The 57,671-nt window shown below is 71.8% G+C and carries 39 protein-coding genes and 1 pseudogene (1 of these 40 running past the window's edge); 14 read left to right on the top strand and 26 right to left on the bottom strand.

The window, feature by feature from the left end; translation table 11 throughout:
• Positions 1 to 1,793, top strand: the 3' portion of a protein-coding gene (locus MXD59_RS20935; RefSeq protein WP_248826329.1) for a DEAD/DEAH box helicase. Its footprint begins 838 nt before the window's first position; only the last 1,793 of its 2,631 coding nucleotides appear in the window; the start codon falls outside the window, past its left edge; its stop codon occupies positions 1,791 to 1,793.
• On the opposite strand, the gene MXD59_RS20930 is transcribed toward MXD59_RS20935, so the two are convergent.
• A complete protein-coding gene (locus MXD59_RS20930; protein WP_248826328.1) occupies positions 1,771 to 4,431 on the bottom strand; it encodes a diguanylate cyclase domain-containing protein in 2,661 nt (886 codons plus the stop codon). The two genes, MXD59_RS20935 and MXD59_RS20930, sit on opposite strands and share 23 nt — an antisense overlap.
• A 280-nt stretch (positions 4,432 to 4,711) precedes the next feature.
• On the opposite strand from MXD59_RS20930, the gene MXD59_RS20925 reads away from it, so the two are divergent.
• Positions 4,712 to 5,347 (top strand): response regulator, encoded by a 636-nt coding sequence (locus MXD59_RS20925; protein WP_308222771.1) that lies wholly within the window; start codon positions 4,712 to 4,714, stop codon positions 5,345 to 5,347.
• Between the two features lie 79 nt (positions 5,348 to 5,426).
• Here MXD59_RS20925 and MXD59_RS20920 read toward each other — a convergent pair whose 3' ends face one another.
• Both MXD59_RS20920 and MXD59_RS20915 read right to left on the bottom strand, forming a co-directional pair.
• Positions 5,427 to 6,998, bottom strand: a complete 1,572-nt coding sequence (locus tag MXD59_RS20920) for a bifunctional aminoglycoside phosphotransferase/ATP-binding protein (protein WP_248826327.1) — start codon at positions 6,996 to 6,998, stop codon at positions 5,427 to 5,429.
• A 330-nt stretch (positions 6,999 to 7,328) separates the two neighbouring features.
• On the bottom strand, positions 7,329 to 7,823 hold the full coding sequence (locus tag MXD59_RS20915) for a hypothetical protein (protein WP_248826326.1): 495 nt from the start codon (positions 7,821 to 7,823) through the stop codon (positions 7,329 to 7,331).
• A gap of 738 nt (positions 7,824 to 8,561) precedes the next feature.
• Here MXD59_RS20915 and MXD59_RS20910 point away from each other — a divergent pair.
• Together MXD59_RS20910 and MXD59_RS20905 are read left to right on the top strand one after the other, a co-directional pair.
• On the top strand, positions 8,562 to 9,092 hold the full coding sequence (locus MXD59_RS20910; RefSeq protein WP_248826325.1) for a TM2 domain-containing protein: 531 nt from the start codon (positions 8,562 to 8,564) through the stop codon (positions 9,090 to 9,092).
• Between the two features lie 139 nt (positions 9,093 to 9,231).
• Complete coding sequence (locus MXD59_RS20905) at positions 9,232 to 9,579, top strand: DUF2752 domain-containing protein (RefSeq protein WP_248826324.1); 348 nt, start codon at positions 9,232 to 9,234, stop codon at positions 9,577 to 9,579.
• A 73-nt stretch (positions 9,580 to 9,652) separates the two neighbouring features.
• Here MXD59_RS20905 and MXD59_RS20900 read toward each other — a convergent pair whose 3' ends face one another.
• From MXD59_RS20900 to MXD59_RS20885, 4 genes are all read right to left on the bottom strand, one after another.
• The gene (locus tag MXD59_RS20900) at positions 9,653 to 10,141 is read right to left on the bottom strand and encodes an acyl-CoA thioesterase (RefSeq protein ID WP_248826323.1); all 489 of its coding nucleotides are present in this window, start codon (positions 10,139 to 10,141) and stop codon (positions 9,653 to 9,655) included.
• A gap of 63 nt (positions 10,142 to 10,204) precedes the next feature.
• Positions 10,205 to 11,935, bottom strand: a complete 1,731-nt coding sequence (locus MXD59_RS20895; RefSeq protein ID WP_248826322.1) for an amidohydrolase family protein — start codon at positions 11,933 to 11,935, stop codon at positions 10,205 to 10,207.
• Entirely contained in the window at positions 11,890 to 13,629 is a 1,740-nt protein-coding gene (locus tag MXD59_RS20890) for an MFS transporter (protein ID WP_248826321.1), read from the bottom strand. Before MXD59_RS20890 ends, MXD59_RS20895 begins: the two co-directional genes overlap by 46 nt.
• Positions 13,630 to 14,059: 430 nt before the next feature.
• On the bottom strand, positions 14,060 to 15,091 hold the full coding sequence (locus MXD59_RS20885) for a glycoside hydrolase family protein (protein WP_248826320.1): 1,032 nt from the start codon (positions 15,089 to 15,091) through the stop codon (positions 14,060 to 14,062).
• Between the two features lie 189 nt (positions 15,092 to 15,280).
• On the opposite strand from MXD59_RS20885, the gene MXD59_RS20880 reads away from it, so the two are divergent.
• A complete protein-coding gene (locus MXD59_RS20880) occupies positions 15,281 to 16,216 on the top strand; it encodes a sulfotransferase family protein (protein ID WP_248826319.1) in 936 nt (311 codons plus the stop codon).
• Positions 16,217 to 16,303: 87 nt separating this feature from the next.
• Here MXD59_RS20880 and MXD59_RS20875 read toward each other — a convergent pair whose 3' ends face one another.
• From MXD59_RS20875 to MXD59_RS20860, 4 genes are all read right to left on the bottom strand, one after another.
• A complete protein-coding gene (locus MXD59_RS20875) occupies positions 16,304 to 16,705 on the bottom strand; it encodes a DUF2237 domain-containing protein (RefSeq protein WP_248826318.1) in 402 nt (133 codons plus the stop codon).
• 63 nt (positions 16,706 to 16,768) lie between these two features.
• Entirely contained in the window at positions 16,769 to 19,240 is a 2,472-nt protein-coding gene (locus MXD59_RS20870; RefSeq protein WP_248826317.1) for a HelD family protein, read from the bottom strand.
• A 57-nt stretch (positions 19,241 to 19,297) separates the two neighbouring features.
• Entirely contained in the window at positions 19,298 to 19,948 is a 651-nt protein-coding gene (locus tag MXD59_RS20865) for a TetR/AcrR family transcriptional regulator (RefSeq protein ID WP_248826316.1), read from the bottom strand.
• A 51-nt stretch (positions 19,949 to 19,999) separates the two neighbouring features.
• The gene (locus MXD59_RS20860) at positions 20,000 to 22,144 is read right to left on the bottom strand and encodes an APC family permease (protein ID WP_504858362.1); all 2,145 of its coding nucleotides are present in this window, start codon (positions 22,142 to 22,144) and stop codon (positions 20,000 to 20,002) included.
• Between the two features lie 78 nt (positions 22,145 to 22,222).
• On the opposite strand from MXD59_RS20860, the gene MXD59_RS20855 reads away from it, so the two are divergent.
• The gene (locus tag MXD59_RS20855; RefSeq protein ID WP_248826315.1) at positions 22,223 to 22,636 is read left to right on the top strand and encodes a VOC family protein; all 414 of its coding nucleotides are present in this window, start codon (positions 22,223 to 22,225) and stop codon (positions 22,634 to 22,636) included.
• Here MXD59_RS20855 and MXD59_RS20850 read toward each other — a convergent pair.
• From MXD59_RS20850 to MXD59_RS20840, 3 genes are all read right to left on the bottom strand, one after another.
• Positions 22,584 to 24,233, bottom strand: a complete 1,650-nt coding sequence (locus tag MXD59_RS20850) for a sensor histidine kinase (protein ID WP_248826314.1) — start codon at positions 24,231 to 24,233, stop codon at positions 22,584 to 22,586. The two genes, MXD59_RS20855 and MXD59_RS20850, sit on opposite strands and share 53 nt — an antisense overlap.
• A gap of 7 nt (positions 24,234 to 24,240) precedes the next feature.
• On the bottom strand, positions 24,241 to 24,972 hold the full coding sequence (locus MXD59_RS20845; RefSeq protein WP_248826313.1) for a response regulator transcription factor: 732 nt from the start codon (positions 24,970 to 24,972) through the stop codon (positions 24,241 to 24,243).
• Between the two features lie 80 nt (positions 24,973 to 25,052).
• Positions 25,053 to 25,916: a TIGR03620 family F420-dependent LLM class oxidoreductase gene (locus MXD59_RS20840; RefSeq protein WP_248826312.1), complete on the bottom strand. Its 864-nt coding sequence runs from the start codon at positions 25,914 to 25,916 to the stop codon at positions 25,053 to 25,055.
• A gap of 165 nt (positions 25,917 to 26,081) precedes the next feature.
• Between MXD59_RS20840 and MXD59_RS20835 the strand changes: the two genes are divergently transcribed.
• Positions 26,082 to 26,888 (top strand): SDR family NAD(P)-dependent oxidoreductase, encoded by an 807-nt coding sequence (locus MXD59_RS20835; protein WP_248826311.1) that lies wholly within the window; start codon positions 26,082 to 26,084, stop codon positions 26,886 to 26,888.
• Positions 26,889 to 26,940: 52 nt separating this feature from the next.
• Here MXD59_RS20835 and MXD59_RS20830 read toward each other — a convergent pair whose 3' ends face one another.
• Together MXD59_RS20830 and MXD59_RS20825 are read right to left on the bottom strand one after the other, a co-directional pair.
• A complete protein-coding gene (locus tag MXD59_RS20830) occupies positions 26,941 to 27,762 on the bottom strand; it encodes an SDR family oxidoreductase (RefSeq protein ID WP_248814184.1) in 822 nt (273 codons plus the stop codon).
• Between the two features lie 157 nt (positions 27,763 to 27,919).
• Complete coding sequence (locus MXD59_RS20825; RefSeq protein WP_248814186.1) at positions 27,920 to 28,567, bottom strand: TetR/AcrR family transcriptional regulator; 648 nt, start codon at positions 28,565 to 28,567, stop codon at positions 27,920 to 27,922.
• Positions 28,568 to 29,028: 461 nt separating this feature from the next.
• On the opposite strand from MXD59_RS20825, the gene modA reads away from it, so the two are divergent.
• Entirely contained in the window at positions 29,029 to 29,829 is an 801-nt protein-coding gene (gene modA, locus MXD59_RS20820) for a molybdate ABC transporter substrate-binding protein (RefSeq protein ID WP_248814187.1), read from the top strand.
• Between the two features lie 106 nt (positions 29,830 to 29,935).
• Here modA and MXD59_RS20815 read toward each other — a convergent pair whose 3' ends face one another.
• From MXD59_RS20815 to MXD59_RS20795, 5 genes are all read right to left on the bottom strand, one after another.
• Complete coding sequence (locus MXD59_RS20815) at positions 29,936 to 31,117, bottom strand: neutral zinc metallopeptidase (protein WP_248826310.1); 1,182 nt, start codon at positions 31,115 to 31,117, stop codon at positions 29,936 to 29,938.
• 436 nt (positions 31,118 to 31,553) lie between these two features.
• On the bottom strand, positions 31,554 to 33,611 hold the full coding sequence (locus MXD59_RS20810; protein ID WP_248826309.1) for a DUF6541 family protein: 2,058 nt from the start codon (positions 33,609 to 33,611) through the stop codon (positions 31,554 to 31,556).
• Between the two features lie 389 nt (positions 33,612 to 34,000).
• Positions 34,001 to 35,134, bottom strand: a complete 1,134-nt coding sequence (locus MXD59_RS20805; protein WP_248826308.1) for a small ribosomal subunit Rsm22 family protein — start codon at positions 35,132 to 35,134, stop codon at positions 34,001 to 34,003.
• A 221-nt stretch (positions 35,135 to 35,355) separates the two neighbouring features.
• Positions 35,356 to 35,820 (bottom strand): Lrp/AsnC family transcriptional regulator, encoded by a 465-nt coding sequence (locus MXD59_RS20800; RefSeq protein WP_248826307.1) that lies wholly within the window; start codon positions 35,818 to 35,820, stop codon positions 35,356 to 35,358.
• A gap of 752 nt (positions 35,821 to 36,572) precedes the next feature.
• Positions 36,573 to 39,032, bottom strand: a complete 2,460-nt coding sequence (locus MXD59_RS20795) for a protein kinase domain-containing protein (RefSeq protein WP_248826306.1) — start codon at positions 39,030 to 39,032, stop codon at positions 36,573 to 36,575.
• Between the two features lie 523 nt (positions 39,033 to 39,555).
• Here MXD59_RS20795 and MXD59_RS20790 point away from each other — a divergent pair.
• Both MXD59_RS20790 and MXD59_RS20785 read left to right on the top strand, forming a co-directional pair.
• Positions 39,556 to 40,620 carry an NAD(P)-dependent alcohol dehydrogenase gene (locus MXD59_RS20790; RefSeq protein ID WP_248826305.1) on the top strand — a complete coding sequence of 355 codons (1,065 nt, stop codon included), beginning with the start codon at positions 39,556 to 39,558 and terminating at the stop codon, positions 40,618 to 40,620.
• A gap of 299 nt (positions 40,621 to 40,919) precedes the next feature.
• Positions 40,920 to 41,267: a ferredoxin family protein gene (locus tag MXD59_RS20785; RefSeq protein ID WP_163550439.1), complete on the top strand. Its 348-nt coding sequence runs from the start codon at positions 40,920 to 40,922 to the stop codon at positions 41,265 to 41,267.
• A gap of 404 nt (positions 41,268 to 41,671) precedes the next feature.
• Here the strand turns inward: MXD59_RS20785 and MXD59_RS20780 are convergent, their stop codons facing one another.
• The 5 genes and pseudogenes from MXD59_RS20780 to MXD59_RS26655 all read right to left on the bottom strand — a co-directional run.
• Positions 41,672 to 42,367: a hypothetical protein gene (locus MXD59_RS20780; protein ID WP_248826304.1), complete on the bottom strand. Its 696-nt coding sequence runs from the start codon at positions 42,365 to 42,367 to the stop codon at positions 41,672 to 41,674.
• Positions 42,364 to 43,725 carry a glucans biosynthesis protein MdoC gene (gene mdoC, locus MXD59_RS20775; RefSeq protein ID WP_248826303.1) on the bottom strand — a complete coding sequence of 454 codons (1,362 nt, stop codon included), beginning with the start codon at positions 43,723 to 43,725 and terminating at the stop codon, positions 42,364 to 42,366. The genes MXD59_RS20780 and mdoC overlap by 4 nt, the downstream gene beginning before the upstream one ends.
• Before the next feature lie 295 nt (positions 43,726 to 44,020).
• The gene (locus tag MXD59_RS20770) at positions 44,021 to 44,659 is read right to left on the bottom strand and encodes a nucleotidyltransferase domain-containing protein (RefSeq protein ID WP_248826302.1); all 639 of its coding nucleotides are present in this window, start codon (positions 44,657 to 44,659) and stop codon (positions 44,021 to 44,023) included.
• 562 nt (positions 44,660 to 45,221) lie between these two features.
• The gene (locus MXD59_RS27470; RefSeq protein WP_372512156.1) at positions 45,222 to 45,599 is read right to left on the bottom strand and encodes an IS66 family transposase; all 378 of its coding nucleotides are present in this window, start codon (positions 45,597 to 45,599) and stop codon (positions 45,222 to 45,224) included.
• Positions 45,545 to 46,603: pseudogene (locus tag MXD59_RS26655) on the bottom strand (IS66 family transposase); the annotation flags it as partial. The pseudogene MXD59_RS26655 and the gene MXD59_RS27470, both read right to left, overlap by 55 nt.
• A gap of 622 nt (positions 46,604 to 47,225) precedes the next feature.
• Here MXD59_RS26655 and MXD59_RS20755 point away from each other — a divergent pair.
• The 4 genes from MXD59_RS20755 to MXD59_RS20740 all read left to right on the top strand — a co-directional run bounded on the left by MXD59_RS20755 (position 47,226) and on the right by MXD59_RS20740 (position 57,440).
• The gene (locus MXD59_RS20755; RefSeq protein WP_248826301.1) at positions 47,226 to 48,059 is read left to right on the top strand and encodes a hypothetical protein; all 834 of its coding nucleotides are present in this window, start codon (positions 47,226 to 47,228) and stop codon (positions 48,057 to 48,059) included.
• Positions 48,059 to 52,690: a CHAT domain-containing protein gene (locus tag MXD59_RS20750; RefSeq protein WP_248826300.1), complete on the top strand. Its 4,632-nt coding sequence runs from the start codon at positions 48,059 to 48,061 to the stop codon at positions 52,688 to 52,690. Before MXD59_RS20755 ends, MXD59_RS20750 begins: the two co-directional genes overlap by 1 nt.
• Positions 52,691 to 52,815: 125 nt before the next feature.
• Positions 52,816 to 54,204 carry an IS1380 family transposase gene (locus MXD59_RS20745; protein WP_248826299.1) on the top strand — a complete coding sequence of 463 codons (1,389 nt, stop codon included), beginning with the start codon at positions 52,816 to 52,818 and terminating at the stop codon, positions 54,202 to 54,204.
• Positions 54,205 to 54,818: 614 nt separating this feature from the next.
• Positions 54,819 to 57,440, top strand: coding sequence for a DUF3376 domain-containing protein (locus MXD59_RS20740; RefSeq protein ID WP_248826298.1), 2,622 nt, complete (start codon positions 54,819 to 54,821; stop codon positions 57,438 to 57,440).
• Positions 57,441 to 57,671: the final 231 nt, after the last annotated feature.

Genomic DNA, 57,671 nt, shown 5'->3' with positions numbered 1-57,671 from the left:
GTGTGAACGTGTCGTCGCGGGGTGAGAAGGACGCGATCGCGGCGGCGATCGGTGGGTTCCGGTTCACCGCCGGGTTCGGGAAGGTGCTTTCCCGGCTGGTGCGTCATGGCATCGGGGTGCATCACGCGGGGATGCTGCCGAAGTACCGGCGGCTGGTCGAACAGCTCGCGCAGGCGGGGCTGTTGAAGGTGATCTGCGGGACGGACACCCTCGGGGTGGGCATCAACGTGCCGATCCGCACGGTGGTGTTCACCGCCCTGTCGAAGTACGACGGGACGAAGGTGCGGCTGCTGACCGCCCGGGAGTTCCACCAGATCGCCGGACGCGCGGGGCGCGCCGGGTACGACACCGTCGGCAATGTCGTGGTGCAGGCCCCCGAGCATGTGGTCGACAATCTGAAGGCGCTGGCGAAGGCCGGGGACGATCCGAAGAAACGGCGCAAGGTGGTGCGCAAGAAGCCACCGGAGGGCAGTGTCGGCTACGGCGAGCCGACGTTCGACCGGCTCGTGACGGCCGAGCCGGAGCCGTTGACGTCCCAGTTCACCGTGTCGCACGCGATGCTGCTCAACGTGATCAACCGGCCGGGTGACGCGTTCGCGTCCATGCGCCATCTGCTCACCGACAACCATTCCGACCCCGCCACCCAGCGGCGGCTGATCCGCCGGGCGATCGCGATCTACCGGGCCCTGCTGGCCGCCGGCGTGGTGGAACGTCTCGACGGCCCGGACGAGCTGGGGCGCACGGTGCGGATCACCGGGCAGCTGCAGCTCGACTTCGCGCTCAACCAGCCGCTGTCGCTGTTCGCGCTGGCGGCGCTGGAGCTGCTCGACCCGGCGGCGCCCGGCTATGCCCTCGACGTGCTGTCGGTGTTGGAGTCGACGCTGGACAATCCCCGCCAGGTGCTGCACGCCCAGCTCAGCCGGGCCCGCGGCGAGGCGGTCGCGGCGATGAAGGCGGAGGGTGTCGAGTACGACCGGCGGATGGAACTGCTCGAGGAGGTCACCTATCCGCGACCGCTGGCCGAGCTGCTCGGCGCGGCGTACGCGACCTACCGGCAGGGCCATCCCTGGGTCGACGACTACGAGCTGGCGCCCAAGTCGGTGGCCCGCGAGCTCTACGAACGGGCGATGACGTTCGCCGAGTACGTGTCGTTCTACGGGCTGGCCCGATCGGAGGGACTGCTGCTGCGCTATCTGGCCGACGCCTACAAGGCGCTGCGCCAGACGGTGCCCGAGGACGCCCGCACCGAGGAGGTCACCGATCTCACCGAGTGGCTGGGGGAACTGGTCCGCCAGACCGACTCGAGCCTGCTCGACGAGTGGGAGCGGCTCAGCGACCCGGGCTCCCCCGTCGACGCGGCGCTCGCGGCCTCGGCGGTCGACGATCGACCGCCGGCGGTGACCGGTAACCCACGGGCGTTTCGGGTGCTGGTGCGCAACGCGTTGTTCCGCCGGGTGGAGCTCGCCGCCCTGCGCCGCTGTGACCTGCTTGGGGAGCTGGACGGGCCGGCGCCGGGCGGGTCCGGGGTGGCGGGTTCGACGTTCGACGCCGAGCGGTGGCAGGCGGCGCTCGAGGGCTACTACGAGGAGTACGACCGGATCGGCACGGGTCCGGACGCGCGCGGCCCCGCGATGCTGCTGCTGAACCAGGACGGGCCGGTGTGGACGGCCCGGCAGATCCTCGACGACCCGGCCGGGGACCATGACTGGGGGATCAGCGCCGAGATCGACCTGGCCGCCTCCGACGAGGCCGGTGTCGCCGCCGTGCGGGTCACCGCGGTGGACCGTCTCTGATCCCCGACATGGGGGCGGGTGGGGCGGGTGGGCCGGGCGGGGGGGTGGCGACGGGGACGGCGCGGTCGTCGGTGCTGATGGCCCTGGGCAGGCCGAGGCCGACCGCCCGGGCCGCGGCGTCGGCGTCGACCGGGTCGGTGAGGATCATGTACTCGTCCAGCTCGTTCATGATGCGCAGAACGTGGTCACGGATGGCCTGGTGGCGCCGGCCGAGGGACGGGGACAGCCAGATGGCGCTCACCGCGTGGTCGACGGTGACCGATGTGATCGGCAGAATACTCATGATCATCAGGTTCGCGTCGGCGGCGCCGAAGTCGGCCACCCCCACCTCGATGCCGGTCGCGATCAGGTCGTTCAGCGGGCCCAGGCAGCTGCCGATGTCGAAGCCCCGTTCGGCGCCGTAGAGGTCCGCGATGACCTCTCCCGGGCGCAGGCTGCCGTCGTCCATCGCCGCGCGCAGCGCGTCCAGCACCGTCGCCGCCACGGGTACGCCGGCCAGTATCGGCAGGTACACCGGCGGCGGGGTGGTGGGGCTGGCGCGCAGCCGGGGGAGGTCGGCGACGACGCGCGCCAGGGCGGCGGCGGTGAGCAGGGGGATCAGCTGCGTCTGCTCGTTGGTGGGGACCAGGGTGATGGCCGGCAGATCACCGTGTTCGGGGTGGCACCAGCGCAGCTGTGTCTTCGTGCCGACCGCGTGGCCGTCGCGCACGTCCACGACCGGGCTGTAGCGCATCCGCAGCGAGCCCTCGCCCGGATCCCCGCGCAGCGCGCGCAGCAGCGCGATCCTCGGGGACATGCTGGCGGGATTGTTCTCCAGACTCGGGTCGTAGAGGGTGAGGCTGCCCTTTCCGGTGCGTTTCGCCGCGTACATCGCCGCGTCGGCGCGGTGCAGCAGGCTCTCGGAGGACAGTTCCTCCCACGCCTCGGCGACGACCAGGCCGACGCTGGCGCGCACGCTGTGACGCACGCCGGAGAGCACCGTGGGTGCCCGGACCGCGGCGAGCACCCGGCTGCCGATGATCGCGGGAGTGTCGCCGCCGGGTACCAGCAGGATCGCGAACTCGTCGCCGCCGAGGCGGGCGACGGTGTCCCCGGCGCGCACCGCGTGGGTCAGCCGGCTGCCGGTGACCTGCAACAGCCGGTCGCCGGCCGCATGACCGAGGGTGTCGTTGACCCGTTTGAAGTCGTCCAGGTCGACGTAGATGACGGCGAAGGAGCGGCCGTCGTCGCGTTGGCCGGCCAGGGCGGCGTGGAGCCGGTCGGCGAACAGGGCGCGGTTGGCGAGGCCCGTCAGCGGATCGTGGTAGGCCTGGCGCTGCAGGCGTTGTTCACTGCTCTCCAGGCGGTGCAGCAGACCGACGTTGTCCGCCAGAGTGATCATCTGGCGGGCGAGGACCAGGACGGGCAGGGCCAGCAGCGCGACCACGTCCACGACGTTCAGCCCGCTACCGACGGACACGTCGACCAGGGCGATGAGGCTGGCGGTGGCCAGTGGTAGCAGCGGCAGCAGGATGTGCGCCCAGCGTTTCGTGAACGGGCCGGGTTCGGCCGGTGCGCCGCCGTCGGCGCGGGCGGGGGCGGGGGCGGGGGCGCGTTCGGGGGCCAGGCAGGCCAGCAGCAGGCACCAGCTGGCCAGCAGCCAGGCGATCTCCGGGCCGGAGCGCAGGACGACATGCTGGACGGCGATGTTCGCGGTGTAGAGGAGCAGGCTCGCGGAGATCCCGGTGAGCGCGACGGAGAGCAGGATGAAACCGGTGGTCGCCGCCGGCCGGCGAAAGATCCATAACAGTGCGGTGGCGCAGACCAGCAGCTGGCTGAACACGCACAGGACGAGGGCGACGACGAAGTGTTCGGTGTCGCCCACCCCGTTGTCGACGATCCGGTGCAGGAACAGCGCCCAGGCCAGCAGGTTCACCGAGCCGACGACGATGAGACTGTCCAACAGGGTGGTGAGCCACCAGCGGTGGCCCATCAGCACCCGTCGTTCGGCGGCGGCTCCCGGCGCGTGCATCGGGTAGGCCAGCAGCGCCACCAGCGCGCAGCCCACGATCGGCAGGAGCAGCAGATGGCCGTAGCCGAGGTGTAACTGGTCGGCTAACGGCCCCGCGGTCGGGGAGATGAACACCGCGGCCAGCGCGGCGAGACCGATCGCGAGGTCCACCACCGCCACCAGCAGACGCCAGGTGCGGTGGCGGCCGCGCGCACGGCATCCGGTGCGTACGGCGACGGCGCACGCGAGCAGCAGGACGACGGCGATCACCGCGCGCAGCACCCGCGACGCGACGGTGTCGGGCAGGAGCAGCACCCCGGGGCAGATCACGGCGCAGCTCACCAGCGCGATCACCAGCCAGATCCGCATCGCGGGCGTCATGCGCCGGGCGGTCGGCGACGCCGACGGGCGCACCGTCCACCCGGATTCGCGGTGGGACGCGGGCGGACGGCCCGCGCCCCACCTGGAGCTCGGATCGACACCACGGTCGACACCACGCGGGGACGTCCCCGGGCCGGGATCGAACAGCGGCTCGGCGACGGGAGCGACCGCGACGACAGGAGCGTCGCGGGTGGAACCGGTCGGTGCGGTGGAGCCCGGCGGTGCGCTACCGCGCGCGCCGATGCTCGACCGGCCGGATCGGGACATCATGACTTCGTTGGATTTCGTCGTGATCACCTCGCCCTGTCCGGCCAGGCCAGCTGGACGACTCTCCCCTGCCCGAGCCACCCCGTGTTCCTGCCCGGTCTGAGGGGTCCCTGACGCACGGAGAAAGACGCACTTCTCAGCGTGACCCCTTGTACGTATGGCAACGGCCCCCCGCGGGCCCCGCCACCCCGCCCCGGTGCGTGGCCCGGACGTGCCACCTGCCGCCGGGGTCACCCCCGTTCGCGGCCGCGGCGACCACCTCGAGCAGTATCGTCACACTGTGAGCACCGTACGGGTTTTTCTGCTGGATGACCACGAAATCGTCCGCCGGGGGATCCGGGAGATGCTGTCCGAGACCGGCGACATCGACGTGGTCGGTGAGGCCTCGACGGCCGCCGAGGCGCTGCGCCGTATTCCCGCGACCCGGCCGAGCGTGGCCGTGCTGGACGCCCGCCTCGAGGACGGCAACGGTATCGACGTCTGCCGGGATCTGCGTTCCGCGCATCCCGAGATCGGCTGCCTGATCCTCACCTCGTACGACGACGACGACGCCCTGTTCGCCGCGATCATGGCCGGGGCGGCCGGCTACCTGCTCAAGCAGATCAAGGGCACCGACCTGGTCGGGGCGATCCGCACCATCGCCTCGGGGCGGTCCCTGCTCGACCCGGCGGTCACCCAGCGGGTGCTCACCCGGCTGCGCGAGGGGCCGGCCGAGGACCGCAAGCTCTCGACGCTCGGCGAGCGGGAGCGTCAGATCCTCGTGCTGATCGCCGAGGGGCTGACCAACCGGCAGATCGCCGGGCGTATCCACCTCTCGGAGAAGACGGTCAAGAACTACGTGTCGGCGATCCTGGAGAAGCTCGAACTGTCCAGCCGCACCCAGGCCGCCGTCTACGCCACCCGCATCGACAAGTAGCCCGCCGACCCGCCAACCGGCCAGCCCACCGGAGCACCGGAGCACCGGAGCGCCCGGTCCCCGCGGGGCTCGGGCGCCGCTAGTCGAGGTGGTTCAGGACGGTCTGCAGCGCCTCGGCCACGGACACCGCGGTGCGCACCACCGTCGCCGACGGCCACGGGTCGGCCCGGGCCGCCATCGCCTGGTGGATGGCCCCGGTCGCCTCGCTCGCGCCGGGTCCGGCGGCGATCCGCCGGGCGATCCGGGCGGCGGCGACCTCCGGCGCGGTCACGCAGTGCAGCTCCACCAGATCGGCGCAGACCTCACCGGCGAGCTGCGCGGCGATCGTGCGGTGCCCGGCGCTGGAGAACGAGGCGTCGAGGACCACGCTCTCCCCCCGGCACAGCGCCGCCCGGGCCCGCCGCAGCATCTCCGTGTAGGTGGCGTCGGTGATCTCCGGGGCGTACCGGCCGACACCGAACGTGCCCTCGTCGGGGCTGGCCGGCTCGCCGGCGAGTTCCCGGCGGATGATGTCGCTGCGTAGCAGGACCCAGTCACCGACCTCGGCCAGCCGGCTGGCCAGCGTCGTCTTCCCGGTGCCGGGCAGGCCACCGACGACGGCCAGGCGTACCCGTCCGGAACGCAGATGCCGGTGGGCGACGGCCAGCAGCCGCCGGGCCCGCTCGGCGGCGTCCGGATCGCCCTGCCCGTGCGCACAGGCCGTCCGGGCCTGGTCGAACGCCCGGTAGGCGACGTAGAAGTGCTGCAGGGAGCGGGGATGGACCTCGCCGCTGAACTCGCGGTAGTCCTCCAGGAAGTCGGCGGCCTCCTCGGCCGCGCCCAGCCGCTCCAGGTCCATCGCCAGCGACGCGACATCGCCCAGGATGTCCCCGGCGCGGGCCAGCGGGTCGCTTTCGACACAGTCGAGGATTCGCGGGCCGTCGTCGAGGCAGAAGATGTCCTCGGCGAGCAGGTCGCCGTGGCCGTCGCGAATCCAGCCGGCCCGGGTCCGTTCGGCGAGCAGCTCACCGCGTCCGGCCAGGTAGCGCAGCGCCAGCCGGCCGATGTCGTCGACGACGGCGGCGTCGAGCTGGCTGCCGCGAAACACCGAGATCCCGGCCAGACCCTCCCGCCAGCGGGCCTCCAGCGCCGCCCGCTCCCCCGCCGCGGCGATCCGCGGGGACGTCTCGCACCGCTGGTGGAACACCGCCAGCGCCCGGGCGATCGAACGCAGCAGCGGCGCGAGCCGCGCCCCCCGGCGCACCAGCGTGGACAGCTGACGGCTCGCCGGCATCCGCCGCATCACCACCAGATGGTCGAGCAGGGTGCCGGCGTCGTCGTACAGATCGGCGACTCCCAGGTAGACATCGGGTGCCAGCCGGCGGTTGAGCGTCACCTCGGCGGCGCACAGCTGTTCGCGTTCGCGCAGTTCGGCGGCGGTGGGCGGGCCGGCGGGCAGGGGCTTGCGACGTTTGTAGGCCCGGTCGGCGGTCAGGTACAGCACCGCCCCGTGGGTCTCCCGGATGGACGCTGCGGCGAGGTCGGCGAGCTGCGGGGCGCGCAGCCGGGGCGGTCCCGCCCCGGGGACGGCCGGGACCGGGACGCCGGTCGGACCGCGACTGTCACCGGCACCTGCGCCGGGCAGCGCATCCCGCACATACTGGACGGTCATCGCCTCTCCCGGGGGTTACGTGAAACTCTCGCGGACGACGCCCGTTCCACCGTCGAACAGTCGAACTGCGGCCTTTGCTGGTTCTCACTGGTCATGCTCTCCGGCGGACGCCACGCGCACGACCGCCAGAGGTAGCCTCCCCGAAGGACGTTCGGACCACCGCCGGTGGTCATCCGTCCCGCACCCGATCGCCGGGCCCGATCGCCGAACGACGTTGCCGCCGGCCCGCCAGACGCGTTCCTCGTACGTCGCGGGAACGGCAACGACACCTGTTCGTCCGTGCTCACCCGGCGCCGCGGGCCTTTCGTGTGCTCAGTGTTGCCCGTGTGCTCAGTGCTCCTCGAACTCCCGCAGGAATGCGCCGCGGCGCGCGGTCGTCTGCTGGACGAGACGTTCCGCGTGGGCGAACGCCTCGTCGTCGAGCAGCAGATCCGCGCAGTACCGGTCGAGCAGCGCCGCGAGGGTACGCAGCACCTCGCGCAACTGCGCCGGATCCGCCGCCGTCCACCGCCAGGTGTTCTCCCGCAGCCCGTGGACGGCCTGGAGAACATCCTGGACGCCCAACGCCCGCGGGTGCTCCCCCGCGTCCACCGGAGCCGGTTCCCGCAGGCCGACCTGGGCACCCAGCGCCCAGCACGACCAGGGATCGCAGGCCACGTCCAGAACCCGCCGCCCGCTGGCGAACAGCACATGCCAGCAGGTTCGTTCCGCCAGGTACAGGCCGTACTTCTCCGCGAACGGTTCGAGGATCTCCATCGCGGCCTGGGCGAACTCCGCCGTGGCCGCCCCGCCGCCCGCCTCCGCACCCGCCGCGTCGTCGTACATGCGCGCACACCGCCTTCCAGGCTGTTCCCATCCCGGCTGCGGCCCGTCACCTCCGGGCCACGGCGAACGCCGCAGATGGACTCAGGGTGAACTGTAGAAGACGCCACGGCGCGGCGGGTGGCGAAACCGTACGGATTTCACGCCGGCCGCCGATTGTCGAGGCCACCCGCACACCCGGCTCCGCACCGCGCATCCGCGATATCCGGAACACCGCCACAAAGCCGCTCTCGGCCGGCACGTCGCATTCCCCCGACGGATGCCGAAAAACACCAGGTCATCACGCCCACCCCGGACGTCGACCGACTCCGCCCACCACGCGTCCGTGCCCCCACGGTGACCCGGCCCGCGCGTGCGCACCGGCGACTCCCGGCGGCGTGCTCCCCCGGGGAACCGATCCGGTGCCGGGCTTGGTGTCCTCGGCGACGTGGGGCACTTTGGGGCTGTTCGCCGCGGACCACCGGCGTCGCCCTGGTGAGGCCGAGCCGGCGCCGTCAGTCGTACCCGTCCCCCGCGTCATGACCGCAAGCGCTGAACCTGTCGCACTGCGCAGCGAGTCGCCCAACGGACAGCTCGCGATGCACCAGCCCAGGTCGCGGGACCCGCGGGCCCCGATACCATCGCCTCGATCACCGCGCGGGGGGCGCCGCGGCAGCCGGACAGCCAGAGATCTTCGATCTTTGGTGACCGTCCAGGCGACACGCCTCAGGCCGCGGGCAGCGCACATCCTGGGAGCACACGATGACCACGCCATGGCAACCGCAGGACGCACAGGGACAACCGAATCCCGGCCAGCCCGGCGGCTACACCGATCCGAACTGGGCCGAGCAGGGCGGCTACCAGATCCAGCCGGGCCAGGGTGGATACCAGGGCCAGCCGGGTCAGGGCGGCTACCAGGGTCAGCCGGGTCACGGCGGTCAGCCCGGCTATGGCGCTCAGCCGGGCTATCCAGGTGGTTACCAGGGCCAGGGCGGGCCCGGCTATGGGCCTGCCTCCGGCTATGGGCAGCCCGCCCCCTTCGACTCCAACGCCCCGTTCGGCCGCCATCCGGTCACCGGCGAGCCCTACTCGGAGAAGCAGAAGCTCACCGCCGGCCTGCTGCAGATCCTGCTCGGTGGAGTCGGTGCCGGCCGGTGGTACCTGGGCAACACCGGCATCGCCCTCGCCCAGCTGTTCACCTGCGGCGGCCTCGGCATCTGGGCGCTCATCGACGGAATCATGATGCTCACCGGCAGCGTCCGCGACAAGCAGGGCCGGCCGCTGCGTGACTGAGCGACTCCCGTCCCCGCCGGCGCCTGCGGGGACACCCCTGCCGCCGGCGGAGACGGGACCGCCACCCGCGCCACCGCCACCGCCACGGTCGCTGTCGTCCGAGCGGGTTCGACGACGTCGGAGGGCCGCCGCCGCCGTGATGGCCGGCACCGCGCTGGGCCTCACCTACGTCTACGGCCACAACCCGCACGACCCGACCGTGGCGATGCCCACCTGTCCGATCCGCCACGTCACCGGCCTGGACTGCCCGGCCTGTGGAACCCTGCGCCTCACCTACGATCTCCTGCACGGCCACTGGGCGCAGGCCGGCCATGACAACCTGTTCGTTCTGGCCGGGGCGCCCCTGCTCCTCGGTCTGCTCGTGCGCCAGACCCGGGCGGTCTGGCAGGGCCGCCATGCCCCACTGCCCCCCGCGCTCGCCTACGGCCTGGGCGCGACCGCCCTGACCTGGATGATCATCCGAAATCTCCCCGGATGGCCGCTGTGACCTCGCGGGTTCGTCCGGACGTCTCCTGATCCTCCTCGGGAGAGGCGCGGCGGAACGTCATCAACGCCGTTGATTATCTTGGTCGGGCGTCCTGGGCGTCGATGTCGGGGGTCGCCTCGATGCCGGGGGCGGGGAAGGCCACCGTCTCGATCATGGTGCGCAGGTGGGGTGGCAGGGGGGTGGGCAGGCCGTCCACCAGGTGGACGATCACCGCGTCGCTCAGGCCCAGGCACACCGAGTCGAGGAAGAGGCCGGCGCTGTGGGTGAACGAGGTGGTGCCGAGCCGGGAGACGCCGATCCCGATCGTGTAGGTGCCCGGGAACGGCGCCTCGGCGAGATACTGGGTGCTCACCTGGGCCACGACCAGCGAGAAGGAGCGCCGTCCGGGTGCCTCTGGGAAGACACGCAGGTCGACGGCCACCCGGGCGTCCTCGTAGTAGGAGGAGAGGGCGACGTTGTTCAGATGCCCGTTGACATCCATGTCGCTGAACCTGGCGATGACGGCGTGGCTCAGCGGGTAGCTCGCGAGGCTCAGTCGAAACGGGTCACGTCTGGGGTCCATGCCGACACTGTGCCGAGACCGGGTTCCACCGTGGCCGGCACGCGAGCAATCTCTCACCGCCACTCAACGATCCCCGCCCGCCGCCTCCCCGCCCGCCATGTCCCCGGCCCCGTCCGCGTCCGCGCGGATCACCCGCCCCTGCTCCGCGTCCTCCGGGTGGACGAGGACGCCGGCCACGAAGGTGCACCGGACGTGCTCAGCCCGCGGATCCGCCAGGACGTCGGTCAGGCCGGGGCGCAGCAGCACCAGGTCGGCGGGCGCTCCGGGCCGGATCGTGCGTAGCCGGGCGGGATCGTCCGAGTGGCCGAGGAACAGGGCCAGCGCTGTCACCGCGGGCAGCCGTTCGTCGCCGCCGAGCAGGGTTCCCGCCGCGGTGCTGCGCCGCACGGCCGCGCGGACCGCCGCCCAGGGATCGGCCCCGCCGAACGGTGTGTCCGTCCCACCGGCCAGGCGCACCCCCGCCCGGACCAGGGACGCCGCCGGGTAGAGCGACCCCGGGTCCTCGTCGTCGACGTCCACCAGGTACTGGTCGCCCCGCTCGGCGACGAAGTTCGGCTGGGTGACGACGGTCAGTCCCCGTTCGCGCAGCTCGCCGTACAACTCGGACGGCAGCACCGCCCCATGCTCGATCCGATCACCACCCCCATCTCCCTCACCACCGCCCCGACCGGTGGTGCCGGCGACCGTGGTGGTGGGTTCCCGCGCCGCTGACCGGCCCGAGACGGGTACGGCGGCGGCGAGGGCGGCGAGGGTCAGCACGGTCTGCACCCGGGTGACGCAGTGCACGGCCACGGGATGACCGGCCAGGTGCGCGGCGTCGATCCGGGCGGTGAGACCGTCCAGCTCAGGCAGCCGGTCGTCATCCAGGATGATCTTGACTGGCCCGTCGACGACCCCGGGACGCGCGGGCGGTCCGGGGCGCGCGCAGGGCCCGGGCGGTCCGGGATGTGCGGGTGGCGCGGGGGGTCCGGGGGGGCTGGGCTCGCAGGGTGCGGGGGCGGGTTCGGGGCGCATCAGGACGAGCCGTTGGGGCAGGGCGCCGTGGCGGGCGGCCTCGACGAGCAGCCTGCGTTCGGCGGGGCCGCGTCCGGGGGTGGCGTCGGTGAATCCGGTGACGCCGCGGGCGGCGGCCTGTCGTCCGACGGCGGCCAGATCGAGGGTCACCGGTGGGATGGCCGGGTTGGCGCGCAGCCAGTCGTCCATCCGCCACAGGCGCCCGGTGGGTCGTCCCGACGCGTCGCGTTCCACTCCGGGCAGCGGACAGTCCGCCACCCCGGCGCGCGCGATCGCCGCCGAGTTCAGCACCCACAGCGCTCCCCCGCGATGCTGAAGCCGCACCGGACGGTCCCCGCACAGGTCGTCCAGGGCGTCCCGGTCGAGCTCACCCGCGACCGACGGGTGGTAACCGACAGCGCGCACCCAGCCCTGTCCCGCCGGGGGTCGGCCGGCGCGCAGGGCCGCGCCCAGTCCCCCGCGGTCGACGACGGTCGGCGGGCCCACCCCTACCGACCGGATGGCGGCGGCCTGGGACATCAGGTGCACATGATGATCGTGTAGTCCGGGGAGCAGCGCGCCACCGGCGGCGTCGATCACCGGCTGCCCGGGCAGTGCCGGCAGCCCCGGCGCGCTGACCTCGACGATGTGTCCGGCGGCGATCCGCACGTCGACCAGCGGCGGTCCACCGCGCGGTGGCGCGTCCAGCGACAGGACCGTCGAGGGCCGGGTCGGGAATGCCTGGCAGCGGCGGATCAGGAATCCGTCGGCGCCACCCGTGGAGTTCTGCGTACGGCCCATTGCGACCACCCTATGGTCGCCGCCCTCCGCTCGGTCGCCGACGAAGCGCTCACCGCGCTCACCGCCGACGCCGCGGTCACGGCAGCCCCGGAGGTCACGGCAGCCCCGGGGGGCAGGGCTGGTGCGAAAGGCACCGCGGAGGTGGCGGGCGCCGCGGAGGCCAGAGACAGCGAGGGCGCGCAGGACCCGCAGGTCAGGGCGGGGGCGGGGGTGTTGGCGAAGGGGATGAGGCGGCGCGGGGGAAGGCGACGGGCGCGGTGGCGGGCGCGGACCGGGGCGAGGATCGCGGCGAGGGTGGCGAAGACCGCGGCGAGGCCGGCGATGGCGAAGACGGTCCGGAAGGCGGCGAGGGTGGGGACGGGACCGACGGAGGTCGCGACCGACAGATGACCGAGGATGGCGGCGACGGCGGCGCTGCAGGTCGCCTGGCCGACCATCCGCATGAGGACGGTGATGCCGCCGGCGGCGGCGGTCTGCCCGCGGGGCACCGCCTGGACGGTCAGCATGGACACACCCGAGTAGGCCAGGGCGGTACCGGCGGCGACCACCACCCCACCCAGGATGATCATGATGAGGTGGTGGCTGTCGGCCAGGCGGAGCAGGTAGCCGGCGGTCAGGATGTTCGTGCCGAGCAACAGGGTGGTCCGCGGGCCGCGGGTGGTGGTGATCCACGCCGACAGGGGGGAGAGCGCGGCCATCACCAGTCCCGCGGGCAGCAGGCACAGTCCACCGGCCAGCACCGACAGGCCCAGGCCGTAGCCGGCCTCCTTCGGCACCTGGACGAGCAGGGCGGTGCACATCGCGTTGGCGTAGAAGGCGAAGCCGACACCGAGCGCGGCGAGGTTGGCCATCAGCACCGGACGGCGGGCCGCCAGACGCAGGTCCACCAGCGGATCGACGGTGCGGACCTGCCGGCGGGCCCACCCGACGAGGATCACCAGGGTCGCGGTCGCCAGGCCCAGCACCCGGAGGCGCAGGGGTCCGCCGGCCGCGGCCTGGGAGACGGTGAGCAGCCCGCACAGCAGGCCGGCGGCGAGTCCGACGGCGCCGTGGGTGTCGAAGCGGGCCGGTTCGCGCACCGGTGACTCCCGCACGACCATCCGCGCGGCGACCAGCAATGTCAGGCCACACGCGGCGATCACCCAGAACATCACGTGCCAGTCGGTGTACTGGACGATCAGCGCCCCGAACGGGATGCCGACGACCGCGCCCACCCCCACCGTCGCGCTCATCATCGCCACGGCCGCCCCCACCCGGGCCGCCGGTAGTTCGTCGCGCAGAATGCTGATCGACAGCGGCACCACCGCCAGGCAGGCGCCCTGCATGCCCCGCCCCGGGATGAGCAGCCACAGCTGCGAGGACACCGCGCACAGCAACGATCCGGCGACCAGGACCCCGAGGGCGACCAGCAGCATCCGCCGCTTGCCGACGATGTCCCCCGCCCGGCCGAACAGGGGCGTGACCACCGCCGCGACCAGCAGTCCCACGGTGATCAGCCAGCTGGCGCTGGTGGCCGAGGACCCGGTCAGCCGCGGCAGCGCCGGCAGCAACGGGACGAGCCAGACCTGCGCGACCGCGGTCAGTACCCCACCGGCCCCGAGGACGACGGCGAGCCGCCGTCCGCGCCCGGTACCGACCGCGACCAGCGGCACGGTGGGGGCGGCGTCGATCGGATGCAGGGCAGGTACGTCCACAGGGCTCCTCGTGCAGGTCCGCAGGCCCCTGGCCCTGGGGCGCTGCGATGGCCCCCGGGATGACCCACCGGCACAGTGAACGTCCCGTAACTTTCGAAGGTCAACGCCGCCCCCACCGGCGCACCCCCGCCCCCGTCTGCGTCCGTGCAGGTCACAGCCCTACCGGGGGTGGACCTCCTCCCCCCGTACCGCCCACCACCTCGGTGCCCGCTGGCACCCTCACCCCCGCCCCCCACGCCCTCCGGTCATCCATCCGGGCTGTCGCGCATGTTTCCGGCCGTGGCGGAGGGGCCGCGGGCACGGACCCGGACGCGGCGAACCCCTGTTTCCGGGCATGCCGCAGGGGCGAACGACCGCGATCCCGTCCGGCCATGGCCGACGGTCGAGGTGCCGCCTACGGTGCGAAACCGGGGAGGGGCGCCGCGGGAGGTTACGCGGTGGGATGTGTGGGCGCGGGGTGCAGTTCGGTGCGCAGTTCGTGGGCGCCGCCGGGCAGGGCGATCTCGTAGTAGAGGCGGCGGGCGCCGTCCGGCAGGGTGAGGACGGTGACGTAGCGCAGGGCACCATCGCCGACGGTGGCGGACGCGGCGGGTGCGGTACCGAGGGCGTGGAAGCGCTCGGGGGTGGTGCCGACGGCGAGACCGGTGCGTTCGGCCCAGTTCTGTGCGGCGGTGGCGCGTCCGTCGTAGTAGGCGACGGGCTGGGGGCCGTCGGTGAGGACGGCGGTGATCCGCACGCCGCGGGCGTCCCAGTGGCCGGGGCGGGGGGACAGGGCGGTGCCGGTGAACGTCCAGTGGACGCCGTCGTCGCTGGTGGCGTGGCGGCTGTCCATCCGGTCGGTGGCGTTCGGGTCCTCGAGGGGATGGCAGGAGGCCCACAACTGCCAGCGGCCGTCGAGCCAGGTGACGACCGGGTCCTTCACGGCGAGGGTGGCCGGGTCCCCGGCGAGGACGGTCCGCCGGGTGGACGGGTCGAACTCCTCGGGTGTGTCGGCTTCGAGCAGGTCCACCCACCAGTGGGGGCCGCCCTGGGCGGCGCAGCTGACGTAGAGGCGGAAGCGGCCCTCGGGGGTGCGCACGAGGGCGGGGCGTTCGAGGCTCTCGGCGCCGAACGGTTCACGGGGGATGACGGCGAACTCGGTGAACCGCTCGCCGTCGGTGGAGCGGGCGAGCACCACGCCGAAGCCCCGGCCGGACCCGATCGGGCGACGCAGCCGGTAGGCCAGGTAGTACACGCCGTCCGCGAGCAGGGCGCTGGGGGCACCGGCCCAGAAGCCGGGCTCGGATCCCGGTGCCCGCGCGACGGTCACACCGGGACGATGACCGGGCAGGGCAACCGTGCCCGCCACCGCGGCGATGGCCGGGTCGAGCCCGGCCGCCGGGGCTCTCGAAACGCCCGTGTCGGGAGCCGACGGGTCCGTCACCAGGTTCGATGTGGTGGATTGCTGCCCGACTGTTGCCATCTGGCAACCTTACCGTTGCCGTAGGGACGTTGTGTCGGCAAGGACGCTCCGCGGCCCGCCGGGCGACGCTACCATCCTGAGTTCACCGGTCGACTTAGCCGGTTATGCCTGCTGCCAGCGAAGCGACACGCCACGTCGCTGTCGCGGTGTCACGTCCGTCGTCTCCTCGTCCCCACCCGGAGTCCGCAGATGGCCCTGCCCGACTTTCTCGTGATCGGTGTGCCCAAGGCGGGCACGACCGCCCTGCACGCCGCGCTGACCCGTCACCCGGAGCTGTTCCTGCCGTCGGTGAAGGAGCCGAAGTTCTTCCTGAGCTCCGGACCGCCACCGGCCCGCGGTGGCCCCGGTGACGCGCAGACCTACCAGGAACACCTCTGGCGGCAGCGGGACTACGAGGCCCTGTTCGACCCCGCGCCGACCGACACGCTGCGCGGCGAGGCCACCCCGTTCTACCTGTACGACCTGGACGCGCAGAACCGCATCCGCCGGCTGGTGCCCAAGGCCCGGCTGGTGGTGCTGCTGCGTAACCCGGTCGACCGGGCGCACTCGAACTGGACGCATCTGTGGGCGGCGGGGCTGGAGTCCGAGCGGGACTTCGTGCGGGCCTGCGCGTTGGAGGGGGCCCGCCGCGACGCCGGCTGGGCGGACTTCTGGCACTACGTCTCACTCGGACTCTACGGCGAGCAGCTCGCCCACCTGTACGGCCTGTTCCCCCGCGAGCAGGTGCTGGTGCTGCGTTACCGCGACCTGCGCGACTCCCCCGAGCGGACGCTGGACGAGGTGTGCGCCTTCCTCGGGGTGGCCACGGGACGCCTGTCGGCCGTGCCCTCGGAGAACGTGACGCCCTACGTCGCCGACACCCCGGTGAACGCGGTGCTGCGGGCCGCGTTGCGCACCGGCGGACGGATCGGGGCACGCTTCCCGGTACCGGTGCGCCAGACGGTGCGCGGACCGTTGCTGAGCGCGTTGCAGCGCCAGTCCGGCGGTCGACCGAAGCTCACCCCCGCGCAGCGGCGCGCCGTGCTGCCCTACTTCCTCGAGGACATCGCGAGGTTGGAGGAGCTCACCGGCCTGCCCTACGACGACTGGCGGATCATCGGCGACGAACCCGACGTCATCGACTAGCCACCGTCCACCCGCACGGTTCCCCCTGGCCGGCGGCCCGCCCCCGCCCTCCCTGTCCCGGACGGCGGGGGCGTCACCGGGGCGGGATCAGCCCAGGGAACGCGGGTCGGCGGGGACGTCGACGGCGTGGGCGCGCAGTGCGTCGAGCGGGATGACCTCCAGGGCCCGTTCGTGGGTGGACGCGAGCACCACCGGCGCGGCGACACCGGCGTGGTAGGCCTGCAGCCATCGCACCGCGACGACGCACCAGCGGTCGCCGGGACGCAGGCCCGGGAAGGCGTATTCCGGACGGGGGGTGGACAGGTCGTTGCCGACCTGCCGCTGGTGGCGCAGGAACTCCGTCGTCACGACCGCACACACGGTGTGACTGCCCAGGTCATCCGGTCCGGTGCTGCAGCACCCGTCGCGGTAGAACCCGGTCAGCGGGTCGATGCCGCACGGCTCCAGCTCGCCACCCAGGACGTTTCTTTCCACTGCCACCTCTGCCACCTCGCCATTTTCACCTACGTCCGCGCCGCCCACACAGCGTCTGGCCAGATCGGGCCGGCCCGGTCATGCCACACCCGTGGACGGGCCCCCCGCCAGCGCACGCAACGCCGCAGGTAGTGGCCGGGAATGGACAACTGTCAGGGCGCTGACCGCACGCGTCAATGCCACATACAGGCGGCGTTCCCCCAGTACCCGGACGGCTTCGGCGGCGACGATCGCGGCCGGCTCCACCACGACCACATGATCGAACTCCAATCCCTTGGCCAGGGATGCCGGCACCAGCGTTCCCCGGCCGGTGCGGCTGCTCGGGGGATCCTCGAGGCTGGCCAGCTCCAGGCCGGTGGCCGCCAGCGCCGGACCGAGGACGGCGAGGTCGGCGTCCGCGACGATCACCGCCAGTGATCCTTCCTGGCCGAGCGCGGTCCGCACGGCGGCGGCCACCGCATCCACTGTGGCGACCGCGTCCACTGTGGCGACCGCGTCCACCGTGGCGGTCGTGTTCTCGAGGGCGTGGATGGCCAGTGATCCGGGGGCGGTCCGCACCGAGGTGGCCGGGGGCAGGCCGGGGGCGATGCCGGCCAGCAGCCGGTTGGCGAAGGCCAGGATCTCCGCCGGCACCCGGTATCCACGGGTGAGCACCTCGAGCTGCGCGTCGCCGCGTCCGAGATGGCCCAGTTGGGCCGGCCAGGAGGTGGCGGCCCATGGCGTCGTGCCCTGGGCGAGGTCTCCCAGGACGGTGAGGGAACCGTCGACGCTGCGGCGAGCGATCGCCCGGCACTGCATCGGGGAGAGGTCCTGCGCCTCGTCGACGATCAGATGCCCGACTCCCCCGGTGCCTTCGAGCAGGTCACGGGTCTCATCCACGAGGAACGCCTCGGCGGCCGACCATCGTGGCCGCCGCGCCGGCCCCGGCGGTGCGGCGGCCAGCAGCAGGGCCTGGTCGGACGGGTCAAGCAGGCCCTGGGCCGATCGGGCCAGCAGATCCGCGTCGGTGAGCAGCCGACGGACCAGACCCGGGCCGTCGATCGCCGGCCAGACGGTCTCCACCGCGTCCCGGATCGACCGGCTTGCGGCCAGGGTGCGCAGCGCCCCGTCGGTGAGGAAGTGACCGGACAGCTCGGCCCGACGGCGCACCAGGTTCGCGAGCTGTCCGGCGACGCGCGCCCGGGCGGGGGCGTAGCGCACGGTGCCGGCCCGGTGGGCGGCCTCGACGTCGGCGAACAGGTCGGCGAACTCCTGTTCGCCGACGGTCCAGCGTCCCGCCCGGGTGATGACCGTGACGGGTCCGGTCGGGGGGCGCAGCCCACCCAGCAGCGCGGCCCGGAGTACGGCGGCCAGCCGCGGGTCACCCTTGAGTGTCGCGGCGGCCACCGGCTCCTCGCGAAAGGCAGCGCGCTCGCCGACGCCGCCATCGGTCGCGTCGACCAGTTCGTCGACGCTGAGGTGGCGCACCGTGTTCTCCCCGAGGGCCGGGAGCACCGCGGCGATGTACTCCAGGAACGCCCGGTTGGGCCCCACGACCAGCACCCCCGTGCGGGCCAGGCGTTCCCGGTGCGCGAACAGCAGATAGGCCGCCCGGTGCAGACCGACGGCTGTCTTACCGGTCCCCGGGGCGCCCTGCACGCACAGGCTGACCTCGAGCGCGGCCCGGACGATCTCGTCCTGCTCCGGGTCGATGGTCGCCACGATGTCGCGCATCGGGCCCGTCCGCGGCCGCTCGATCTCCCGTGCCGCCAGTCCCCCCGCTCTGAGCACGGCTCCCGGATCGGCCGGCTCCCCCGGACGGGCCGGCTCCCCCGGACGGGCCAGGCCCGCCGCGGCCTCGGCGGCGGGGTGGAGACGTTCGTCCTCGAAGGCGGTGAGCCGCCCGTGGTCGTAGCCGAACCGACGCCGGGACCACACACCCATCGGATCACCACGATGCGCTCGGTAGAAGGGCCGGGCGATGTCCGCTCGCCAGTCCACGACCAGCGGATCGTCACCGGCCGCCTCGCGGACGTAGCGCCGTCCCAGGTAGAACCGCCGCCCGGGGGCAGGGCCCGCCCCCTGCCCCATCCGGGCCAGGTCGCGGGATGAGGCCGGGTCGCGAGGCGGCGGCGCGGGTGGGAGTGGGGCCGCGGGTGGGGAGGGGGCCGCGGGTGGGGAGGGGGCCGCGGGTGGGGAGGGGGCCGCGGGTGGGGAGGGGGCGTAGTCCAGGCGGGCGAAGAACAGTGGGGTGCTGTCGCCGCCTTCGGCGAGGCTCGCGATCCGACGTCGGCGGGCCTGGCGCAGGAACGCGTTGGTGGCCTTGTCGCCGACGGGATCGCCCTCGGCCGTCTTTGTGTGCTCGGCCTCCAGGCGCATGCCGTGCAGGGCCCGGCGACCGCGTTCCAGATAGTCGCGCTCGGCGGCCAGGTCCGCGGCCAGAGCCGCCGCGGCCGCGGGGTCGTCCAACGGTGCGTCGTTCGGCTGGGCCAGGTCGTTCGGCTGGGCCAGGTCGTTCGGCTGGGCCAGGTCGGCGCCGCCGACGGTCGGCATGGCTGTTGCGTCCGGCACCGTCCACCCCCTCAGACTTTTACCCGGTAAAGTTTACCGAACGCAGCGGGGTGTGGGTCAGGCGTAGTCGGGGAAGGCGCGGCGGAGGCCGGCGAAGGCACTCACCGCGGCGGTGACGGCGGCGGGGTGACGGGCGGTGACCGAGGTGCCGGTGGACAGGTACGTCCAGTTCTCCCGGGCCAGGACCCGGTGCACGACGACGATCTGGGCCGCGGCCAGCCGGGCGGTGAGCTCACCCGCGTCGGGGCACGCCTCGACGAGCGCGGCGGCCAGGGCGCGTTCGTCGGCGTCGGCGTAGCGGGCGACCCGTCCCAGCAGGCTCGGCGTGCCGAAGACCATGCCGTGGAAGGCGAGGACCTCGGGGATGTCGTTCAGGCCGGTCACCGGTTCGTGGCGGTCCAGGCCGGCGCGCAGGTGGGCTTCGAGCGCGTCCAGGGGTGTCCTCGCGTCGCCCCGGTGCGCCACCACCCGGGCCGCCTCGCCGCGATGGTCGACGATGCGGTGCAGGACGAGGTCCTCCTTCGCCGGGAAGTGGGCGAACAGGGTCGGTTTGGTGACCCGCGCGGCGGCCGCGACCTCGGCGACCGACACCTGGTCGAAGCCGCGCTCGAGGAACAGGCTGATCGCCGCCGCCGACAGCGCGTCATGCGTGCGACGCCACCGCTGCGCCCGCCCAGGCACCTCCGACGACGACACGGCCGACGTCACGCGACCACGGTCACACCACCCGAGGGGACGGCGTCACGCGGCGGGGCGGCGTCACGCGACGTGGACGAAGGGGCGTCGGGCAGGATCGGGTTCGGCTTCACGCAGCACCTCGCGGGTCACGGTGGCGACCTCCCCGGCACCGAAGAACAGGAACCGCAGGAAGTTGAGGATGGGGTTGCCCTCGGTCCATTCAAAGTAGACGTGCGGGCGCACCCCGGCGGTGTCGCGCAGGTGCAGCAGCAGCGCGGCGATCGCGTTGGGCACCGAGGTGCTGGTCGCGCACAGCACCCGGTAGCCCGAGCGATCGACAGCGTGGACGTCCAGTTCGCCTTCGAAGTCGGACGAGTCGGGCACGCTCACCTCGAGGAACAGCAGCGGCACGGCCTCGGGGACGTAGAGCTCCCGACGGGCCTTGCGCGCCTTGTCGGCGTATTCGGCCGCGTCCCCGACGTCCAGTTCGTTGGCGACCAGGTGCAGTCCGCCGGTGGCGGCGGCCTCGCGGACCCAGGCGACGGTGGTGTCGTCCAGGCGGACGCCGGTGACCCGCAGTTCGAACGCGCGCAGCGCCCGGGAGACGAACGACACCAGCAGGATCGCGATGATGAAGATCGAACCGATGATCAGGCCGTCCGGACGTTCGATGATGTTGGCGATGGTGGTGTAGACGAACACCGCGGCGATCACACCGAAGGCGACCGCGGACCGGCGCTGCCCGCGCCGCAGCGTCGCGAGCGTCACCGCCAGCGAAGCGGACGTGATCAGCACCAGCACCCCGGTGGCATACGCGCCGCCCTGCTTGTCGACGCTCGCACCGAAGATCACGGTGACGGCGAAGCCGATCGCGGTGAACACCAGGACCAGCGGTCGCACGGCGCGCGCCCAGTGCGGCGCCATCCCGTACCGGGGCAGGTAGCGCGGGACGAGGTTGAGCAGTCCCGCCAGGGCCGAGGCGCCGGCGAACCAGAGGATCAGAATCGTCGAGACGTCGTAGACGGTGCCGAAGGCCGCCCCGAGCTGCTCGTGGGCCAGATAGGCCAGGGCCCGCCCGTTGGCCTCGCCGCCCGGTTCGAACGCACGCTCGGGGATGAGCAACGTCGTCGCGAGACTGGACGTGATCAGGTACACGGCCATGATCAGTGCCGCGACGGTGAGCAGGGTGCGGGCACCGCGGATGCGTCCGGTCGGACGCCGCTCGGTGTCACCCGCGTCCCCGCGCACCAGGGGCATCACCGCCACACCCGTCTCGAAACCGGACAGGCCGAGCGCGAGCTTCGGGAACACGATCAGCGCGAAGCCGATCAGCGCCAACGGGTCCGGATGCTCCTGGACCAGCAGCGCGTGCCAGTCGTCGAACAGGTGCGGATGCGTGACGATCTTCGCCAGCGCGTCGGCGACGACGACCGCGTTCAACCCCAGGTAGATCACGACCAGCACGACCGCGATCCCGACCGCCTCGGTGAAGCCGATCAGGAACACCGCGGCGAGCAGCGTCAGCAGCACCAGCGTGACGATCACCTGATGCCCCTCGAGCGCGTGCGGCGCGTACGGGTTCTCCAGGATGTGCGCCGTGGCGTCGGCGGCCGACAGCGTGATCGTGATCAGGAAGTCGGTGCACGCGAACCCCAGCAGCACCAGAACCAGGATCTTGCCCTTCCACCAGGACAGCTCCTTCTCCAGCATGGCGATCGACCCCTCGCCGTGCGGGCTGTCCTTCGCCACCCGCCGGTACACCGGCAACGCCCCCGCCAACGTGACCAGCACCAGCACCGCGGTCGCGATCGGACTCACCGCACCGGCCGCCAGCGCCGCGATACCCGGCTGGTATCCCAGCGTGGAGAAGTAGTCGACGCCGGTCAGGCACATCACCCGCCACCACGGATGCAGCCGTTGCTCGGCCGCCGGCTGGGCGTGCGGCCCCGCGTGCTGGGTCGCCTGCTCGGACCCTGACAGCAACCACTCCCGTAGCCGCCCCGTCCCCCGCGCGCCCCCGCCCACCCCGGCCGCCCGCGCCTCGACCGGAACCGACATCTCCCCCTCGGCCGCCTCGGTTGCCTCGGCCGCACCTTCGTGGGACGTGGGCACCTCGGAGGTGGGTACGGCCACCGCGGGCGTCTGACGTGCTGGCCCGTCCGGGTCGGGCAGGCCGTCCGGGTCAGGCAGGTCAGGCGGCCCCTGCGGGCGTGGATGATCCGGCATGCCGAGCATCCTCCCCCACCCGTCACCTCCACACGCGGATGGCGGGCGGCGCAGGCGGCCGGCGGTGAGACTGCGGGGATGGAGGTTCTCGGTAGCCGCATTCTGATCAGGCCGGTCGACCCGGCACGCAGTCACGACTTCTACGGGCGGATCCTCGGGCTCGCGGTGTACCGCGAGTTCGGCCCGCCGGACGAGCCTGGCGTCGTGTACTTCCTCGGCCAGGGCCTGCTGGAGGTCGCCGGACGAAACCGCGACGACGGCCGGGACGACGGCCGGGACGACGGCGCGCGGTGGCCAGGTCTGTGGTTGCAGGTCCGTGACCTGGCGGGCGAGCATCGACGGCTGGTGGAGGCCGGGGTGGCGATCACGCGTGCGCCGCGGCGGGAGCCGTGGGGGCTGGACGAGATGTGGCTCGCGGACCCGGACGGCGTCCCCATCGTCATCGTGGAGATTCCCAGCGATCATCCCCTGCGTCGCGATCAACGCCCCTGACCGGACGTGCGGCTCCCCCGGCGCGGCCGCCGGCTCCCGCGGCGGCGACCCGGGTCCCCTCGCGGGGAAGCCAGATCGTCAGGACGGCGCCGCCCTCGGGATGGTTGGCGGCCGTCACCGATCCGCCGTGGGCGGCGATGATCGCCGCGACGATGGCCAGGCCGAGTCCGGTGCCGCCGTCGTTGCGGCCGCGGGCGGCGTCGGCCCGGCGGAACCGTTCGAAGGCGTGCGGGAGGAACGTCCCCGGGAAGCCCGGCCCCCGGTCGCGGACGGTCAGTCGCACGCCGGCCTGGCCCGACCGGGTGGTGGGCCCGATGGTCAGATCGACGATGCTGGCGGCCGGGGCGTGGCGTAGGGCGTTGGTGAGCAGGTTGTCGACGCACTGGCGCAGCAGGTCGGGGTCGCCCTCGACCAACGGTCCGGACGAAACCTGGACGGGTGGTTCCTGGATGATCGTGAGGTGCACGTCGCGGGAGGTGGCGAGTCCGGCGGCGGCCTGGGTGGCGCGCAGGACGATCTCGTCGAGGGCGACTGGTGCGCGGCGCAGGTGACCACCGTCCATCCGGGCCAGGGTGAGCAGGGATTCGGCCAGGCGGATGAGTCGTTCGGTCTCCTCTGCGGCAGCGAAGATCGCCGCGCGCAGTTGCGTGATGCTGCGTCCGGGGCGGGCGGCGAGTTCGAGTTCGGCGCGTAGCACGGTCAGGGGCGTGCGCAGTTCGTGGCCGGCGTCGGCGATGAACGCGCGGTCGCGGGCGCGGGCGGCGTGCAGCCGGGCGAGCAGGTCGTTCATGGTCCGGGCAAGGGCCGCGATCTCGTCGCGAGTGGCCGGTACGGCGAGCGCCAGGGCACCGGAGGGACCAGCCGGCACGGGCGGGCCGGGTGGTGCGGGCGGGCCGGGGGTCCTGGCGCGGTCCTCGGCGGCGGCGAGCGCGGCGGCATCACGTCGCATCCGTTCGACCGGACGCAACGCCGCGCCGGACAGCAGCCAGGCGGCCAGCCCGGACAGCGCGACCAGCGGCGCCGTCGCGACAACCATGACGTTGCGGACCCGATCCTCGGCCCGGTCGCTGTACAGGGTGGACGTTCCGACCACCGCGACCAACGACCCGCCGGCAGCCGACCCGGTGGTAGCGGCCGAGCCTGTGCCAGGCACGGTGACCGGCTCGGTGGCCAGGCGGAGACGGCCGTCCGGTTCCATCCCCGGGCGGGATCGGACGGTGGTCAGCAGGGCCCGGGTGCGGGCCGTGGCCAGGGTGCGGGCGTCCAGCAGGGGGGTCTGGCCGGCGTCGGCCGTGGCCGCCAGGACGAGGCCGTCCGGTCCCAGGATCTGCGCGATCGGGCCCGCGCCGGCGAGCAGCGCGGTCGAGCCCGGTGTGGTCGAGCCCGGTGTGGTCGAGCCCGGTGTGGTCGCGGTGGTGACCGCGGGGTAGCGGTCGGTGGTGCGGGCGGCGAGGACGTCCGCCCGGGTGCGCAGGTCCGAGTCGACCGCGTCCCGCAGGTTCGCCCGCAGCAGCAGGTAGAACAGGATGCCGGCGAGGAACAGGGCGAGGGCCGTGCCGAGGACGAACAGGGCGGTCAGGCGGACCCGAAGCGGCACGCCGCGCCTACTCCGACGCCGAAGCGGTGCCCGGGCCCGGGCCCGAGGGGGTGTCCGGGCCGGTGGCCGGGGGGATGTGCAGGCGGTAACCGACGCCGCGGATGGTCTCCACCAGCGAGGGGGCGCCCGGATCGTCGAGCTTGCGGCGCAGGTAGCGGACGTACTGGTCGACGACGTTCGAGGTGGCGTCGAACGCGTCGTCCCAGACGTGGTCGATGATGAAGGTGCGGGTGAGGACCTGCTCGGGGTGGCGCAGCAGCAGGTGCAGCAGCGCGAACTCCTTCGCCGAGAGATCCACCGGCTCGCCGTGTCGCCACACCCGGTGGGCGGCCGGGTCGAGCCGCACCGCCGCGGCGGTGAGGATGACCGGGCGCTGGTCGGCGCCGCGGCGGACCAGCGCCCGCAGCCGTGCGGTCAGCTCGCCGAAGCTGAACGGTTTGGGCAGGTAGTCGTCGGCCCCGGCGTCCAGGCCGCGGATGCGGTCGTCGACATCGACGCGGGCGGTGAGCATGAGCACCGGCGCCCAGCGGCCCCGGGCGCGCAGCTGGGCGCACACCTCGAAGCCGTCGAGGCCGGGCAGCATCAGGTCGAGCACGATCGCGTCGTAGTCGACCTCGCAGCCTCGCCAGACCGCCTCGGGACCCTCCGCCGCCAGGTCGACGGCGTAGCCCTCCTCGACCAGGCCCCGGCGCAGCAACGCGGCGGTCCGCTCGTCGTCCTCGACCACCAGCACCCGCATGCCCCGGATCGTACGGTCGGGCCCATGTGATGACGATGTCCCCGGCGGCTGTCGCGCCACCGCGGGTCAGCGCACGGCGGTCAGACGACGGCGGGAGCCAGGCGGCGCCATTCGGTGAGGGGGAAGGCCTGCTGGTCGGCGGTGAGGACCTGCAGGGTGACGTGGTCGGCGCCGGCGTCGCGATGTTCGCGGACGCGGCGGGCGATCGCCTCCTCGTCCCCCCAGGCGATCATGGCGTCGAAGACCCGGTCGCTGACCTCGGCGACCTCCTCGGCGGTGAAACCGAGCCGGATCAGGCTGTTGGCGTAGTTCGGCAGGGAGAGGTAGCCGCGCAGCCACCGGCCGCCGATCTCGTGGGCCTCGTCGGCGTCCGCGCACAGGATCACCGTCTGCTCCGGCAGGAGCAGCGGGCCCGCGCCGACGGCCTCGCGGGCGGCCGCGGTGTGCTGGGGGGTGACCAGGTAGCTGTGGACACCCGCGGAGCGTTTCGCGGCGACGCCGAGCATCCGCGGACCCAGCGCGGCGAGGACCCGGTTGGCCGCGGGGACCGCGGGTTCGGCGGCGTCGAGCGCGTCCAGGAAGGCTTCCATCGCGGCGACGGGACGTCGGTACCGGCCGGGGTCACCGTGGTCGACGGCGATGGCGTGACTGACACCGATACCGAGCAGGAAACGGCCCGGGTAGGCGGCTTCGAGTGCCGCGCGACCGCGGACGACGTCGGCGACCTCGAAGTTCCACAGACTGAGCACGCCACTGGCGACCGTCACCCGGCTGGTGGCGGCGAGCAGACGCTCGGCGGCGTCGAACAGGGTGCCGCCGCCCATGTCCGGAATCCACAGGGCCTGGTAGCCGAGCTGTTCGAGCTCGGCGGCCGCCTCCGCGGCCCGCGCCGCGTCCCCGTAGTGCAGCTGCGCACTCCATACGCCCACACCTGAGACCGCCATGCCCACCCCTTCGTCGCCCACCGAGCACACCACCCGCACCTCAAGTCTTTCACCGGGACCCGCGCGCGCTCAACGAGTGGGGACGATTTCCACTAGCGTCCGGACGAGGGCCCGAAACAGGCCGACCTGTGGATGGATGGGCGCGAAGGGGCGGAGGATTCGGCGATGGGTGTTGCGCGCAGTGACTGGACAGCGGTGGTGACCGGTGCGGCGAGTGGTATCGGGGCGGCGTGCGCCCGCCGGTTCGTCGCCGAGGGTGGGAAGGTCATCGGTGCCGACATCGACGAGGCCGGGCTCGCCGCGCTCGAGCAGGAGCTCGGGTCCGCGTCCTTCGTGGGTGTGCGCTGCGACATCACGGTCGAGGCGGACGTGGCCGGGGCGGTCGAGCGGGCCACGGCGACCTTCGGCGGGTTGGATGTCGTGGTCGCGAGCGCGGGCATCGGCTTCCTGTCCGAAGTCGCCGATCATCCGCTGGCGGACTGGCAGCGCGTCCTGAACGTGAGCCTCACCGGCACGTTCCTGACCGTCAAGCACGGCGGGCAGGCGCTGCGGGCCGCCGGGCGCGGCGGGTCGATCGTGGTGGTCGCGAGCCTGAACGCGGTCCAGCCCGGTCGGGGGGTGGCCGCCTACTGCGCGGCGAAGGCCGGGGTGGTGGCGCTCACCGAGGTCGCGGCGATGGAACTCGGGCCGTACAACGTGCGGGTGAACGCGATCGCCCCCGGGCTGGTGCGGACCTCGATGACCACCCCGGCCTGGCAGATGCCCGGCATCGTCGACGAGTTCGTCGAGAACGCGCCGTTGGGTCGCTACGCCGAGGCCCACGAGATCGCGAACGTGGTGTACTTTCTCGCCTCCGACGAGTCGTCGTTCGTCTCCGGCTCGCTGTACGGCGTCGATGGTGGTGCGCGCACGCGCCGCTACCCCGACATGGTCGCGAGCGTCCAACGCGCGACGGCCGGCCACTCGGGGTAGTGCGTGTCGCCGGTCGCCGGGTGCCGGTCGCCGGGGCGGGGCGGGACGGGGGTCAGCCGGCCTGGGCCTGGGCGAGGGCGACGCTACCGCCGTCCACCAGCAGGTCGGTGCCGGTGACGAAACGGGCCTGGTCGCTGAGCAGGAACAGGGCGGCGTCGGCCACGTCGTCGGGGGTGCCGACCCGGCCGGCGGGGGCCGCCTCGGTCAGCGCGGCCATGCTGGCGCCCCAGGTGCCGGCGAGTTCCGCGGCGCCCATCGGGGTGAGGATGACCCCGGGGCTGATCGTGTTGAGTCGGGCGCCGCGGCGGCCCCAGGCCAGGGCGGCGGCGCGAACCCGGATGAGGGTCGCCTGCTTGGCGACGGCGTAGGCACGGGCCGAGTCGCGCATCGCCGCGGGCGCCAGGACGTCCAGGTCGAGCAGGTCGTCGCTCGGGGTGGTGGCCACGGCCCGCTGGTGCGCGGGGGGCAGCGCCGCGATGAGGTGCCCGCCGGTGCTGGCGACGACGAGGCCGGCCGCGCCGGGGCCGACGACCGGTTCGAACTCGTCGAGGAACAGGGCGACCCCGTACAGGTCGACCCGTAGGATCGTCGCCGGATCACCCTGGGTCGGCGACACCCCGGCGGTGTGCACGAGATGCGTGGGCCGGCCGAGGTCGGTGGCGGTGGCGGCGAGCGCGGCCATCGACGCGCGGTCGGTGACGTCGATGGTCCGGGTGACGACCTGATGGCCCTGGCCACGGAGGTCCTGCGCGAGGGCGTGCAGGGCCGACTCGTTACGGTCGGCGAGCAGCAGGGTGCGGCCCGAGGCGAGTCGGCGGGCGATGGCAAGCCCCATCCCGCCCGTTCCCGTGATGACAACGACGTCCCGGCTCATCGCGGCGTCCCTTCGCGTGGGTGGGGCGGGTGCCGCTCGTGGCACTCGTTCCGTGTCCCCGACTATGCCGAGCCGCGCCACCAGCCGCGACAACTGCACCACGGGACGGATGCACCCCCCGCGTCCCCACGTCTGGACGGACCAGCGGACCAGTGGATCAGCGGGGGGTGACGAGGGCGCGGATGACGTGCTGGGCGACGAACCGCCGTCGCCTGGCCGGCGACCAGGTGGACCAGGGCGGCCGGGCCGCGACGCCGCCAGCGGTGATCAGCCACAGGACGGTCTCGCGCAGGTCGAGGTCGGGGTAGAGCTGCCCGTCGGCCTGCCATCGCCGCAGGTGGGGCTCGAGGTGGCCGGTGACGGCGTCGACGATCGGCCCGCCGCCCTCCCGCAGGGACTCGGCGATGACCCGGCTGCCCTCCGCGAAGATCGCCTCGTCGGGAGCGTCGCTGTTGATCTGCGTGACGACGCCGAGGAAGATCTCGCACAGGGAGTCCGACGCGTCGTCACGCCGCGGCAGACACCCCAGCACGGTGGCCATCGTGGTCTCGATCCGGCCGAGCAGGACGGCGAGGATGAGGTCGTCGCGGCCGCGGAAGTAGCGGTAGACCGTCGAGCGGGACACGCCGGCCTCCAGGGCGACCTCCTCCACCCGGATACGGCCGTCGCGGCGTTGCACCAGGCAGCGCAGGGTGGCCTCGACCAGGCGCCGGCGGGCCTCCTCGTCGTCCAGCAGCGCGCTGTCACTGCCCCACCAGCCCGGCGCCCGCTGCCCGGTGCGCTGCTCACTGTTCACCGCGGCCATCTCGACATGGTAGGTGCCGGGCCGGGCGCGATCCGCCGTGCACTGTTCGCCGGTCCTGGCGAATGCGTCACGGACCGTCCGCCGCGGCCGTCGGTCCAGGTCACTCGGGCCCCCGGTGGCACGCGTCGACGGACGCGTCACAGCACCCCCACCTTTCGGTTACTCAGATGCGGCACTATCATGCGACAAGTTTCGTATCCAAGGAGCTCCACCCAGGGGGGCATCCGCAGATGCGAGCGGGGGGAGCCGGCCGACGACTGTCGGTCGGGCCGGCGATCGGGGTGACGACGGTGTCGCCGTGGACCGACTCGAACGCCTCGGGGTGCCCGTCATCCTGAGCGGGTTCGGGCCGGCCGACCGTCCACAGACCATGGATTTTTTCAGTGCGACGGTCGACCGCGCCCTGGGGTGGGGGCGATCCGTCATGGGCGAAGGAACGGGACCACGTGAGATTCAGCAGGATGAGGACGGCGTTCGCGGTCATGGCCAGCGCCGGCCTTCTGGTCGCCGGGTGCGGCAGCAGCGGCAGTGACGGAGCGACGGCGGCCACCACGACGCCGTCGGCCAGCGCCTCTTCCAGTGGCGTCACCGGCACCGTGACGGTGTTCGCGGCGGCGTCGCTGACCGGGACGTTCACCGAGCTCGGCAAGCAGTTCGAGACCGCCAACCCCGGCTCCACCGTGAAGTTCTCCTTCGGTGGCAGCTCGACGCTGGCCACGCAGATCAACGCCGGTGCTCCGGCGGACGTGTTCGCCGCGGCGAGCGCGGCCACCATGAAGACCGTCACCGACGCCGGGCAGAACACCGCGGCGCCGAAGGTCTTCGTGCGCAACCAGCTGGTCATCGCGGTGCCGGCGGCCAACCCCAAGGGCATCACCGACCTGCCTGACCTGGTCAAGCCCGGGGTGAAGGTCGCCCTGTGCGCGGATGCGGTGCCCTGTGGCGCGGCCGCGAAGAAGGCCCTGACCGCCGCCGGAGTCACCATCACTCCGGTCACCCTCGAGCAGGACGTGAAGGCCGCCCTGTCCAAGGTCACCCTTGGTGAGGTCGACGCCGCGCTGGTCTACCGCACGGACGCCCTCGCCGCGGGCGGCAAGGTGAAGGGCATCGAGTTCCCCGAGTCGGCGAAGGCGATCAACGACTACCCGATCACCACGCTCAAGGGCGGCAGGAACGCCGCGGGCGCCACGGCGTTCGTGACCTACATCACCTCTCCCACCGCGCAGGCGGTGCTGACCAAGGCCGGTTTCCAGGCTCCCTGACCCACGGATCGCACGCTCGCGTCATGACCGGGCCCCGTCCCCCGAACCGTCCGCCAGTGCGGACGGCCGGGGGCGGGGCCCGGTCCGTTGTGCCGTCAGGCGCGGGTCAGACGTCGCCGGTCTCGGACTGGCCGATCCGCAGGCAGGCGGCGTTGTCGCGCAGATAGCCGGAGCTGAACGCCTGGGCGCGTTGGGTGGGGCTGCCGTGCGCGTCGGGGGCGGTCGCCGGCTCCTGGTTGAACCAGCCGCCGCGGGTGTCACCCAGGGAGAAGAACAGCATCGCGCCGCTGAGCGCGTCCGACATCTCGAGCAGCCCGGCCTCGCGCGCGGCGGCGGTCTGTCGGCCGGCGAAGCAGTCGGCCTGGTTCTCCTCCGCCCGGGGGACGACCCCGAGGTTCTTCCCGATCCGGTCGCCGCGGTGGGACAGTTCGTGCATCAGGACGAACAGCGGGTAACTGGGGCCGCCGGCGCCCGCCAGGTCGTTCATGAACTCGATGCTGTAGGCGACGGTGTCGTCCAGCGTGCAGTAGAGGGCGTTGTCGGCGAACTGGTCCGGGTCGGCCTGCCGGCCGCACTCGTCGTCCGGGGCCTGCCCGTTGTGATAGGAGATGATCTTCGGGGTGGTCCACGCCTTCCCGAGCTGCTCCTGCCAGAAGGTGTTGACGCCACCCGGGCAACCCGCCGGTTCGGTCACCAGGCGCAGCGCGTCCTCGACGGTGCGCACCCTGGCCGACCCACAGTTCGCCGGCGCCGGCGCCGGGGACGGTGATGGTGCCGGGGACGGCACCGGCGTCCCGGAGGCCCCGGTCCCCTGCGGGCCGGCCGCGCCCGCGCCGACGTATCCGCCGGGCATCGTGGGACCGCCGGGCATCGGCGATCCCGCCGGCGTCGTGACCGCGCCGGGTTCGGTGGCCTCCGGCCGTTGCCTGGCGGCGATCGGCGTGTGCACCGACCCGCCCGACCCCGACCCGTCGGCCGGCCCGGACTCGCCAGCTGGCCCAGAGTCACCGGCCGGCTGGGACTCGCCGACCGACCAGGGCCGACTGGCCGACCGGGGCTGGTCCTGCGCCGTGGCCCGGTCGGGTGTCGCCGCGGCGGTCGAGGTGGTCCTGTCCGCCGCCGCGGCCGGGGTGGACGCGTCGACGTGGGTGGCGGCGTCGGCGGGTTCGGGAGACGACGTGGGTTCGGCCGCGGTGGCCGCGACCCGGTTCGCCGGCAGGGCGCGTTCGGAGAGCGGCCCGCCCGTGTCTGCGGCGCACCCGGCGGACAGCAGTCCGGCAACAATCACGATCGCGGCCGTAGCCGCCCGAAGGACCCGCACAACGATCAACGTTAGGCGGGGACCGGTCCCGTTTTCGTCCGGTATGGGCCCCTATGGGCTGGGCCGTAGACAGTCCGAGGGTCCCGGTGCAGGAGGCCCACCGGTCCCAGCCGCGGCCGTGACGGCCTGCGCGGCGGCCCCTCGCCGGGCGGCGCCAGGTGCGGGCACGCCGTCCCGGACACGCTGCCGCGCCGCAGCTCATCGCGGATGTCCGTGGCGGACCGGCGGACCCCGCCGGAGGCGCACAGCCGCGCACCGGCGGGCCGCCGCCCACCTGCCGCCGCCGGCCATCACCCGGGCGGGCCCGACCGCGCGATGTGGTCTGGCCCACCGTTGGTGGTGCCTCCAGTGACGCCGATCACGGCGAAACCGGCCGCAAGGGGGGATCGCACCCATGGCTCGTTCAGGGGATGTCGGATGCCACCGCGGTGACGGTGACGGTGAGGGCCTGGGCCACCCGCGCGGGCAGCCAGCCCTCCTTCGCCCGTGGGGGCACCCAGCGCCAGCCCGTTCCGGGAGCGAGCATGCTCAGCGCACCGGTGCCGGCGCGGCGGGCCAGCGGGAGACGCTCCTCCCAGGCGGCCGTGCCGTCGGGGCCGGGCACGCTGAGCCCGACGACGACGTCCAGGGGCAGGTCGTCGTTCACCGTGATCTCCCCGGGGCCGGCCGGGCCGGTGGTGAGTACCACCGACAGCACCGGGGCCGCGCCGTGGCCCGCGTGCACGACGGTGTCGCGGGCCCCCGCCGCCGTCGATCCCACCCGCACGTACACCGACGCACCCGGCTGGCCTGGTTGGCTCGGCTGGCCTGGTTGGCTCGGCTGGTCCGGTCGGGGCAGGGCTGGTCCGGTCGGGGGCAGCGTGACGTCCAGGCGCAGTCGTCCACCGTGGATCTGGCGCAGAGCGGTGAAGGAGCCGACGTAGCTGGCGAACGCCGCCGGGTCGACGATCTCCGCCGGCCGCAGCCGGTAGAGGTCGCGTCCGGGCATCCGGTCGCCGAGGGTGGCGGTGCGCGGACCGAGGTCGGCGGCGTACAGGACCCGGTCGTGCAGCTGCGGGTCGTTGCGCAGAACGTGGTAGGGCACCTGGGTGTAGCGGCTGGGCCGGTCCGGGGTGACCACGACCACGGCGGGCCCGGGAAACCGCTCGGGCAGCAGTGCGCGCAGCAGCGCGTCGTGGTCGTTGACCCAGCGCTGGCCGGCGAGCTTCGGGGGAAGCGGCCCCAGCGTCAGCAGGACGGCCACCGCCACCGTGCCCACCGCGATCAGCGTCTGCCCCGTTCGGGCCAGCGGCATCCCGCGCCAGGCCGGGGGCATCCGCCGCACGGGCGAGGCGCTCAGGCCACGGGCCAGGGCGCGGGCTGCCAGCGCCCACAGCCGGCGGGCCCCGTCCGCGGCGAGGATGACCACCGGGGTGACCGCGCCGAGATGGTAGTGCGGGCCGATACCGTCGCGGACGCCCGGCAGCGCGAACGCCGTCCCCCACCAGAACAGGTAGCCGGCGACGACCAGCGCGGCCATCGCGACCAGCAGCAGGCGCTGCGCCCGCCGCGGCCGCACGAGCACCCCGACGGCGGCGGACACCACCAGCAACGGTCCGCCGAACAGCCAGCCGGGCGCGGCGGTGAGTGTCTGCCAGGTGGCCCGCACGGCCAGGCGCCGCCCGTAGGCGAACGTCGGCTCGCTCGGCAGGATGCGCCGAGGGCCGAAACCGAACCGGTCCAGCGGGTCGGAGGCCGACAGCGGCATCCGCACCGGTGACCCCGTCACCCAGGCGCAGTAGGCGAGCAGGAGCACGACGAACGGTGCGACCCCGAGCAGCGCCCAGCCGGTGCGCCGCACCGCCACCCGGGGCGTTCGACGCAGCCGGACCAGCGCGAACACCACCACCGCGGCGAGCATCAGAACCGCGTCGTAGGGGCGCAGCAGCAACGCGAACCCGCCGGCGGCGCCCCCGGCGACCAGCGCGCCCCGGCTTCCGGTGCGCGCCCCGCGCAGCAACCCGGCCGCGGCGGCGGTCAGGGTCGCGGCACCGCAGGCGTAGGCCAGGGGCAGCGCCGTGTGCAGCAGTACCAGCGGGCTCGCCGCGAGTATCCCGGCTGCCAGCACGGCGCTGGCCGCGTCGTCGAGCAGTTCACGGGCCAGCAGGTAGGTGCTGGCGACCCAGCCGGCGGCGACCGCGGCCGGTGCGACGATCATGGTGCCGAACAGCAGCTGGGACAGGGCCAGCAGCGCCGGCCAGCCCGGCAGGTACTTGGTGAACAGGTGGCCGTCGCGCTCGCCGGTCAGCCACGGGCGAAAGAACGGCTCCATCGTGGCGGCGTCCAGGGTGAGCCGGCCGTGCGCCAGCATCCTGGCCTGCAGCACGTAGGCGGCTTCGTCGGCGTCGCCGGAGCCGTACCGCAGCAGCGTCGACTGCAGCACCAGACTCGCGGTGAACGACGCCACGCACAGCAGCGCCACCAGGCCCGCCGCCGGCGACCACGGCCATCTGCCGGCCAGTGCCCTCGCCGCCCCGGCTGTCGCCGAGACGCCCCGCCGACGGTCGCCGGCCGGCCGCGGCGGCGGCGGTGGGGTCGATGTCGATGTTGGTCTCGGAGTCGGTGGTGCCGACCCCGACGCGAGTGAGGATGCCCGCATCTCCCCCGTCTCCCCGGCACGGCCGGTGCGGGATTCTCCCGATCCAGCCTGTCCCTGCCCGGAATGCGATCACAGCGTAGTTGGGAGATAACTGCCGCTTGTACCGGGGTGTCCCTCAATGGTGCCGCTCGTTGCGACCATGTCCACGCTGGTCGGTGCCATGGATGTTCGACGGCCGCGGGATGCGCTAGTCCGATCGGGCCAGCGATGATCTAGACGGTCCGGGGTGCCTGTCCCCCGGCGGCCGGGTCGGTGGGGGCGGCCGGGTCGGTGACCGATCCGGGGGCGGGGTCGCCCCAGCGGGCGCGGCGGGCCCAGGCGTAGGCGTCACGGCGGCTACGGGCGACGACGGCCTCCCGCTGTCCCTCCGGGACGCACAGGGCGAGTCGGATGTGCCCGGCGTGCGCCCGCGGTGCGCGCAGCAGCCGGCCGGGGGCGTGCGCCGGCTGGCCGCGGGAGGCGATCAGATAGGCGAACTTCTCGTCCTCGTGGCCGCGCTCGGCGTCCTTGAGCGCCCGGTGCACGGCGCTGCGCTCGACCCGGCGGGCGAAGTGGCACCAGTCACCGTCCGGCAGTGGGCAGGCCCCGTCGGACGGGCACGGCGCGGTGATCGTCGCACCGTCGGCGAGCAGCGCCGAGCGGGCGGCGAGGACGCGGGCATAGCCGTCGGGTGTTCCGGTGTCGATGATGACCAGTGCACCCGTGGTGGCCCGCCACCAGGCGGCGACGGCCGGACCGCGGGTGGCGGCGGGCAGCTCACCCAGCAGATAGGACGCGACCGTGAGATCCGCGGCGACGCCGACCGGCGGCACCTGCGCCGTGGTGTGGTGCCAACGCGCCCCGGTGCGCAGCGGCCCGGGGGCGCCCAGCCGCGCCAGGCCGCGACCCGCGGCGATCATCCGGGCCGAACGTTCGACCAGGTCGACGCCGGTGATCTCCCCGAACACCTCGAGTGCCGCCCAGGTCGCGGGGCCCGGCCCGGCGCCCAGATCGAGCAGGCTGTGCGGCTGCCAGCGCGGTCGCCGGTCGGCGAGTTCGGCCAGCACCACCCGGCTGACCGCGAGTGTCGCCGGCAGTCGGGCGGCGAGATAGGCCCGAACATGGCCGTCGGTCAGCCTCGCGTCCTCGGGAGTGTCCGATCCGCCGCGATAGCGCTCCGACAACTCACGGTAGGCACGGGCCAGTTCCCGGCGCGGAGCGCCGCCGGCCCCGCCACCGGTGCCCCGAGCAGCGCCACCACGAGCACCGTCACCACGCCCGGTCGGAGCGGTCGGAGCGGTGGCAGCCGCGGTCGCGGCCGCGAGCAGCACGTCGGCGTCGAAGCCGATCCGCGTCCGCGAGGTCACGCCAGCAGCGTAGTGCGCCCCCACCATCCACGAGGATCCCGGTCCATGCGCAGATCAACGCACCGGCCGAACGTCCAGCCGGCGAACCCGCCGACCAGACCGTGGCCGACCGGCCTGTCCCCCGGACCGACGGCCGACCATCCCAACGGACGGCTGATCCGTGGGCCAACCGATCGGTCGATCAGACGATCGACCGATCGGTTGGGCGAACCACCCGGCAGTTATTCGGCCGGATACACCGGTTCCAAGGCGGACGTGCGATGATGATCGAAAACAAGACTCGTCTGCACGTCGTTCACTTCGGGCCGTTCGGTGATCCGATCGACAACGAGTCCGTACAGCCCTTCCACATCAGGCACGGCGACGTGCAGCAGAAAATCGGCGGCACCCGCCGTGGTAAACACGCTGACCGTTTCCAGCAGCCCACTGGCCCAGGTCCGGAATTCGTCCATCGTCGCACGTGACGAGGGTTGAACCCGAACCGAGACAAGGGCCTGCACCGGCCGCCCGATGGCAGCCAGGTCGAGCTCAGCGCGAAATCCACTGATGATGCCGCGCTCGATCAGCGAACGCACACGTTGCAGCGACGTGGACGGCACCACCCGGGTCGCCAGAGCGAGATCCCGGTTGGTTCTTCGGCCGTTTTCCTGCAACAGGCGCAACAGGGCGCGATCCAGGTCGTCCAAGCGAGCTCCCCTCCCACCGCAGTCTCCCCCCCGGGTAGCGGCATGCTAACAAAATGTGCTGGTTCCGGCATTTCTTCGCACTGTTCCCGACCGTTGCTGCCCGGCCCTCGTGACACGCCCGGATGAAGCACACGGACCGGCACCCCCCATCACCCGTCCGTATCGCCGTCACCGCACCGGTCGCTTTCTCACGGCCCCCATCCCGCCTACGCGCTCGCACCCCATCACCCTTGGACGTCTTGGGAACTCGCCGAAACGCACCTCGGCCCCCCGCTCACCCACACCGCCCCCACACTCCCGCCGCGTCCTCCCATCCGCCCGCGTCACACCTTCTGCCACCGGTGAGCACCACCGCACGCCGCGCGCCCCTCTCCCCCAGCCATCGCGCCAGGCTGGCGCGCTCGCCGCACCCGCCGATCGGACGAGACGGACACGGCGTCGCCGGCACGGCCAGCGCTCCCCACCTGACAGGGATTCGACAAAAGTGATGAAACGCCGCCACCTTTGGGCGGCGCACGGCGGCCTCCCACCCACCTGCCGTCGACGCGGGAGCGAGTCCGAGGCCGCCACCGCGGGCGGCGCTCCCGGACCGATCACGCGGGAGGAACTCAGGACAGATCAGAATGAGCGGTGCGCCTTGGCGGGCCAGCGCGATCCGGGGAGGCGAACAGCACACACCCGCGGCCGTCAGCGCCCGGCCCCTCGGCGATCAGCCCACCGTGAGAGACCAGCCCGCCGTGGCGCACCACCGGTCAGCCGGGCGCGGCAGCGACCAGGAGGGTGACGACGGTGCCTGGCGCGACCAGGCCAGCGGACGGCGACTGATCGAGAACGGTGCCCGGGAGGAACTGGTCCGTGCGGGCGATGCGGCGCGCGGTCCCCAACCCCGCGGCGCGCAGGGTCGACTCGGCACTCGCGACATCACGGCCCCGCACATCCGCGACCATGACGGCGCCCGTGCCGGGGCCGCCGGTGGCCGGGCTGGTGCCGCCGGTGGTGCCAGAGCCGGTGGAGGTACCGGAGCCGGTGGAGGTACCAGAGCCGGTGGAGGTGCCGGGGCCGGTGGCCGTCTGGGTGCGGTCATCCGAGGTGCGCTGGTCGGTGGACGGTGCGGGGCTTGTGCCCAGGGTGGGACTGGCCGAGGGGGTGGGCGTGGCGTGCTCGGCGTGCGTCGGGGTGGCGGCCACCTGGCGGTCGAGGCCGGTGGTCGCAGCGGGGGTGGCGGTGCGGCCGTCCGCGCGGCTGGGGGTGGGAGCAGTCGGTGCGGTGGATGCGACTGTGCTGGCGGGCCCACCTGGCCCGTGCTGGCCAGAGGGCACCGAACCTGGTCCCGTCGCCGTCGCCGTCGCCGTCGCCCGGTCCGCTCCGGAGTGCGGACGCAGGTGCGCCAGCACCACGATCAACACCGCGATCACCGCCGCGGCCAGCATCGCCAGCGCGACGGTGACCGGAAGCCGCCACGTGCGACCCGCCCGACCGCTGCCGCGTTCGGCGCGTTCGGCGCGTTCGGCGCGTCGCGGATCGATCAGTGGTTCGAGCAGGACCGCGGTCGGCGGCCCGTTCCACTCGCGGGCCCGTGCCGGCCTCGGCGCCGGGACAACGCCGTCGAGAGCCGGCGACGGGAGCGGACCGGTCGCCACCGGGGACGGCATGGTCGATCCCGCCCCGGGCGCGGGTGGGCCTGGCTGTGCGGCATCGGCCCCCTGGACCGACCGGGTGGCGCGCACGAGACGGGAGCGGGGCAGGAACACGACCCGGTGATCGAAGGTGACGGCCCGCCCGTCGGCGCCCCTGCGGGCCTGGGCCGCCAGGCGGGCGACGAAGGTGAACGGGCCGCGTCCGGCTGGTCCGCCCCCTGGACCGGCCGGGCGGCGGCCCAGCTGATGTGGCGTGCCGAGAGGGCCGCGGTGGAGCGCCGCGGTTACGGTCGGCACCCGCGGTGCGGGCATGCCCGCGGGATCGAGGTTCGCCTCCGTCGCCCCCGATCCATTCGATGCCTCCGATGCCTCCGATGTAGCGATGGGAGGGGCGGGAACCTCCTCGTCACCACCACGGCGCAGGGCGGCGACCAGGACGGAGGAAACGTCCGGCAGGGTCGTGGGCGTCACCGGTGTCGTCCTGCGCACGACCGGCATCTCGATCACGCTCACCAGCCCCGCCTCCGCGTCCGGGGCGGAGTCCGAAGCCGTGGCCGCGGACGAGGAGGTGGCGGGGGCCGCATCCGTGGGCGTGGGTGAGGGCGGCGTGGCCGAAGGCGCGGCGGTGGACATGGGCGTGGCGGGGGCCGGTCCCACCGCGGCGAGCGCGTCCTCGGATCGGACCAGGTGCCGCAGCAGGTCGTCGGCGCTGGGACGGGCGGCGGACTCCCGGCGCATCGCGACGCGGACGATCGTGGCCAGCGCCGCGGCGCCCAGCGCGGTGTCGACGCGGTCGAAGTCGGGGTCGTCGCACTGGAGGCGGCGCATCTGCTGGGCGGCCGTCCCGTTGCCGAAGGGCGGTTCACCGGTGGCGGCGAACACGACCAGCGCGCCCCAGGCGAAGATGTCGGTGGCGCTGCGGACCCGGTGGCCGCTGGCCTGTTCGGGGGACATGAACGCCGGCGTGCCGGCGATCCGGCCCCGCGGGCCCCGCGGCGCGTCGTCCGACACCCGGGCCAGGCCGAAATCGATCACTCGGGGTCCCAGCGGGGACAGCAGCACGTTGGCGGGGCTCAGGTCGCGGTGGACCAGTCCCGCACTGTGCATGGCGCTCAGCGCCGCGGCCACACCGATGGCGATCCGCTCGACCTCGACCGCTCCCAGTGGGCCGCGCGCGGCGACCGCCTGGGCCAGGGTCGGTCCGTCGACGAACTCGCTGACCAGGTACAGCGCGCCGGACGCGTCGCGGGCGACGTCAAGAACCGCGGCGGTGCAGCAGTTCGCCACCTGACTGGCCGCCGCGGCCTCCCGGCAGAACCTTTCCCGGTAACGGGGAATGCGTGTGATCTCCGTTCGGATCACCTTGATGGCCACGAGCCCGGTATCCCGTCCGCGGCCAAGGAACACCGCGCCCATGCCGCCTTCGCCCAGCCGGCCAAGAATCCGGTACTCCCCCAGCAGCCGCGGGTCATGCGGTCGTAGCGGCGCGGGTCGGGTGGTCAGCCCGCTCGGCGGTCCCTGCACGTCGAGGGCCTGGTCCTGCGACGCCTGGACATCCTCGTCGCGCGCATCCACATGTCCTCCGTACGGCCGACATGAGCGGGCGGCCGCCGCCCGTCGGATCGTTCCTATCGCGAACCTGCCACCGGTTCGGTGCGCTGCTACCCGGGCAGGCCATACCGCCATTTCGATGCGTCACGGACGCGGGAGAAGAACCACATTCCAACCGAGGCACGAACAGGCCCCCACCAGCGGTGTCCGCGGGCCTTCTCCGGCATTTCCCGGCCTGTTTCCGCGCAGGAGAGCCACTGCGGCCGACATGGTTCTATACCCCGCGTCGGCCGGCCGCTTCGACCGACGGACCGGAATCACAGCGGCCGGTCGGCGTCGACCGGCCCGTCCGGGTGATGCTGCCCCGGCTCATCCCACCCCCCACATGGGCGGCCATCCCCGACCGCTGGCCGCTGCCGGCTGACAGCCGGTTCCCGCCGGTCGGTTCCCGCCGGCCGGTGGACGGTGGGGGGTGGCGCGACTGTGGGCGCCCGCGCTCGATCGGACCGGCCTCGGACAATGGGGACTCGGACACGAGGGAGATCTCATGACAACCAGTGCGGCGACCACCAGCGCGGCCCTGCTCGTGCGCACCCCGGGCGCGGGGTTCGAACGGGCCACCATCGCCCGTCGCGCGCCGCGCGAGCACGACGTCCGCATCGACATCCGCTTCGCCGGGATCTGTCACAGCGACATCCACCAGGTGCGCCAGGAGTGGGGGTCCAGCAGGTTCCCGATGGTGCCCGGGCACGAGATCGCCGGTGTGGTCACCGCGGTCGGGTCCGGGGTGAGCAGGTACCGCGTCGGGGACCGGGTGGGAGTCGGCTGCTTCGTCGACTCCTGCCGCGCGTGCGAGCCGTGCCTCGCCGGCGAACAGCAGTACTGCCAGCGGGGCATGGTGCTCACCTACAACGGACGTGACCAGGACGGCGAGACCACCTACGGCGGGTACTCGCAGCAGATCGTCGTCGACGAGAACTACGTCGTGCGCATCCCCGAGGGGATCGACTTCGCGGCCGCGGCGCCGTTGCTGTGCGCGGGGATCACCGTCTACTCGCCGCTACGGCGCTGGCAGGCCGGCCCGGGCCGGCGGGTCGCCATCGTCGGGCTGGGCGGGCTCGGGCACATGGGCGTCCGGATCGCCCACGCCCTCGGCGCCGAGGTCACCGTGCTCAGCCAGAGCCTCGCGAAGGAGAAGGACGGTCTTCGCCTCGGCGCCGACCATTTCCACGCCACCAGTGACGAGAGCACGTTCACGACGTTGCGCGGCTCGTTCGACCTGATCCTCAACACCGTCTCGGCGCCCCTGCCCCTGGACGCCTACCTGGGTCTGCTGCGCCTGGACGGTGCGCTGGTCAACGTCGGCGTGCCCAGCGAACCGAGCTCGTTGAACCTCCTCTCCCTCATCGTCGGACGGCGTACTCTCACCGGTTCGAACATCGGCGGTATCCGCGAGACCCAGGAGATGCTCGACTTCTGCGGCGAACACCAGCTCGGCGCGGAGGTCGAGGTGATCGGCGCGGACGAGGTCGGCGCGGCCTACGACCGGGTCGTACGCAGCGACGTGCGCTTCCGCTTCGTCATCGACGTCGCCACCCTCGACCAGGCGTAGCCAGGAAAACGGCGAGGATAAACCTGTCCCGACAGATATCCTCGCCGTTTTCCTTTTCCTTCTCCCTGGCGATTTCCCAGTACCCGCCGAAAACTATTCTCCCGTCGCCGTCTTGTTAACCTGACATTCACACGCGACGACGTTTCGAAACCGACTCGACCGTTACGATTCCTCTCGGGTTCGCCGTTCGGCATTCCCACTCCGACCGGCGTCCGCCGGAACGAAGTCGTAGGCCAGCCACGGGATGACCGGCCACGCGGCCATCGCCCGTACGTGTCGATCGGAAATGAGGATTCACCATGGCATTCGTCATCATGTCCGGGTGCATCGATGTCAAGGACGGCTCCTGCCTCGAGGGCTGCCCCGCGGACTGCATCTACGAGGGTGACCGCAAGATGTACATCCACCCGGACGAGTGCACCGACTGTGGCGCCTGCGCCGTCTCCTGCCCGATCGGCGCGGTTCTCAGCGACGACCGGATCAAGGCCAAGGACCAGGAGTTCCTCGACAGCGAGGCCTCGTTCTTCAGCGATGTCCTGCCCGGGCGCGACGAGCCCATCGGCGAGCCCGGTGGCGCCACCCGTTTCGTCAAGGCCAACGGAAAGATCGCCGCGGACACCCCGTTCGTCGCCGCTTTCGAAAAGTGACCCCCGGGGTGTGACAGCCATCCGGCCAGACCCGTCTGCCGGCTGGTGGACCGCCATGTCGGCAGCACCGCGACGTGGCGGCGTTCCTGGTGTTGCCTTTACGCGGGCCGTGTTCTCCCACGGCCCGTGGGATGGGCGGGACACGTTCACGGCGACCCGCACCCAGGCCGGCCCCGGCGTTCACCCCCCACGCCGGGCCCGGCCGCCCGCCGCGAGACCCGGAGAACCCGGCCGCCCGCCTGATCCGACGGATTCTCTCCGGCGAGTTCGGTTACCCTTACCTTACCTCATTCGAACTCGGCGGCCAGAACACGAATCGCCGCACCGACCCGAAACGGCTATCGGAATCGCGGAGAAACCCCGACGCGGGAGCCGGTCGGTCGCGTTCCGGCGCGGCGGACATGTCACTTCTGGGGCGACGGGCTCGGGGTGGGCGGCGGCTGCTGCTGCGGCGGCTGCTGCTGCGGCGGCGTCCGCGCGGGCGGCGACGCCCGGGTAGGGGGCGGATCGCCGATGCATCGCTGCGGCGGACCGCACCGCGGGGCGACGAACGGGGGTGGCGGCGAGCCACTCGCCACCAGCGGCTCGGTGGGGCTGTTGGCCTGGGCCTGGGCCCGGCGCTGCGGCAGGTTCTCCCCGGGGCTGTTCGCGTCATGGCGAGGTCCGGTGATGTACAGCGGTGAGGCGGCCGGAGCTGGCGGCGCGCCGGCCGCCGCCTGCCCTCCACCCGGCGCCGCACCCGTACCGCGGCTGGCCGTGCCGTCGCCGCCACCGTCCGGGCGCGGCGCGGACGGCCTGGCCGAGTGGGCCGCCGTGGCGGAGCCGGCGTGTACCGAGACACTCCCGCCCGATCCGTCGATGCCCGCCCGCACCCCGACGGGTGCGGCAGGCTCGGCAGGCCCGGCGGACCCCACGGCCACCGTGGGCCGCGCCGCACCGGTGGTCACCGCACCGGCAGGCGTCGCGCTGGTGGGGGGACCTTCGGTGGCGGCACCGTCCTGATCGGACGGGCCGCAGCCCGCCGCCGCGAGCCCCATGGCCGCGGCGAGCATGACCATCACGACCACCCGCCCGGGAATCCGCGCGCCCTCACCTCTCACAGGTAGCCCCGGTTCCCGGACTGTCCGGGGGCGATCCGCGGCTGGTAGACCCAGGTCAGCCGCTGGGTCCGTTCGGCATCCGCGAGCGCGCCACGCCCGTTGGCCAGGGGAAGGGTGCTCTCCGGATCTCCGAACTCGATGTCCCCGAACTCGGCGTGGTGACCCACCCCCGCCGCCGGCCGCGCCACCTGATGCTCCGGGCCCGCGGCGGGAGCGGCAGCACGCCCGGAGCCACCGGCCCGCGCCGGGAACTTGCCGTTGAACATCTTGCGCAGGAACGCCGACCGCAGAATGAGGAACTGGTGGATGGCGAGCGTCACCGCGATGGTCAGCAGGGCGAGCAGCAGCATCGTCGGCCAGTGCAGCGACGTGTCGAACCCGAACAACGTCGCCAGGACGTAGATGAAGAAGAAGTGGAACAGGTAGACGGTGTAGGAGGCGTCGGCCAGATAGCGGGCGGCCGGATGCGGCCCCGGGACGAGCCAGGCGCCGACGGCGAACATCGTGGCGACCAGCGCGATCGAGAACACCGTGTCGGTCAGCACCAGCCCGGTGCCCGTCCCCAACTGCGCCACCCATCCCCGGTCACCGGCGAGCAGCGCCAGGCCGGACACCGCGAGCAGCACCGGCGCGGGCCGCTGGAAATGGGCCAGCAGCCGCGTCCGGTCCAGGTAGAGAAGCACCCCGAGGCAGTAGTAGGGCAGGAACTCGAGGGTGAACCGGGCGAGTTCGCCGACGGTCCCGGTGCCCAGCACCGGCTCGATGACGGCCCGGCGTCCCCCACGCAGCACGATGGTGAACACCAGCATCGCCATGACGATCGTCGTCATCGTGCGCAGCCGCCCCGCCGTCGCCTGCCGGAACGCCGCCGTCGGCACGGCCCGGGAGAGGATCACCACGACCGCCGGCGTGCACAGCACGTAGACGAGCAGCACGATGAGGAACCACAGGTGCAGCGTCCAGTGCAGTTCGCCCTGCGGATGCGGGATGGTCTGCCCACGGAGAAAACCCGGGAACGAGACGTTCGGATCGTTGTGGAAGTTGTAGGTCAGCCACAGCGTCGCCGGGTTGAACAGCACCAGTGTGGAGAGCAGCGGCGCCCCCACCGCGGCCACCCGCCGCCGCACGGTACGCGCCGCCCCGTACTTGCCGATCAGCATCGCCGACAGAAAACCGGAGATGAGATAGAAGCCCTGCATCCGGAACAGCCCGGAGGCATAGGCGATGCCGCGGAACACGCGGTCATGCCCCAGCGTCGAGACGTGCACGAAGACCCCGACGAGCATGAACATGCCGCGCAGCGCGTCCAGATGGTGGTAATGGACGTCACCCGCAGGGGGTGTGGTGGTTTCCTTCATCGTCTGGTCCCCAGTTCTCCTGAGCCCCAGATCGCGCCAGGCCAGGTCGCGCGGGCCGGTCCCGTCGCGCCGACCACACGGACCCCCGCCGTGGCGGGCACCACCAGCGGCGCTGGCAGGCCCCACCCGCCGGCCCCCGGCCCGCAGATCAGCACAGGACAGACAATAGGGACGCCGAACCACCGGTACCGCTATTGACTCACAACAGACTCAGGTCGACCTAAGCAGGCACCCACCCGAACCTCGACCTTCCGTTCCCCACTCTCGACACGGAGCGGAGGTGGGGGAACGGGAGTTACAGGTTCGCCAGCCAGCGGTGTCCTGGGTGCACCTCGGCGAGAAGCCGGGTCAGGGTACGGCGCTGGGCCGACGTCAGGTACGGGATGGTTTCCTCGAAGTCCGCCTGGTCCTTGGGGCGGGCGTGCCTGGCCTTGAACAGCAGGACCAGTTCGGGTGCCAGGTACGGAATGCCATCCGGGGTGTGCTGGATGATCTCGTCGTAGGCGAAGCGGATCGTCGGGTCGTGCCGGCAGATCCAGGTGTCGCCGTCGTGGGGTTCGCGGAACACGTCCAGCAGGTAGTCGCCGGTGGTGCGATCGCGCAGCCAGGTCTGGTGGGTGACGGCCAACACGTCCGGCGTGGCGTTCTCCCAGATCCAGCCGCTGCCGACCGCGTCGAAGGCGTATCCGGGAAAGCGGTCGCGGATATCGGGGAAATCCCCGGCGGGAACCGCGATCTCGAGGTCCCCGTGCGCACGGGTCTGTGTGCCGCGGAACAGATCCAGCGCCCAGCCTGCGGCCACACACCAGGGCACGGTCACCCCGGTCAGGTGCTGAGCGACCTGACCCGGAGTCCAGCACGATGACCACCTGGCCCCCAAGGCCTCGATGTCGGCCGGTGACAGCTTGATACCACCGGCCCGCTGCTCGCTCACCGGTCGAATCTACCAGCGGCGTCGAAAGCACGATCACTTCACCCGGGACGCCCGCGGGATCAGATCACCGGATGTGCCGGGCACCCCTCCCTTCCGATCCCATCAGCCGGACGGTAAACAAGTAGAGCATTATTCATAAGCCCTGATTTAAGGGTTGAAGCGCCAACATCCCATCCGTTTCCTGCCTGGCTGATTGATATCCGGCCGGGAACCTGAAGGGGAGAGAGGGAACGGCGACGCCGCACGATCAACCGCCAACCGCCAACCGCCAACCGCCAACCGCCAACCGCCAACCGCCAACCGCCGCAGCGTCAACATTTCTCGACCAGCTGTCAACGGGTCAACTTTACCGGGAGCCGGTGGTAAGCATTCACGAGGTGCGGATCTTGCGCCGTAGGTGGCGGCGGCCATGGCTGTCTGCCGCGCCGGTAACGCCGGGGCGGCAGGTTCGAGCGAGGCGGTCTGGATCAGGTCGGGGCGGCGAGCGGCGGGATCCAGGGGGTTCCGGCGAGGGCCTGGCGTAGCGCGGTGAACAGGTCGAGGCCGTGTTTGCGGGCGGTGGTCAGGTAGCTGGGGCCACCGCGAGCCGGTGGCGGGTGGCGGGCTCGGAGGTCAGCCGGCCGGAGATCTTCTGTTGGGTCTTGAGCGGACGAAGATCGCGCTCCGAGGTGTTGTTCGTGGGCCACACGTCCAGGTCATCGACGAACCGGAGCACGTCGGTCTCGCGGCCGCGCAGGAACTCCAGCAGGCAGCGGGCCGGCGGCTGCTTCGTGCCCTTCGCGGCGGGCGCGACCTCGGACAGGCCGACCCGTACGGCCGCGCGGAACTCGCCGACCAGCCGGTCCCGGGCCGCCGGGGGACCGCGGCCTGGCGGGTGCGGCGGGCGGTGTTCGTCTCGTGGACCAGACCCCGCAGCGCGGCGACCGCCTGCTCGGGCCACAGCGCCCCCGGGTAGGCCTCGCGGGCGTCCTCGAGGTCCCGCAGCAGGTGGGAACAACAGGCCTGGTGGTCCTTGACACCTGTGCCGGTGTCCGGGTCGAACTGGAACTCGGGGTGGTAGTACAGGCTGTAGCGGTCGTGGACGACCGTGCCGGTCACCCGGCGCAGCAGGAACTCCCGGAAGCTGGCGAGGTCACGCCGCCCGAGCACGAACAGGGCGTGCAGGTTCGTCGACGCCGACAGCACGTAGCGGCCCTGCCCCGCCGGGCCGACGCGCAGCGTGGTCTCGTCGAACCCGACGACGTCGGCGTCCTCGATCCGCGCGGCGATCGCCTCGACGGCCGGGGCGACCGCCCTGCCGGCCCCGGCGAGAAGGCCGTGCACCCAGCCCGTCGACACCGCCGCGCCGGTCAGGTCGGCGACCAGCTCCGCGACCCGTTCGACCGGCAGGTGGTGACGGACCAGCAGATAGGTCGCGAGCGTCCGCACCCCGGTCCCGTAGGACACCGGCGCCGCCGGCACCCCGGCCGGCTGGTCGGCGACGTGCACGGCCCCGCAGCCGCAGCGCACCCGCAGCAGGTCGTGCTGGACCACCGCCACCTCGATTGCGGGGACGTCGTGGACCTGGTGCGAGCGGGCCACCCCGACGACCTCGGCACCGGCCAGGTCCACGCCGCACCCGCACGGCCCCGCCGGCCGGTGCCCGCGCACCTGGTCCGGGCTCGAGGCCCAGGCCAGCGACGTCCCGTCCGCCCCGGGCTGTTTGCCCCGCTTCTTCTTCGCCCCGGCGCGGCGCTCCGCCCGGCCCGGGGTCCCTCGCCCGGGCAGCACCCCGTCGGAGGACGGCGGGAGCGAGGAGTTCCCCGAGTTCCGCGACAACAGCCGCCGCAGCCGCTCGACCTCGGCCGACAGCTCCGCGATCCGCGCGTCGCGCTCGCCGACCCGCGCGATCAGACCGTCGACCAGCTCCGCCCGCGTCGCCGCGGTCGCGGACTGCGCGGCCACCACAGCCAGCAGCTCCTCACGCGACGACTCCTCCGGCGACACCCGCCAAGACCATCACAGCCCGACCGCCGCCAGCCGCCGCGACACCGCTCCACCCGAACAACGTCCGCACCCGCGCCAGACGTTGCTACACACCGCAAGATCACAAACCCACGTGAATGCTTACGGCACGAGGCGAGCCGGGCTCGGGTCGAGGTCCGTCCGGTTGGTGTGGATATAGCCCTCTGCTGGCACGCGTTCCGTCGGGCACCAAAACGGGGTCCCGGGTACTGGGTTTTCGACACCGGCCAGGAGCTCAAGACCGATGCGACCGACGCGCATGCGATCGCGATCGCGGCGCCGGCGCATCGCCGAGTTGCATCTGCTGTCCATTGTGTCACTCTCGAAGGTGAGCTGGCAGACCGGTCCAATTCCTACACCCACGACGAGGCAAAAGCCGCAACCTTTAGCTTCGAGGGCGCATTCGACAACCGACGGAGACGCCATTTCTCCACAACTGGGCGGCGCCGTCGTCGCTGTCAGTGGCGTGCCGCCGGACAGCGCGGCGACCGTCGGGCCAGCGATGCCGGCTTGACCTCACGGACCGGCCACGACCCGGGTAATGCGATGGAAGGGGCGATCAATGAGCGCCGAGCCCATGCCAATCATCGACGAGGCCCGTCTCGTCGGGCCGGCCGCCATCCTGGATGAGATGAGCGGCGCGGACGATGCGGCCGTGGCCGCCGCCATCGAGAAACGCATGAACGAGTACGGGATTGCCGTGCCCGGCGAACTTGCCTCGGCCAGTCTGCGACGCCTCGTCGACCGGCTCCGCGGCCGTAGGCTTCTGGAGGATCTTGGCGTGTATCAGGCCCAGGTGGAGTGGCTCCGTTTCCACGTTCCACCGGGCGGCACCGCTCGCCTCACCCTCGAGCGGAAGGTCGAGCGCACCGGTGGGGTGACGCTGAAGTTCATGGGACTCGGCTTCGGCTCAGGGCGCAGCGTAGCACTCGGCGCCGAACACGACTTCGGGGATCGGAAGGACTGCTTCTCGCTCGGGGCGCTTGTGGACGTTCGCCTGCGCACCTACACCGAAAGTGACGGGCGGATCGCCAGGCAGGTGGACGTCGAGGGGGTCGCCGGCACCTCCCTCGCGTCCCTGGTGCCGTGTGGACTCTGCTTCCAGCCGCCTGAAGCAGGCCCGGTACCGCGTAAGCAAGAGCATGAATGGGATCTCGACGACGATCCTCACGGCCTGACCGAGAAGGTCACCTACGAGACCACCGATATCTCGGACGTCGAGATCAGCCCGAAGATCCCCGGGGTAGACCTCGGAGTGCTGATCCCGGGACTGAGCATGAATCGTTCCATCATGAGCAGTTGCGTTGCCACGTACACGTTCCCGGGGCACGCATGCTTCCGCTCGTACCACGAGGTCCCGCGCCGCCTCGACCTCCCGTTCTGGGGACGGTTCTGATGTCCGCGCTCCGGATCCTGATCGACCGGTACTGCGAAGGGGTCGATGTGATCGACCCGGGGCAGCTGCTCGCACAGCTGGACAACCAGCAGACGCACTCAACCGGCGACGCGTGGCGCGCCTGGCTGGAGGCGAAGCGGGCTGAACGTGCCACCCGCCCGGAACTCGCCCTGGCCTGGGTGCGGCTCGGTGCACGGTGTCTTGCAGAGCATCCAGACCCGATCTGCGAGTTGGAGCTCGTCACCCTGAACGCCCACATCCACAACTGGCTGGACGAGCCGCGCGACGCAATCGGACCGGCCGACGCGGCGTGGCGACGGTGGGCGGCCTTCGCCGGGTCGCCGCTAACCAACGACATCGTACCGTCCATGCGGGTGCTCCTCGGCCTGCTGTCCGAGCCGCACCCGCCGCCCGAGTTGGGCGACGCCGAACTGTATGTGGCCTGGATGGAGGACCGACTCCTGCCCGAGTTCGAGCACAGCGCCCGGTTGGCGATGTCGCTGTTCGGCGATCTACATGACCCCGGCGAGGCGCAGGCGGTGGCCGACGCGCACGCGGCCTGGGGCGAACGTTGGCTGACATGGGTGGGGACGGCGGAGCCGCTCCTGGCAGCGTCGCTCGGCAGCATGGCACTCACGCTCGGTGACGTGTACGAGCGCTGCGGGGACGTCCCGAGAGCCCTCGCCGTCTTCCGCAACGCCCTCGATCGCATCGAGAAGGCGCCGCTTCCGGGCAACGAACTCGTCGTGGCGCAACTGCGGTTCAACCATGCCAATCAGCTGTCCCGGCTGCGTCGCTGGGCCGAAGCGGAGGCCGGCTACGCGGCCGCCCGCGACGAGCTATCCCGGCTCGGTGAACGCGAGGCGGTCCTCCGGATCCGCTACGCCGTCGCGCACCTGCACTACATGCAGAGTTCCCAGGACCCGGGGTTGGAGGAGCTAGCCAGCCTCGCCGTCGACTACGAGGAGGAGCTGCGGGCAGCAGACAGCGCGGCCGCCGAGATCAACACTCGCCAGGGGCTGGACCGCGTCTACCGGCTCTGGGCCCGGGTCCTCGCTGGCCGGTTCGAGGCGCGCAACGTGCGCGAGGTTCAGATGTTCCTGCTGCTGCTCTTCGCGCTGAAGGAGGAGGGGGGCAAGATAGCCGGCCTCTGGCGCAGGCTCGCCGATCACCCGGACGCAACCGTACTCTCGGAAATCAGCGTCCTGATGGACCGGATACGGCGACGCCCACGCACAGCGCTGCTGATTGTCGAACAAACGGTAGACGCGCTGTTGATCGTCACGTACACCGGCGGCGCCGGGCCGTGGCACGAGCATGTACACGTCGCCATGGTCGAACGCGCGGAGCTCACCCCATTGGAGAAGCTTATCCGGGTCGCCCAGACCGTGGCCGAGGATCTGGCCGACCGTCGCCATCCCGTCGTCAGCGACCCCGGCGAGGAGTTCGAGGCGGCCTGCCGTCAGGCATGGCTCATGCTACCGACGCGGATCCGGGCGGACCTATCCGCCGCCGAGACAGTGCTGCTCACCGTCGACTTCCAGACCGACCTCGACCTGCTCCCAGTCGAACTGCTGCACGACGGCACCACTTATCTGGGACTTCGGGCCGGCGTGGTGCAGGCTCCGTCGCTGCGCGACATGAACGCCTTGCTCGGCGAGAACCAGGTGAACGCGGCCCAGACCGGCACTACCGTGATCGTTCGCACCGAGGACGAGCTACCACACGCAGACGAGGAAGTCTCGGTGACGGAGGACGCTTTCGGTGGCAGCTCAGGGACGAAGAGGCCGTCCGATCCCGCTGAGCTGTTAAATATCTTGGACGACGGCGCTGATCTCCTCCACTACGCCGGGCACGGGCTCGCCGACAAGATCGGCGAGGAGCTGCCACTCGGACCCGGTAAGTCGATCACCGCCCGCGACATCGCCGGCCTGCACCGGGCACCCGCGCCTGTCACAGTGCTGAGCGCCTGCCTGGCCGGGCGCGGGCGCCAGTTGCGCACTGGTGAGCAGCAGGGCTTCGCCACCGCCCTGCTCCGGGCGGGCGCCCCGGCGGTACTCGCCGCCAAGTACCTGCTGCCGAACCACATCACCAGAGCGTTCTGGTCGCTCTTCTACTACTTCGCCAACGAGATGCCCCTTGAGCAGGCGGTCCTGGAGACCCGCCGCGCGTTGGCGGCGAAGGGTCACCATCCCGCCGCCTGGTCTTGCTTCGTGCTGTTCGGCAGGCCCGGAGTGTCGATCCGGGCGCCGCACCGGCAGGCCGCGAGCGTCTGGCCGTCGCACGTGTTCCGTTATCTGGCCACGGGTTCGGCGGCCGGGTTGGCCGAGGCGCGGGCGCTGCTCGCCCGCGATGACAGGCTGACGCGTACCCAGCGCGGCCTGATCGACGCCGATCTAGTCGCGCTGCACACCGGCGTCGCTGCCCACTTTGGCCCGGAGCAGGCGAGGGAGCCACGCCACCTTGACGATTACGCAGAGGCAGCGATCGCGAGCGCGGTCATCGGCGCGTTCGGCATACTGCGCACCGCCGACGACCGTTCCCAGGAGGTCGTTCAGAACGCGGCTGGGACGCTGATCGCGACCGAACCGCTCCTCTGCGACACGTACCTCCTTCTCGCGGCCGTCGCCGAGATCGACCGGCATCTGATGACCTACGTCTACCAGGAGGGTCGCCCCCTACTGTTCGGGGCCGCCCGGCGGCTGCGCTGGCTCACGGCCGACGACGACCTGACGGCCGTCCGTGCTGAGATCGAGGAGACCGCCGAACGCGTCCGCCGCTCGTTTTTTCTCGACCTGCAGTCGATCGCCGGTGTGGACGTGCAGACCTTCCGGGACGCCGATGCCGGTGACCGCGGGGCGCAGAACCGCATGCTCCGGAACCTCATGATTCGCAACGCCGACCCGCGGGCACTGCTCACCCCGGATTGGACACCATGGTTGCTGAGGGCGGTCGGTGCCAGCACGCACCAAGCGCTGTCCGACGCCCTCGGCGCCATCGACCAGGCTGGCCGAGACCACCGGATCACCTCGGTCCAGCGGGACGCGCTCGTCCGGCTGATCGAGCAGTTCGGCGGGCCTGGCGCCGTCGATGCCAACACCGCGGCCACCGCCGTTGAGGCTATCCAGGATACCGAGGCGGCCACGGCCCTCGACCTGTTCCTCCTACATGACGCGGTGGCCAGCGGCGAAACCGAGGTCGGACTGGACCAGGTGCGCGAGGGCGCCGAGACTGCCGATGCTCTCGGCGCGACCGGCGCCGCCGCTTATTTCCGCGGCGTGTGGGCGCAACATGCGGCGAACGACGCTGACCTCGCCGAGGCCGCCCTCGATGAGGCCCGCGCGGCCCTGGCCGGCTACACGTCGTTGGTCGGCACCGACCCTGTCTACTTGGGCAAGCGCGCGGTCGCTGCGGTGCTGGTCGCGCAGCTGGCCGCTGCGGGCGGCGACGGGGATCTCGCGGCCACCGCCACCGCCATCGCGGTCGCCGATGTGGATGGCGTGCTGGCAACGGCGCCGGCCGAGCGCACCGAAGATCTCAACGACAACCTGGTTGCCGCCGCCGTCCGGATGCTCGCCGCGCAGGGTGACGTCGCGGCGGCCCGGGCTTTGCTGGGTAGGGCCGGCGATCGTCTCGGCGAGGACGCGCGCGACCGACTCGACAGTCTGATGGGTTCGCCGCCCAGCTTCCCGGACGATCCTGACTCAATCGCGGAGCAAGGCTCGCAACGGCTGCACGACGGCACTCTGATCGCCGCCGTCGAATGGCTCGGCGAAGCTCGTCGCCGTTACCAGGAAGCCGGTCAGCCGGAACGCTGTTGTGGCCTGCTAGGCGACCTTGCTGTAGCCCTGCGCGGTCTTGGCAACCGTGCGGCCGCGGTGCGGACGTACCAGGAGGCCATTGCGTTCTGCAGCCGCGCCGGTGACGACACCAATCTCAGCCGATGGTCGCAGAACCTCGCTCTTCTGCACGCAGAGACCGGCGCGCGCACCGAGGCCCGCGCCCTGCTCGAAGAGGGTCACTGGGCCGCCGAGCGCAGCGGCAACAGCTACCAGGTGTCGGCCGCGCTCGGCAACCTCGGCCAGTTCCTCGCCGAGGAGGACCGATACTCCGAGGCGATCGATTACTTCGACGATGCCATCGCCCGGACCGATCACGCGCGGCTCGACACGCTCTGGCGGCAGAACCGCGCGGAAGTGGTCCGCCGCTGGGTCGGCGCCCTGATCGACGCGAAAGACGTCGCGCGCGCGGCGGAGGTGCTGCGGGAGGCGACCGGGCCCACACGACCGGCCGATAAAGAGACGAAGCAGACCATCGCCTGGACCTGGCTACGGCTGGCCGCCGCGGAGAGCGAGCGCTACCGCCCGCAACAGGCCGCCGAATCCGCCGGGCAAGCGGTCACCCTGTTCGAGGAGATCGGCGATCCGGAATCCACGTCGCTCGCCCGGCAGGCCCGCGACGAGGTATGGAGCAAGGTCCAGCTCGCCGTCGTGGACGTCGCAGCCGAGCCCGCCGGGCTGCGGCGGCGCATCGGGACCGCAGTCGCCGACTGGCGACGTGGACGCCGAGCTCGCCGCTCGTACCGATCTCGTCCTGGCACTGCTGCCAGCCGGGGCCGCCGCGTCTCGTGAGGCCCTAACCCAGGGCTTTCATGGGGATGATCATCTGTTGGGTGTCCGGAAATAGGAAAGTGCTCCTGAGCAGGGAGGATTGGGCTTGTCGAGGGCCTGATCCATCCAAACCAAGGAGCACCTTCATGGTGCAGCGTACCGATGTCTACCCGTCTGTCCGTGTCGATACTGCGGGCAGGGGTGTGGTGTCGCCGGCGGGCGGGGCGCTGCTGACCGAGACCGTCCGGGTGTCCGGGCTGGGACGGGAGTTGTCGGCCGGGCTTGCGGGGTGGCGGTCGCCGCTGGCGACCCATGATCCGGCGAAGGTGCTGACCGATCTGGCGGTGTCGCTGGCGCTGGGCGGGGACTGCCTCGCGGACATCGCGTTGCTGCGCGCCGAGCCGGAGCTGTTCGGCCTGGTGGCGTCGGACCCGACGGTGTCACGGACCATCGACCGGCTCGCCGGCGACGTGGACCGGGTGCTCGCCGCGGTCGACCGGGCCAGAGCGGCCGCGCGCGGCCGGGTGTGGTCGCTCGCGGGCCGCCGCGCGCCAGGCCAGGCGGTGTCGGCGGACGACCCGCTGGTCGTGGACCTCGACGCGACGCTGGTCACGGCCCATGCGGAGAAGGAACAGGCCCGGCCGACGTTCAAGCGGGGATATGGCTTCCACCCGTTGTGGGCGTTCATCGACCACGGCCCGGCCGGTGCCGGGGAACCGGCGGCGGTGCTGCTGCGGGCGGGGAACGCCGGGTCGAACACGGCCGCCGACCACATCACGGTCGCCACCAGAGCGCTCGGCCAGCTACCCAGGCGGCTGCGCCGGTCCAGGTCGGTGCTCATCCGCGCTGACTCGGCCGGTGGCACCCATGCCTTCGTCGACTGGCTGCACCGCCGCCGACTCGGCTACTCGGTTGGGTTCACCTTGCCCGACAACGCCGCCCATCTGATCGCCCGCCTCCCGAAGGAAGCGTGGACGCCGGCCTACGACGCCGACCGCCGGCCCCGCCCCGGCGCGTTCGTCGCCGAACTGACCGGCCTGATGGACCTCACCGGCTGGCCACCGGGAATACGGGTCATCGCCCGCAAGGAACGCCCTCACCCCGGCGCCCAGCTGCGGATCACGGACGTCGACGGGAACAGGATCACGGCGTTCGCGACCAACACCGTCCGCGGCCAGCTCGCCGACCTCGAACTACGCCACCGCAGAAGGGCCCGGTGCGAGGACCGGATCCGCGGCGCGAAGGACACCGGCCTGACCAACCTGCCCCTGCACGACTTCGCGCAGAACCAGATCTGGTGCGCCCTCGTCACGCTCGCCCTCGACCTGACCGCCTGGACCCAGCTGATCGCCCTCCCAGATCACCCGGCGCGGCGGTGGGAACCGAAACGGCTACGCCAGCGGCTGTTCTCGCTCGCCGGCCGGCTCGCCCGCCACGCCCGCCAGACCGTGCTGCACCTCGCCGCCCACCACCCCTGGACCCCGCTGGCCGTCGAGGCGATCACGACGCTGCGCGCACTGCCCGCCCCCGGATAACCCGGGGCCAGCGACCTCCCACCCGCCGACCAGGAAAAACACCGCTCCGGACGTGGACCGGACGCCCACCCCCGCGCGACAACGGGGCACCCAGCCACGGCCACACCCAGACCGACCGGCAAAACTCAACATCAACAAGGGTGAGAGGGCAGCCCACGATCACACCTGGCCGAGGCACGAAAGATCTGGGCTAACCGCCGCACTCGCCCGGGCAGCCAGCGCCGGGAGTAGCCGGACGAGCTGAACCTCACTGTCAACGCCAACCTCGCCGCCGACGGTGGCCGCGGCGCGGGCGACGGCCCGGCCGCGGGGCTGCAACTGGCCGGCGACCCGTGCCGATCGCGACACGCTGCGGGCACGGTTGACCAGCCCGCCGTTCCTGCCGGCGGAGGAACATCGACATCGCGCCCAGGAGCTCGGTGTCCAGCTGCTGCATCGGGATCGACGCGGGACCGAGCGTCTCACCCATGATGGCACCTCCATTCTCTGCCGGGGTTTATCGATCTCAGAACCATCGAATAAGTTCCGGAGTGACACCCCGAGGTCACATCGATCGACAACAAAGCGGATAGGCCGGCTCCCTAGATCGGGTGAATTTAGGCGAGGGAAGCATGATGATCGACGCGCAGTGGTCAGAGGATAGCGGAAGACGACGCCAGGCGGAGGTGGCACGGGCGTCGGAGGAAGCCGCACCGAAATCCCACGGAACCACGTCTGATTGCGGGAAGGGAACACTCGCATCCACAGAGGTCACCCAGACCGAGGTACGACTCGCTCTGGTCATGAACGGTGGTGTCAGTCTCGCCGTCTGGATGGGTGGGGTCACGCATGAGATCGATCTACTGCGTCGCGCTTCGTGTTGCGACTCACCAGAAGATGTGGACGAACGGGACCGAGACGTATTCAACATCTGGCGAAAACTGGCCGGAGACGCCCGCAAGAGGTTCAGGGTCGACGTCATTTCTGGCACCTCAGCTGGGGGCCTAAATGGCCTATTGTTGGCAACAACCATTGGCCGCGGTGCCCGGATGGCCGATATACGAGGAATGTGGGAGGACAGTGCATCTCTGGATAGTCTTCTACCGGGGATGGGTGAGCGGGGATTGCTCGGTGGGGCGTCCTTTAAACAAAGGATCGATAAGGCGCTCGCGGGGATCAAGAAGAATCCCTCGAACCAGAGAGGCGCGGACCCGGCGGGTGTGGATTCTTCCGATGAGACCATTACCCTGTTCCTCACGGCGACTGCACTGGGTGGTCGCCGTCGGGTTGCGACCGACGGGTATGGAAAACATTTTGAGATCGATGACCATCGGCGCCTGTACCGCTTCAAGAATCAGACCCCCGGCTGTCGGTATGTGAAGGAGAGCGATATTTGGAAGTTCGACGATATGGCGCTCAGACACTTTTCGCCGGATAACGAAGCTGCTCTCTCCTTGGCAGGGCGAGCCACCGCTAGTTTTCCCGGCGCTTTCTCTCCGGTTAACGAGCGCGAGCTAATGGAGCATCGTATCTATCCCGATCCCGTATACGGTGATCCGGCCAGCTGTGTGATGGACGGAGGCGTGCTCAATAACGCACCGTTCGGACCGGTGCTAGACGAGATAACCAAGCGTCGTGTCCAGCGACGACCCGTGGATCGAGTACTCGTCTATGTAGTACCGTCCGTGGGCCGGTCTGCGGACCAGAGGGTCAGATACTGGGAGTGCAGTCAAAGCCCGACCCTTGAAACTTTCATCGAGGCTGTTCTACGGCCGCAGGAGGCCGACTTCCGCTCCGGCGCCGAAGATCTACATGGTAGGCTGAAGAACGCAGTCTTGGGAACCCGCGAGGAACTCTTCCAGCGACTGATCGAAGACTCTTACAAGGAGCGGAACAACGGCCGGGAGCCCGCGAACCGTATATACGACGAGTCCGCTGCCCTACTCTTGGATGACTACCGCCGCAGCCGCGTCAGGGCGGTGATGCTAGACGTCATCAATCAGTGTATAAATCCTTCGACGCAGACCATCTTTGCCGCACCAGATGATTTGAACGAACAGGAGATTGATGAGATTCTGGGACGTGATCTCCCGTGGTTCCCATCTAACGACCGCAAACTGCTCTCACACCCGGATCTGAAAGGCTGGAGCTGGGGTCTCGTCACAGCAGAACGGGTGTTGCAGACCTTTGGCCATCACCTCGGCGATGTCCTGAGACCTCACCATGCGCCCGCCCCCTTCCTTCGATCCGACCAGCGGAAATTGGTGGAAGAGAGCGCCTCAGTAATCAGTGACTGTCTTCGCCGATTGCTCGCCCTGACTGACGCTGTCAAGACCGAGTTGAAGCGCCGGGCGAACTCCGGGGAGGGCAAGTGCGAACAGCGCGCCGCACGCCTCCTTACCGAGGTTTTCGAGGAACTGAACGTCCGGGAGACCGCCGGCGAACTCGTCGATGGCGCGGCCAAGTGCTTTGTCCAAGCTCTGGGTAATTGCGACTCCGCCACCTACTGGATCAATGGGGACCAGGCCGTCTCCGCGTGCCTGACCGCAGAGGTACTTACCCAGGCGTTCGCACCCCCTGCCCGTGTTATCGAGCGTCTGACACCCAAGTTCAGGTTCCTGAGACTCGGCCCGGATTCGATGGGGCCCTTGTTTCATGAAGACCGCCTGGCAGACCTCGGCGCCCAGAAGCTCTACGGAACCCACTTCCGCCACTTCGGCGCGTTCGTCGATCGCGGGTGGCGCCAGTCGGACTTCGCCTGGGGCCGTCTCGATGCCGCCCATCACCTGCTCCCTATGCTCCTGCCGGATGACGATGGACGCCAGGAGAAGGAGCTGCACCGAGCCATCCTCGATGCGGAGAAAAAATCTCCCGGCGCGGGGGCAGACCCGAGGTCCCCAGCAGTAAACGTGGAAGAGCAGATGCGTAGAAGGCTCGACAGTATCTGTAACGGCGACTGTGCACCGTTGGACTTCGGTCAGCGAAAGTCGCTAGAAACGAACACACAAACTCTCCTGCAGGCAAAGATGCCAGGATGGCTTCCTCCGATCATTTCGGGTCTGATCGCCTGGCTGCTGGCCCGCCGCTTCTGGTCCGTTGCCTTCCGCGAGCAGCAGGCCAGGATTTCCGGTCGCCGACGCGGCCAAGCAGTGAAATCAGAACTCATTCGCATCGCCGCCACTGGCGTTGCGCTCCCCCTTACCGTCGGTATTCTCGTCGGCGCCCTGGCCGTATTTCTCTTGATCATATTTCTTTGAAGCTGCCTATCTGTGAAATTCCCACGAATCGTACGGTAAAATGACCCAGAGGGACATAGTAGGGTTGACACCTGAGCGGCCCGAGAGTGAGATCCTCCGAGCCACCCGGCCGATTTCTTTACATTTCTTGAAACTATTCTATCCTAGCAGGGCGGTAACTGGTCAGGTATCGCTTTGATCTTCGGTTAGGTGGTTGCGGGCATCCAGGGACGACCCTCGGCGAGTTGGACG

Origin of the sequence: Frankia umida (assembly GCF_023242945.1) — a bacterium.
Taxonomy (GTDB): Bacteria; Actinomycetota; Actinomycetes; order Frankiales; family Frankiaceae; genus Frankia; species Frankia umida.
The sequence above is the reverse complement of the archived record's forward strand: the minus strand, read 5'-3'. Positions and strand labels throughout refer to the sequence as shown.

Coding starts and splice junctions, on each gene's coding strand:
- MXD59_RS20845 (WP_248826313.1), bottom strand. CDS start 24,972: ATGCGGGTGCTGGTGGTCGAGGACGACGAGCGGACCGCCGCGTTGCTG.
- MXD59_RS20835 (WP_248826311.1), top strand. CDS start 26,082: ATGGGTGTTGCGCGCAGTGACTGGACAGCGGTGGTGACCGGTGCGGCG.
- MXD59_RS20905 (WP_248826324.1), top strand. CDS start 9,232: ATGGCCGGCACCGCGCTGGGCCTCACCTACGTCTACGGCCACAACCCG.
- MXD59_RS20830 (WP_248814184.1), bottom strand. CDS start 27,762: ATGAGCCGGGACGTCGTTGTCATCACGGGAACGGGCGGGATGGGGCTT.
- mdoC (WP_248826303.1), bottom strand. CDS start 43,725: ATGAAGGAAACCACCACACCCCCTGCGGGTGACGTCCATTACCACCAT.
- MXD59_RS20790 (WP_248826305.1), top strand. CDS start 39,556: ATGACAACCAGTGCGGCGACCACCAGCGCGGCCCTGCTCGTGCGCACC.
- MXD59_RS20860 (WP_504858362.1), bottom strand. CDS start 22,144: ATGCCGGATCATCCACGCCCGCAGGGGCCGCCTGACCTGCCTGACCCG.
- modA (WP_248814187.1), top strand. CDS start 29,029: ATGAGGACGGCGTTCGCGGTCATGGCCAGCGCCGGCCTTCTGGTCGCC.
- MXD59_RS20930 (WP_248826328.1), bottom strand. CDS start 4,431: ATGTCCCGATCCGGCCGGTCGAGCATCGGCGCGCGCGGTAGCGCACCG.
- MXD59_RS20740 (WP_248826298.1), top strand. CDS start 54,819: ATGATCGACGCGCAGTGGTCAGAGGATAGCGGAAGACGACGCCAGGCG.
- MXD59_RS20785 (WP_163550439.1), top strand. CDS start 40,920: ATGGCATTCGTCATCATGTCCGGGTGCATCGATGTCAAGGACGGCTCC.
- MXD59_RS20750 (WP_248826300.1), top strand. CDS start 48,059: ATGTCCGCGCTCCGGATCCTGATCGACCGGTACTGCGAAGGGGTCGAT.
- MXD59_RS20855 (WP_248826315.1), top strand. CDS start 22,223: ATGGAGGTTCTCGGTAGCCGCATTCTGATCAGGCCGGTCGACCCGGCA.
- MXD59_RS20755 (WP_248826301.1), top strand. CDS start 47,226: ATGAGCGCCGAGCCCATGCCAATCATCGACGAGGCCCGTCTCGTCGGG.
- MXD59_RS20915 (WP_248826326.1), bottom strand. CDS start 7,823: ATGTACGACGACGCGGCGGGTGCGGAGGCGGGCGGCGGGGCGGCCACG.
- MXD59_RS20910 (WP_248826325.1), top strand. CDS start 8,562: ATGACCACGCCATGGCAACCGCAGGACGCACAGGGACAACCGAATCCC.
- MXD59_RS20880 (WP_248826319.1), top strand. CDS start 15,281: ATGGCCCTGCCCGACTTTCTCGTGATCGGTGTGCCCAAGGCGGGCACG.
- MXD59_RS20900 (WP_248826323.1), bottom strand. CDS start 10,141: ATGGACCCCAGACGTGACCCGTTTCGACTGAGCCTCGCGAGCTACCCG.
- MXD59_RS20895 (WP_248826322.1), bottom strand. CDS start 11,935: ATGGGCCGTACGCAGAACTCCACGGGTGGCGCCGACGGATTCCTGATC.
- MXD59_RS20920 (WP_248826327.1), bottom strand. CDS start 6,998: ATGACCGTCCAGTATGTGCGGGATGCGCTGCCCGGCGCAGGTGCCGGT.
- MXD59_RS20825 (WP_248814186.1), bottom strand. CDS start 28,567: ATGGCCGCGGTGAACAGTGAGCAGCGCACCGGGCAGCGGGCGCCGGGC.
- MXD59_RS20885 (WP_248826320.1), bottom strand. CDS start 15,091: ATGGCAACAGTCGGGCAGCAATCCACCACATCGAACCTGGTGACGGAC.
- MXD59_RS20745 (WP_248826299.1), top strand. CDS start 52,816: ATGGTGCAGCGTACCGATGTCTACCCGTCTGTCCGTGTCGATACTGCG.
- MXD59_RS20840 (WP_248826312.1), bottom strand. CDS start 25,916: ATGGCGGTCTCAGGTGTGGGCGTATGGAGTGCGCAGCTGCACTACGGG.